Source organism: Streptomyces eurocidicus (assembly GCF_002891295.1).
GTDB lineage: Bacteria > Actinomycetota > Actinomycetes > Streptomycetales > Streptomycetaceae > Streptomyces > Streptomyces eurocidicus.
Genome location: NZ_LGUI01000007.1, coordinates 57,672 through 104,201, shown reverse-complemented (window position 1 = coordinate 104,201; position 46,530 = coordinate 57,672). Strand labels below are relative to the sequence as shown.

The following is a 46,530-nucleotide window of genomic DNA, read 5'->3' as shown; positions in this document are numbered from 1 at the left end:
CATCGACCCGCTCGGACTTCGCGGCGGCCGCGTACGTCAGCTGGCGGGCGGCCTCCAGCTTCATGGCCATGTCGGCGAGCATGAACTGGATGCCCTGGAAGTCGGAGATCGGCTTGCCGAACTGCTTGCGCTCCTGGACATAGCCCTTGGCGTAGTCGAGGGCGCCCTGGGCGATGCCCAGCGCCTGCGCGGCGATGGTGACGCGGGTGTGGTCGAGGGTCTTCATCGCCGTGGCGAAGCCGGTGCCCTCCTCGCCGATCATCCGGTCCGCGGGGATGCGGACGTTGTCGAGGTAGACCTCGCGGGTCGGGGAGCCCTTGATGCCGAGCTTCTTCTCCGGGGCGCCGAAGGAGACGCCCTCGTCGGACTTCTCCACGACGAAGGCGGAGATGCCCTTGGAGCGCTTCTCGGGGTCGGTGACGGCCATCACCGTGTAGTACTCGCTGACGCCGGCGTTGGTGATCCAGCGCTTCACGCCGTTGAGGATCCAGTGGTCGCCGTCGCGCACGGCCTTGGTCTTCATGCCGGCCGCGTCGGAGCCCGCGTCGGGCTCGCTCAGGCAGTACGAGAACATCGCGTCGCCCTTGGCGAGCGGGGCCAGGTAGCGCTTCTTCAGCTCGGCCGAGCCGGAGAGGATCACCGGCAGCGAGCCGAGCTTGTTGACCGCGGGGATCAGGGAAGACGAGGCGCAGACGCGCGCCACCTCCTCGATGACGATCACGGTGGCCAGGGCGTCGGCGCCCGCGCCGCCGAACTCCTCGGGGACGTGCACGGCGTGCAGGTCCGAGGCCACCAGGGCGTCCAGCGCCTCCTGCGGGAAGCGGGCCTGCTCGTCGACCTCGGTGGCGAACGGGGCGATCTTCGCCTCGGCGAGCTGGCGCACGACCTTGCGGAGCTCGTCGTGCTCCTCGGCCGGCCGGTACAGGTCGAAGTCCTTTGTTCCCGCCAAGGCGTACTCCCCTGAGAGTTAACTACCGTTTAGTAACCCGATTCTAGGGGGCGGCTTCCGGACGGGGATACGTGAGCTTGCCGACAGCGGCCGCACGACGGCCCGCACGGGTGCGCACCGCGCTCGGCGCCACGCCCGGTACGGCGCCCGATGTTCATGGCGTCTCCCCAGGTCCTTCCCCTGCCGGGCCCCTACTATGCTCGGGCACCGCACCAGCCCGTCAGCACATGGAGCACGCATGGCCCCCAGGATCACCGTGATCGGCACCGGCTACCTCGGCGCCACCCATGCCGCGGCCATGGCCGAGCTCGGCTTCGAGGTACTGGGCCTCGACGTGGTCCCCGAGAAGATCGAGATGCTCGCCCGGGGCAAGGTCCCCATGTACGAGCCCGGGCTGGAGGAGCTGCTGCGCCGTCACGCGGCCGGCATCGAGGGCTCGACCGGCAGGCTGCGCTTCACCACCTCCTGGGAGGAGGTCGGCGAGTTCGGCGACGTCCACTTCGTCTGTGTGAACACCCCGCAGAAGCACGGCGAGTACGCCTGCGACATGTCCTACGTCGACGCCGCCGTCTCCTCGCTGGCCCGGGTGCTGCACCGCCCGGCGCTGGTCGTCGGCAAGTCGACCGTGCCGGTCGGCAGCGCGGCCCGGCTCGCGGCGCTGCTGCGGGAGCTGGCCCCGGCGGGCGACGAGGTCGAGCTCGCCTGGAACCCCGAGTTCCTGCGCGAGGGCTTCGCCGTCCAGGACACCCTGCACCCCGACCGGATCGTCGTCGGCGTCTCCGGCGAGCGCGGCGAGAAGCTGCTGCGCGAGGTCTACGCGATCCCGATCGGCGAGGGCACCCCCTTCGTCGTCGCGGACTACCCGACCGCGGAGCTGGTGAAGACCGCGGCCAACTCCTTCCTCGCCACGAAGATCTCCTTCATCAACGCCATGGCCGAGGTGTGCGAGGCCGCCGACGGCGACGTGGTGAAGCTGGCCGAGGCCATCGGCCACGACGAGCGGATCGGGAAGAAGTTCCTGCGGGCCGGCATCGGCTTCGGCGGCGGCTGTCTGCCCAAGGACATCCGCGCCTTCATGGCCCGCGCGGGCGAGCTGGGCGTGGACCAGGCGCTGACCTTCCTCCGCGAGGTCGACTCCATCAACATGCGCCGCCGGGGCCATATGGTCGAGCTGGCCCGCGAGAGCCTGGGCGGCAGCTTCCTCGGGCAGCGGGTCGCCGTCCTGGGCGCGGCCTTCAAGCCCGACTCCGACGACGTCCGGGACTCCCCCGCGCTGAACGTCGCCGGGCAGATCCACCTCCAGGGCGGCCAGGTCACCGTCTACGACCCCAAGGGCATGGCCAACGCCCGCAGCCTCTTCCCCACGCTCGGCTACGCGCCGACCGCGCTGGAGGCGTGCCGCGGCGCCCAGGTGGTGCTGCACCTGACGGAGTGGGGCGAGTTCCGCGAGCTGGACCCGGCGGCGCTGGGCGAGGTCGTGGCCGCACGGCGGATCCTGGACGGCCGCAACGCCCTGGACGCCGCCGCCTGGCGCGCCGCCGGATGGACCTTCCGCGCGATGGGCCGGCCGCAGGCGTAACCCGCCTCCCCCGGACCCCGGGGATCCCTCTCTTCCCTCTGGAACCACCCGCACCGTCCGAGGAGTGAGCGTGTCCTACGCGAAGATCACAGCGACCGTCATCGACTGCCCCGACCCGCTCGCGCTGGCCGGGTTCTACGCCGGGGTGCTCGGCGGCCGGATCGAGGAGGACCCCGAGGACGCCGACTGGGTCGACCTCCGGCTGCCGGACGGCGGCCGGCTGGCCTTCCAGCGCGCCCCCGGCCTCGTACCGCCGGAGTGGCCCTCCGACACCCACCCCCAGCAGCTGCACCTGGACCTGGACGTGACCGACATGGAGTCGGCGCACGCCCGGGTGCTGGAGCTCGGGGCGAAGCCGCTGGACGTGGACGACGACGGGGGCCGGCGCGACTTCCGCGTCTACGCCGACCCCGCGGGGCATCCGTTCTGCCTGATCCGTTCCGTCTGACCGCTCGGGTCCGCCTGACCACTCGGGTCCGCCTGACCACTCGGGTCCGTCCGACCGCCCGGGTCCGTCCGACCGCTCGGGTCCGGCGGGCTCGTCAGCCGTCCAGCTGGTCGATCGTCGCGATCGACGGGCCCCGGCGGGCCTGGAGGTCGCGCGCCACGCCCTCCGCGTCGCGCAGCACGCGCACCGCGTTCCGCCAGGTGAGCTTGGCGAGGTCGGCGTCCGACCAGCCGCGGCGCAGCAGCTCCGCGATCAGGTTGGGGTAGCCGGCGACGTCCGCGAGGTCGGCGGGGGTGAAGGCCGTGCCGTCGTAGTCGCCGCCGATGCCGATGTGGTCGACGCCGGCGACCTCGCGCATGTGGTCGAGGTGGTCGGCGACCGTCGAGGCCGTGGCGAGCGGGCGCGGGTGGACGGCCTCGAAGGCGCGCTGCACGGCCATGCCCGCGGCGGTGGTGTCCAGGTGGTGCAGGCCGTTGGCGCGCATGTTCTCGTCCGCGGCCAGGGTCCACTCGATGGCGGCGGGCAGGATGAACTTGGGCACGAAGGTGGCCATGGCCACGCCGCCGTTGGCGGGCAGCGCGGCGAGCACGTCGTCGGGGATGTTGCGCGGGTGGTCGCAGACGGCGCGCGCGGAGGAGTGCGAGAAGATCACCGGCGCCTCGGTGACCCGCAGCGCGTCCCGCATGGTGTCGGCCGAGACATGGCTGAGGTCGACGAGGACACCGGTGCGGTTCATCTCCCGGACGACCTCCTCGCCGAAGCGGGTCAGGCCGCCGGCCCTCGGCTCGTCGGTCGCCGAGTCCGCCCAGGCGATGTTGTCGTTGTGGGTCAGCGTCATATAGCGGACGCCGAGGCGGTGCAGGGCGCGCAGCGTCGCGAGGGAGCTGTTGATGCTGTGGCCGCCCTCGGCGCCCATCAGCGAGGCGATCCGGCCCTCGGCGCGCGCCGCCTCCATGTCGTCGGCGGTGAAGGCGAGCCGGAGGTCGGCGGGGTGGCGGGCGACGAGCTGCCGGACCACGTCGATCTGTTCGAGCGTCGCGCTGACGGCCTGGTCGCCGGCCATGTCGGTGCGCACGTACACGGACCAGAACTGCGCGCCGACGCCGCCGGCCCGCAGCCGGGGCAGGTCGGTGTGGAGGTCGGCGCTCTGGTCGGTGGCGATGTCGCGCCGGTCGAGGTCGTAGCGGACCTGCTCGCGCAGCGCCCAGGGGAGGTCGTTGTGGCCGTCGACGACGGGGTGGGCGGCGAGCAGCTCGTGGGCGCGGGCGAGGTGGGCGTTCCCGTCGGTCACGGCGGTCACTTTCCGAATCCGAAGGAGTCGTTGCCGCCGGCCTTGGCGCGCAGCCGGCGGCCCTTCTCGGTGGCCTGTTCGTTGAGCTCGTCCTGGAAGTGGCGCATCCGCTCCTGGAGCTCGGCGTCGTGCGCGGCGAGCATCCGGACGGCGAGCAGGCCGGCGTTGCGGGCACCGGCCACGGAGACGGTGGCGACCGGCACCCCGGCCGGCATCTGCACGATGGACAGCAGGGAGTCCATGCCGTCGAGGTACTTCAGCGGCACGGGCACCCCGATGACGGGCAGCGGGGTGACGGAGGCGAGCATCCCGGGCAGGTGGGCGGCTCCCCCGGCGCCGGCGATGACCGCCTTGAGACCGCGGCCCGCGGCCCCCTCGCCGTACGCGATCATCTCGCGCGGCATCCGGTGCGCGGAGACGACGTCGACCTCGTAAGGGACCTCGAATTCGGCCAGGGCCTTGGCGGCGGCCTCCATGACGGGCCAGTCGGAATCCGAGCCCATCACGATACCGACGAGGGGGGAGCTGGTCATTCGGTGATCGTTCCTCGCAGATATCCGGCGGCGTGGCTCGCGCGCTCTCGCACATCCGCCAGGTCGTCGCCGTAGGTGTTGACGTGTCCGACCTTGCGGCCGGGCTTCACGTCCTTGCCATACATATGGATCTTCAGCCCCGGATCCCGTGCCATGCAATGGAGGTACGCGGAATACATGTCCGGGTAGTCGCCGCCGAGCACATTGGCCATGACGGTCCACCGGGCCCGGGGGCGGGGGTCGCCGAGCGGGAGATCCAGCACGGCCCGGACGTGGTTGGCGAACTGCGAGGTGATCGCGCCGTCCTGGGTCCAGTGACCGGAGTTGTGCGGGCGCATGGCCAGCTCGTTGACGAGAACGCGGCCGTCGCGGGTCTCGAAGAGCTCCACGGCGAGGTGTCCGACCACGCCGAGCTCCTTGGCCACCTTCAGGGCGAGCTCCTGGGCGTGCGCCGAGAGCTCCGCGGACAGTCCGGGCGCGGGGGCGATCACGGTGTCGCAGACGCCGTCGACCTGGACGGACTCGACGACGGGATAGGAGACCGCCTGGCCGTGCGGGGAGCGGACGACATTGGCCGCGAGCTCGCGGACGAAGTCGACCTTCTCCTCGGCGAGGACGGGCACCCCGGCGCGGAAGGGCTCGGCCGCCTCTTCGGCGCTGCGGACGACCCAGACCCCCTTGCCGTCGTATCCGCCGCGGACCGTCTTCAGGACGACGGGGAAGCCCTCGCCCTCGGCCGCGAAGCGCGCCACGTCCGCGGGGTCCGCGACGAGGCGGTGCCGTGGGCAGGGCACGCCGATCTCCAGGAGCCCGGCGCGCATCACGCCCTTGTCCTGGGCGTGCACCAACGCGTCGGGCCCGGGGCGGACGGGGATGCCGTCCGCCTCCAGGGCCCGTAGGTGCTCGGTCGGAACGTGCTCGTGATCGAAGGTGATCACGTCACACCCTTGTGCGAAAGCACGAAGGGTTTCCAGGTCGCGATAGTCGCCGATGACGACCTCGCTCACGACCTGGGCCGCCGAGTCCTGCGGGGTATCGCTGAGCAGCTTGAACTGGATGCCGAGGGGGATGCCCGCCTCGTGGGTCATACGGGCGAGCTGGCCGCCGCCGACCATGCCGACTACCGGGAACGTCACGCCCACAGGGTATCCGTACGCGCGAACCACCCGGCGCCCGCCTTTGGAGGATCGTCCGAAGAGACGGCCTGTGCGCTACTGGCCGATATCGTGCGCGTTCGTCTCGCGTTCACCGACTCGGCCCATCGTCGTCCGGGAGCGATGGATAGCATGAATGCCGCCCTGCCCCCGGGGACACTTCCCCGACCGCCCACCGACGGAGCCTGACGATCGTTATGAATCAACGGCGCACAGTGCGTTCCCGGCTGGAGCGGCTGGCCCGCGAGATCGCGAAATTCGGCGCGGTCGGGGCCATCGGGTTCGTGGTCAATTTCATCGTCTTCAACATCTGTGTGCACGGATTCCAGCTCGCGGTGGTGCGCTCCGGCGTGATCGCCACCGCCGTCGCGATCGCCACCAACTACGTGGGCAACCGCTACTGGACGTACCGCGAGTGCGACCGCTCCCGGCGCAGCCGCGAGCTCTCCCTGTTCCTGCTCTTCAGCGGGGCGGGCCTGGTGATCGAGAACGGCATCCTGGCGCTCTCGCACTACGGCTTCGGCATGACCTCGTCGCTCGCGGACAACATCGCGAAGAACGTCGTCGGGCTCGGCATAGGAACGGTCTTCCGCTTCTGGTCCTACCGGACCTGGGTGTTCCGGGCGCTGCCCGCGCGTGAGGCCGTGGAGACTGCTGAATCGTTCCTGGCGACGCCCCCGGAGCGGGCCGAGGCCGGGAAGTAGCCGTACGGGGGCGGCTCAGCCGTCCCCTTCGGCGTGGTCGTCCGCCTCGCGGCTGAGGAACAGCGCGAAGACCGGCGGGTTCGCCTGGAGGAGCTCCAGCCGGCCGCCGTCCGCCTCCGCCAGGTCGCGGGCGACCGCCAGGCCCAGCCCCGTGGAGTTCCGGCCGCTGACCGTCCGCTCGAAGACCCGGGCGCCCAGGTCCGCGGGCACCCCCGGGCCCTCGTCCGTGACCTCCACGACCGCCTGGTTGCCGGTGACCCGGGTGCGCAGCGCCACCGTGCCGTCCCCGTGCATCAGGGAGTTCTCGATGAGCGTCGCGAGGACCTGGGAGACGGCGCCCGGGGTGCCGACCGCCCGCAGCCCCGGCTTGCCCGAGCGCACCAGGGCCCGGCCCCCGCTGCGGGTGGCGGGCCGCCACTCCTCGATCTGCTGCTTGATGACCTCGTCCAGGTCGAAGGTGACGGCCGAGCTGGACTTGGGGTCGCGGGAGTTCGTCAGCAGCCGCTGGACGACGTCGGTGAGCCGCTCGACCTGGGCGAGGGCGATCGTCGCCTCCTCCTTGACCGTGTCCGGCTCGTCGGTGAGCGTGATCTCCTCCAGCCGCATGGAGAGCGCCGTCAGCGGGGTGCGGAGCTGGTGCGAGGCGTCGGCGGCCAGCCGCCGCTCGGCGGTGAGCATCCGGGCGATCCGCTCGGCGCTCGCGTCCAGGACGTCCGCGACCCGGTCCAGCTCCGGCACGCCGTAGCGGCGGTGGCGCGGCCGGGGGTCGCCCGAGCCCAGGCGCTCGGCCGTCTCGGCGAGGTCGGTGAGCGGCGCGGTGAGCCGGTTGGCCTGGCGTACGGCGAGGAAGACGGCGGCGACCACGGCCAGCAGCGCCACCGCGAGGATGACCAGCAGGGTGCGGCCGACCTCACGGCTGACCGTGGAGCGGGACTCCTCGACCCGGATGATCTCGCCCTGCTCGCCCTTCTCCGTCGCGGCGATGACCCCGCCGTCGGGCCGGGGGCCGACCTCGATGGAGGGGCGGCCGGGGATGTCGATGCGGGCGTAGCGGTTCTGGGTGATCTGCTCGCTCAGCACCCCCGACTCCACCCGCTCGTGCCCGAGCAGTCGGCTGTCGACGATGCTCACCAGGCGCACCGCCTCGGACTTCACGCTCTCCCGCGCGCTGCTCTCGATCGTCCGGGTCTCCACGATGACGAGCGAGATGCCGAAGACGGCGATCACGACGAGGACGACGGCGAGGGTGGAGTTGATCAGTCGGCGGCGCACGATGCCCTCCGGGCGGTGGTACGAGGAGCAGCCCGGGCGGGCCGCTGCGTCGGCTCAGCTCTTCTCGAAGCGGAATCCGACGCCGCGGACGGTGGCGATGTAGCGCGGGTTCCCGGCGTCGTCCCCGAGCTTCTTGCGGAGCCAGGAGATGTGCATGTCGAGGGTCTTGGTGGAGGACCACCAGGTGGTGTCCCAGACCTCGCGCATCAGCTGATCGCGGGTGACCACCCGGCCGGCGTCCCGGACCAGCACCCGGAGCAGGTCGAATTCCTTCGCGGTGAGCTGGAGTTCCTCCTCGCCCATCCAGGCGCGGTGGGACTCCACGTCGATCCGCACGCCGTGGGTGGCGGCCGGCTGCTGCTGGGACTCGACGGCGCCGCGCCGCAGCAGGGCCCGCACCCGGGCCAGCAGCTCGGCGAGCCGGAAGGGCTTGGTCACATAGTCGTCGGCGCCGGCGTCCAGGCCGACGACGGTGTCCACCTCGTCGGCGCGGGCGGTGAGGACGAGCACCGGGAAGCCGTGGCCCTCGGTGCGCAGTCGTCGGCAGACCTCGAGGCCGTCCATTCCGGGCAGCCCGAGGTCGAGGACGAGCAGGTCCACCCCGCCCTTGAGGCCGGCATCGAGGGCCGCGGGACCGTCTTCGCGCACCTCCACCTCATAGCCTTCGCGGCGCAGCGCGCGCGCGAGAGGCTCCGAGATGGACGCGTCATCCTCGGCGAGCAGTACACGGGTCATAGGGGTGATGGTAGTCCGCTCGGGCCCACGTCAGAGGTGCACTCAGGGCTACCGGGACCAACACTTCACCTCGGCTGAACTCACCTTCGAAAGGGTGTGAATGGTTCCACATCAGCCTGTGATCCATGTCTCAACTCCTTCCGTTTTCGGGCAGGGTGTGACGTATGGTTACCGGAAGTCTGTAGCACCACCGAGGGACCTTCGGCGGGATTTCGCACCGAAGGTCCCTGTTGTGCGCGGGGCTGGACCCCCAGCCTTGTTTCACAGTGAATGACCTGGCGGCCGGGTCCGCCGCGCGAAGATGCGCGGGGGCGTGGATCCCGGTGCACGGCCGACCTGCCGGCCCTCACAAGGGCCGAACCCCTGGGGCGTAGGGGGCGGACGGCGCGGTGTCCGGTGCCGGCCAACCCCCACCCGGGCGCGCAGCAGCTCCACCGCGCGTCCCGAGCACACAAGGATCGACCATGGCGTCCAGCCTGACGAAGGGCGCCGCCGAGCAGGAGAAGACCTCTCCGGGCGCCGGCGGCAAGACCTTCCTCGGCCACCCCCTCGGCCTGGCCCCCCTCTTCCTGACGGAGATGTGGGAGCGCTTCAGCTATTACGGCATGCGCGCCCTCCTCGTCCTCTATTTGATGGCGGGTGGCCCGGACGCGAAGCCCGGCAGCCAGGGCGGCGGCCTGGCCATGCCCGAGGCCAGCTCCTTCGCCATCTACGGCGTCTACGCGGGCATGGTCTACCTGCTCGCCATGCCCGGCGGCTGGTTCGGCGACCGGATCTGGGGCCCGCGCAAGACGGTCGCCATCGCGGCGAGCATCATCATGGCCGGTCACCTGTGCCTGGCCATCCCCGGCAAGCCGTCCTTCTTCATCGGCCTCGCGCTGGTGGCGATCGGCTCCGGCCTGCTGAAGTCCAACATCTCGACCATGGTCGGCCACCTCTACGACGGCCCGCAGGACCCGCGCCGCAACGGTGGCTTCACCATCTTCTACATCGGTGTCAACCTCGGCGCCGGCCTCGCGCCGCTCGTCATCGGCGCCATCGGCCAGAAGGTCAGCTGGCACCTGGGCTTCGCGATCGCCGCGATCGGCATGGGCCTCGGCCTGATCATCTTCCTGCTGGGCACCCGCCTGCTGAGCCCGGAGAGCAGCGTCGTCCCGAAGCCGCTGCCGGCGGACGAGCGCAAGTCCATCCTGATGAAGGCCCTGCTGTGGTTCGGCATCGCCGCCGTCTTCTACGGCATCGTCGGGGGCACCGGCCACTTCACGCAGAAGTGGGCCACCATCCCGCTCGCCCTGCTCGGTGTGGCCATCCCGGCCGCGGTCCTGGTCCGCATCAAGCGCGACAAGGAACTGACCTCGGACGAGCAGACCAAGGTCACCGGCTACATCTGGTTCTTCGTCGCCGCCGCCGTGTTCTGGATGATCTTCGAGCAGGCGGGCTCGACGCTGTCGGCCTTCGCCGAGAAGCGCACCTCGGACACCATCTTCGGCTGGCAGATCCCGTCCACGCTGTTCCAGTCGATCAACCCCATCTGGGTCATGGCCATCGCCCCGGTCATCGCCTGGCTGTGGCTGTGGCTGGCCCGCCGTGGCAGCGAGCCGAGCTCCACGGTGAAGTTCTCGGTGGCCATGGTCCTCATCGGCGCGTCGTTCTTCGTCTTCGCCATCCCGATGTCGACGGCCACGGAGGACTCGAAGGCCGGCCCCATGTGGCTGGTGATGATCTACATGATCCAGACCATCGGTGAGCTCTGCCTCTCCCCGGTCGGCCTGTCGCTCACCACCAAGATGGCGCCGGTGAAGTACGCCAGCCAGATGATGGGCGTCTGGTTCCTCGCGGTCACCGCGGGCAACTGCACCACGACCCTGCTGCGCGAGGTCGGCGGCCTCGACCTCAACGGCATCGGCGTGATCCTCGGCCAGGCCACCGCCGCGGTCCTCGCGGCCTTCGCGGTGTGGATGTACCGCAAGAAGATCGAAGCCCTCATGGGCGACGTCCGCTGACGCGGTCGGCTGAACAGTGAGGGTGCCCCCGGCGCGATGACGCGCCGGGGGCGCTTTCGTGTCCGGCCCCGCTCACGGGCGGCCGGGGCCCGTTCGCCGCGGGGGTTCCGGGGGCTCGCGCGGGGGCGCGGGGGCCGAGCCCGGGGTGAACCACGGGAGCGGGTGGGGGGCGGCCCCTGCCCCGGTCCCGACCCCTGTCCCGGCCCCCGAGGAGGGGCTGGAGGGCGGGGTGGGGGCTGCCGGAGCCGCGGCGGGCGGGGTGGTGGGCCCGGGTGGCTCCGGGGGGCCGGGAGGGGCCTTACGGGCTTTACGGGCCTGACGGCGGGTACGGAGCGCTCGGCGGGTGCGGGGGTTACCGCCCCCGGTGGTCCCGTCGGCTTCGCCGGGCCCGTCGGCTCCATCGGCCCGGTCGGCCTCACGGGCCGTGCGGGGCCTGCCGGACTTGTCGGCGCTGTCGATTCGGCCGGCCTCATCGGCTTTGACGGCCTTGCCGGTCCTGGCCCCATCGGGCCTGCCGACCTCGCCGGTCCTGCCAGTCTCATCGGCCCGGTCGGCCTCGCCGGACCTTCCGGCTGCTCCCGGCCCCGGCCCCGTTCCCAGCCCCGTTCCCGGCCCCGGCCCCGGCCTGAGTCGGTCCACGACCGCCATCCCCGCCCGGAACAGCCCCGCGGGCACCACCAGGCCCAGCAGGATCCAGAACAGCGTCACACCCCACGGCCTGCTCACGTCCCAGGGTTCCTCGACGAGCAGCTTGTCGCCGTACTTCAGCGACACCAGATAGTCGCCGTACGCGCCCGCCGCCAGCTCCACGTCCAGCGCGACCTTCGCCCGCTGCCCGGCCGGGACCGTGCCCCGCCAGCGCCGTTCCTCCCACCCGGGCGCGAGCACCCCGTGCGACGTGCCGACCTGGAAGACGGGGTTCTCGGCCGCGGTGGTGCCGAGGTTGCCCACCGTAAGGACGAGCCGACGCCGGGGCGGCGCCCCGAACCATGTGAGGATCCCGCTCGACCCCTCCAGCCGCGCCCCGAGGACGCCCAGCCGCTCCCCGCCGGTCCGCCGGGGCAGCGGGGCGACCGGATGGCCCGCGACGGCGAAGGGGGCGTCGACGGCCGCCGCCTCGCCGGTCACGGTCGCCACGTGGACCACGCACGGGCAGGGCTTGGGCGGCGCCGCCACCGGGACGGTCGTACGGAAGGCGCCGCCGGCGCCCGTGGTGGCGGTCCGCCCGTCCGCGTTGGCGCAGGCGTTGGTGCCGCCGATCATGTTCTGACCGCAGACGAGCAGGGTGAGCAGGGTTCCCGGCCGCCATCCGGTGCCGCTCACCGTAAGGCTGCCGCCCTTGCCGGCCTCCTTACGGTCCAGGGTGACGGCCGGGGTGCGGACCGCCCCGTCGGCGGCGACGGCCCGGCCCGCCGGCGGCGGGGCGAGCGGCGCGGCCGCGAGGAGCGCCGCGACGAGCCCGGCCCGGAGCCGGCCGGGGCGCCGCCGGCGGCGGGGGCGGCCGTCACGCCCGTATCCCCGCGACGGGCTGTACGGGCTCTCCGGCCGGGGTCTCCGCCGGGCCCCGGGCAGCCGGCGCACGGGCGCGCAGGCGGCGGCGTACGAGCAGCCCGGCCGCGGCGACCAGGGCGAGGGCGCCCCCGCCCAGAGCCGGTAACGCCCAGGGCAGGGGTGTCCAGGCCCCGGTGGCGGAGGCGCGCGCACCACCGGGGGCGGTCGCGGTGACCCGGACGGCGACCCGGTCCAGGCTCGGCGCGGCGGGCCACGGCTCGGTCAGCCGCACCCTGCCGCCGGGCGGCAGCTCGGCCGGGACACCGCTCCCGGCCCGGCGCAGGACCGTGCCGAAGAGCCCGTCCGCGCGGATGGCCAGGCTCGGCGCGAGCGCCGTGTTGCCCCGGTTCACCAGGGCGTAGCGGATGACCGCGCCCGTACCGGCCTTCTCGACCCGGACGTCCTCGACGGCCAGGGCCGCCAGCGCGGGCCCACCGGTGACCCGCACGGCGAGCCGTACCCGCGCCTCCCGGCCACCGCCGGTGACGACGAGCGCGGCGGAGTGGTCACCGGGCCGGGCACCGCTCGGGACGGTCACGGTGAAGGGGACGTCCGCCCGGGTGCGGGGCGGCACGCGCACCCGTTTCGCGGCCAGGGCGATCCAGCGGCCGGAGCCCCGCAGTTCCAGGTCACGTGCCTGACCGGCGGGGTTGGCCAGGGAGAGCCGGTCCTCCAGGACCGTGCCCGGGTCGCCTTCCAGGTAGAACGCCGTGCGGGCGGCCGTGCCCTCGCCGTTGGTGGCGGGCGCCGCGGTCCAGGCCGGGGAGTCGGCGGCGGCGGTGGGGGCGGTGAGCAGGGCCGTGGTGGCGGTGAGTGCGCACAGGGCTCGGCGGGGCTGGGGGAAAACCCGCCGCACCCCTACCCCACCGCCCGCTTCCGCCGCGTCAGCCAGAGCGTCCCCGCCACACCCGCCAGCAGCACCGTCCCGCCGAGCGTCCCGAGCGCGACCGCCGAGTCCGCGGGGCCCGTCTGCGGCAGCTGGCCGCCATTGCCGGAACCGGAACCTCCGGTGGTGCCGGTGCCCGAGCCACCCGTGGAGCCGCCCGACCCTCCGGTCGTCGACCCACCCGTGCCGGAACCGCCCGTCGTCGTCCCACCCGTCGTCGTCCCGCCCGTACCGGAGCCGCCCGTCGACGAGCCGGGCGCCTTGACGTCCAGGGTCAGCGAGGGCTTCGGGTTGTTCGAGGGCGTGCACGTGGTCGTCGTGCCGAGCGCCTTGATCGTGAGGACGCCCGCCGTGAAGGTGACGGAGCCCGTCTTCTTCGGGGTGTACGTGCCCGACAGGTCACCGATCTTGATGGGCTGGTTGGCGGGGATCGGCTCGGCGTTCGGGGCGCCCGTCACCGCGACCGTGCCGGAGTCCGCGCCACCGAGCTTGATCAGGGCGCTCGGCTGCATCGCGCCCTTGCCGAGTTCGACGGGGCTGGAGGAGACGCCCTTCTCGAAGGACATGGTGAGCTTGTACGCGTCGCCGCCGGGCGTCGCCTTGATGTCGATGGGCGAGACGGCGCTGCGGTCCCCGATCGGGGTCTTGCACTGGTAGTTCACGTCGACCGTGACGGCGTGCGCGGCCGGGGCGAGCAGCAGAATCGTCCCGCCGGCCAGGGCCGCGGCAACGGCCGACGCGGCCGTGCGGCGGGCGGTGCGGCGTGGGAAGTGGGACACCTCGGGTTCCCCTCTCGTCCGGTGCCGTAGCCGAAATTCACTGACGGCACATCAGATCGGGCGCCGACAGTACGCCGGGGACCTTGAGGAGGGAAGACACGGAACGCGCCGCTGTGGACATCCAGCGGCGCGCTCCGGGGTGCGGCGGACCCGCGCGGGGTCAGGCGGGCGCGGCGAGCTCCGCCCAGACGGTCTTGCCGGGGCGGTCGCCGTTGCGCACGACCCCCCAGTCCAGGCAGAGGCGCTGCACGATAAACATGCCGTGGCCGCCCGGCCGGCCCGCGCGGTGCGGGGTCCGGGGCGCGGGCTGGCCCGCGCCGAGGTCGACGACCTCCAGCCGCAGCACCTTGCCCGCGCAGCTCACCCGGAGCTCCTCGGGGCCGTCGGCGTGCAGGCAGGCGTTGGTGACCAGTTCGGAGACGACCAGCAGGACGTCCTCGGCGGCGGCCCGGTGATCGGCGGTGGCGGCGGGCAGCCAGCCCCAGTCCCGGAGCGCCTCGCGGGCGAAGTCACGGGAACGGGGCACGGCGCCGCTCACCCCGACCAGGCGCAGGCGGCGGACCTGCCCGGGCGGCGGGGTGACGGGCGAGGCGGCGCCTTCCGCCTCCGGACCGGGCTCGCCCGGCGGCGGGTACGGCCGGGTGGTGCTCATCAGCGCTTCACCTCACCGATTCACCGACTCAGAAATGATGGTCACCTGGCACATTGAACAGATTCAGCAGACTTCTGCCCGACCGAACGGGGGGAACACCCACTTCTTCGGGGCGACACTGTGACGCAGGCAACGCGTGCGTGACACAGGTGACGGGGCGGTGTGGCCGTGGTCACTCGGCGGCTACTGGGCGAGCGCGGCGTCGAGCGTGTCGTGCACGGCGAAGACGGCTTCGGCACCGGTGATCTCGAAGACCCGGGCGACCACGGGCTGCATGGCCGCGAGGTGGACGGCGCCGCCGGCGGCCTCCGCGGTGAGCCGGGCGCCGAGGAGCACATTGAGCCCGGTGGAGTCGCAGAACTCCAGCTTCGAGCAGTCGACGACCACTCGGGACAGGCCCTGCGCCACACACCCTTCCAGCGATTCACGGAGCAGATCGGCCGTGTGGTGATCGAGCTCACCCGCCGGCGTCACGACGGCGCTCTCGCCATGGCGCCGGACCTCAACATTCAGCCGGCCCTTGCTCGCACTGCCGACCATTTCGCGGTCCATGCGCGTCCTTTCTCGTGGGCCTGCGTGGGCGGGGAAAACACTACGCCTTCGATACGGCGCCCGGAAGCCGAACATCCGTTATTTACCCATATAAGAGGACAAGCCTCACTTGCTATCGGGAGGGCAAGACAGGTAGGGCTAGTAGAGGACATCCACCACGGACGGCTTTGGAGGCGCCGCGAACCGCAGCGAGAAGTCATGGCATCGGCGGCCTCATGCCGAGAATGATGGAGGAGACCATGTCACCCCGGCTCGACGAATCGCGTACCGAACACTCTCGGGAGACCGCCTCGTCGACAACCCCGCCCGAGCAGATCGAGCCCGAGAATCCGGGGCTCCCCACGATCCCGCCGTACGACGAGGTGGGACCGGTCGACGCCCGGGCGCTGTCCAAGACGCTCTTCGCACGGCTCACGGAGCTCGAAGAGGGCACCCACGAGTACGCGTACGTACGCAACACCCTGGTCGAACTGAACCTGGCGCTGGTGAAGTTCGCGGCCGCCCGGTTCCGCACCCGCAGCGAGCCGATGGACGACATCGTCCAGGTCGGCACGATCGGTCTGATCAAGGCCATCGACCGCTTCGAGCTCAGCCGGGGCGTCGAGTTCCCGACCTTCGCGATGCCGACCATCATCGGTGAGATCAAGCGCTTCTTCCGTGACACCAGCTGGTCCGTGCGCGTCCCGCGACGCCTCCAGGAGCTCCGCATCGAGCTGGCCAAGACCCGCGACGAGCTGGCCCAGCAGCTGGACCGCTCCCCCACGGTCACCGAACTGGCCGAGCGCCTCGGCCTCTCCGAGGACGAGGTCGTCGAGGGCATGGCCGCGAGCAACGCGTACACCGCGAGCTCGCTGGACGCCCAGCCCGACGAGGACGACACGGAAGGCGCCCTCACCGCCCGCATCGGCTACGAGGACCACGGCATCGAGGGCATCGAGTACGTGGAGTCCCTCAAGCCGATGATCGCCGAACTCCCGCAGCGCGACCGGAGGATCCTCTCCTTGCGCTTCGTGGCGAACATGACCCAGTCGGAGATCGGCGAGGAACTGGGCATCTCCCAGATGCACGTGTCCCGGCTGCTGTCCCGCACGCTGGTCCGGCTGCGCAGGGGCCTGACGCTGGAGGAGTGACCTCGCGCCCCTCCCCCGCACCGCACCTACCGAGCGCCGCACGGAATCCCGCGCGGCGCTCGGTGCGTTCGCCCCACCCGGGACGCCGCCGTCCTCAGAGTTCGCGGACGCCCCGGCGCCAGACCGCGGTGACCAGGGGGACGCCCGGCCGGTAGGCGAGGTGGACGTGGCTGGGCGCGTCGAGGAGGGCGAGGTCGGCGCGGGCGCCCGGCGAGAGGCGGCCGATGTCGGTGCGGCGCAGGGCCGCCGCGCCGCCCGCCGTGGCGGCCCACACGGCCTCGTCGGGGGTCATCCCCATGTCACGGACGGCCAGGGCGACGCAGAACGGCATCGAACTGGTGAAGGACGAGCCGGGGTTGCAGTCCGTGGAGAGGGCGACGGTGGCGCCCGCGTCCAGGAGGCGGCGGGCGTTCGGCCACTGGGCGCGGGTGGAGAACTCCGCGCCCGGCAGCAGGGTGGCCACGGTGTCGCCATTCGCGAGGGCGTCGACGTCGGCGTCGGTGAGGTGGGTGCAGTGGTCGGCCGAGGCGGCGCCGAGCTCGACGGCGAGCTGGACGCCGGGCCCGTAGGTGAGCTGGTTGGCGTGGACGCGGGGGACGAGGCCGCGGGCGGCGCCGGCGGTGAGGATCGTACGGGCCTGGTCGCCGTCGAAGGCGCCCTTCTCGCAGAAGACGTCGATCCAGCGGGCGTGCGGGGCGCAGGCGTCGAGCATCGGGCCGGTGACGAGGTCGACGTAGCCGGCCGGGTCGTCGGCGTAGTCGGGGGAGACGATGTGGGCGCCGAGGTAGGTGACCTCTTCGGTCTGCGCGGCGGCGATGCGCAGGGCGCGGGCCTCCTGCTCGACGGTGAGGCCGTAACCGGACTTGGTCTCCAGGGTGGTGGTGCCCTGGCGCAGCGCCTCGTGGAGATAGCGCCGGAGGTTGGCCGCCAGCTCCTCGTCGCTCGCGGCGCGGGTGGCGGCGACGGTCACCCGGATGCCGCCGGCGCTGTAGCTCCTGCCGGACATCCGGGCGTTGAACTCGGCGGTGCGGTCGCCCGCGAAGACGAGGTGGGAGTGGGAGTCGACGAAGCCGGGGAGCACGGCCCGGCCCCCGGCGTCGACGCGATTGTCAGTGGCGGGTGCTTTGCTCGACGTACCGACCCAGGCGACGCGGTCGCCGTCGACGACGACCGCCGCGTCCTGGATCAGACCGAGGGGGCCTTCACCGAAGGAGGGGTCGTTGGTGACGAGACTGCTGATGTTGGTGATGACCGTGGTCGCCATGGGCGGTCGGTACTCCTTCGGGTTTCTCGGTGACTTCCTGGGTCTCAGCCGCGCAGTGCCGCGACGGCCTCCGCCAGCGCCTGCCCCACGTCGGGCACGAGCTGGTGGGCGCCCTCGCGGACGATGTGCCGGCCGCCGACGACGGTGTCCCGGACGTCCGCGTTGGTCGCCGCGAATACGGCCGTCTCGGCGGCGAGTTCCGGCGGCGGGCCCGCCGTGCGCACGGTGTCCAGCGCGATCGAGGTGAGGTCGGCGAGCGCGCCCGCCCGGATGCTTCCCGCGTCGTGCCAGCCGAGGGCGGCGTGGCCGTCCGCGGTGGCGGCGCGCAGCAGCTGGGCCGCGGTCCAGTGGCCCCGGGTGCGGGTGTGCAGCCGCTCGTCGAGCTCCATCGCGCGCGCCTCTTCGAGGATGTCGATGACGGCGTGGCTGTCGCTGCCGAGGGACAGCGGCGAGCCGGCGCGCTGGAGCCCGGGCGCCGGGCCGATGCCGTCGGCGAGGTCCCGCTCGGTGGTGGGGCACATACACACGCCGGTGCCGGAGTGCCCGAGGAGCCGGATGTCGCCGGGCGTGAGGTGCGTGGCGTGGACGGCGGTGGTGCGGGGGCCGAGCACACCGTGCTCGGCGAGGAGCGCGGTGGGGGTGAAGCCATGGGCCTCGACGCAGGCGTCGTTCTCGGCGGTCTGCTCCGAGAGGTGGACGTGCAGCGGCGCCTCGCGCTCGTCGGCCCAGGCGGCGACGGTGGCCAGCTGGTCGACGGGCACGGCCCGTACGGAGTGGACGGCCGCGCCGATCCGGGTGGTGTCGTCGCCCTTGAGCCCGGCGGCCCGCTCGGCCCACCGCTCGGCGGTGGTGTCGCTGAAGCGGAGCTGGTGCCGGCTGGGCGGCGCGCCGAAGCCGGAGGAGAGGTAGCAGGTGTCGAGGAGGGTGATGCGGATACCGGCCTCGGCGGCGGCCGCGATCAGGGCCTCGCCCATGGCGTTGGGGTTGTCGTAGGCGGCGCCGCCGGGGGCGTGGTGGAGGTAGTGGAACTCCCCGACGGCGGTGATGCCGGCGAGGGCCATCTCGGCGTAGGTCGCGCGGGCGAGCGCGAAGTAGCTGTCGGGGGTGAGGCGGTCGGCCACGCCGTACATGAGGTCGCGCCAGGTCCAGAAGGTCCCCTCGCCCTGCTGCACCGTGCCGCGCAGGGCGCGGTGGAAAGCATGCGAGTGGGCGTTGGCCAGCCCGGGGAGCGTGAGCCCGCGCAGGGTCACCGAGCCCGTCGGCGGCTTCTTCGCCCCCTTGCGGACGGACGCGATCCGGCCGTCCGTGCCCGTCTTGATGACCACGCCCTGCTCGACCCCGGTGTCGAGCCAGGCGTGTTCCGCCCAGTAAGTCTGTGCCGTCAGCGACACGCCAGGCCCTCCAGTACGTCGGCGAGTGCGGTGACCCCGGCCAGGCAGTCGTCCTCGTCCGCCGTCTCGGCGGGTGAGTGCGAGACGCCCGTGGGGTTGCGTACGAACAGCATGGCGGTCGGAACGGTCCCGGAGAGGATTCCGGCGTCGTGTCCCGCGCCCGTGCCGAGGACGGGGACGTTCCCGCCCAGGATCCGGCCGAGCTCGTCGCGCAGGGCGTGTTCGAATTCGACGACGGGGGTGAAGGACTCCCGGGTGATCCGGACGTCGATGCCGTCGCGCTCGCCGCGCTCGACGGCCGCCTTCTCGATCTCGGCGATCACCAGGTCGAGGGTGTCCTGGTCGGCCGCGCGGGAGTCCAGCCAGCCGCGGACCAGGGACGGGATGGCGTTGACGCCGTTCGGCTCGACGCTGACCTTGCCGAAGGTGGCGAGGGCCCCGGCGAGGCGGGCCTTCTTCCGGGCGGCGAGGACGGTGTTGGCGTAGGTGAGCATCGGGTCGCGGCGGTCCTCGATGCGGGTGGTGCCGGCGTGGTTGGCCTCGCCGTGGAAGTCGAACCGCCAGCGGCCGTGCGGCCAGATGGCGGAGGCGATGCCCACCCGGTCGCCGGAGAGGTCCAGGGCGCGGCCCTGTTCGACGTGGAGCTCGACGAAGGCGCCGATCCGGGCCAGCCGCTCGGGATCGGCCCCGATGGCCTCCGGGTCGTGCCCGGCGCGCTCCATCGCCTGCGGCAGGGTGACGCCGTCGGCGTCGCGCAGCTCCCGGGCGGCTTCGCGGGTGAGCTGTCCGGCGGCGAGCCGGGAGCCCACACAGGCCAGCCCGAAGCGGGCGCCCTCCTCGTCGCCGAAGTTGACGACGGCGAGGGGCCGGGTGGGCCGGGTGCCGCGGGCGCGGAGCTCGTCCAGGGCGGCGAAGGACGACACCACGCCGAGGGGGCCGTCGAAGGCCCCGCCGTCGGGGACGGAGTCCAGGTGGGAGCCGGTGACGACGGCGTCGCCCGCGGTGGGGTCGCCCAGCCAGGCCCACTGGTTGCCGTTCCGGTCCAGCTCGTAGGCGAGGCCCCGGGACTCGGCCTGTGCCTGGAACCAGTCGCGGCAGTCGGTGTCGGCGGGGGTCCAGGCGTAGCGACGGTATCCGCCGGAGGCCGCGTTGCGGCCGATGGGCCGTAGATCGGCCCACATCTCGTGGAAGGAAGAGGCTGTGGGCAGTCGTTCCGCTGGGCTGGGGGCACCTCCCAGCGGTGGCCGGGGGAGGGTGGGCACGCCCAGGCCCGCCCCCGGCGAAGGCGCGCTCCCCGCACCGGGGGTTTCCGTTCCGGGTGCGGGCCGGTGGTCGGGCTGCGCCCACCCGTCCCGCCCAGCGGGACGATTGCCCGCAGCGGAGCTCACGCCTCTTCCCGCATCGGGACGCGGACACCCTTGGCCTCCGCCACCGAGTCCGCGATGTCGTAGCCCGCGTCGACGTGGCGGATGACGCCCATGCCCGGGTCGTTCGTCAGTACGCGGCGGATCTTCTCGCCCGCGAGCTTCGTGCCGTCGGCGACCGTGACCTGGCCCGCGTGGATGGAGCGGCCCATGCCGACGCCGCCGCCGTGGTGGAGGGAGACCCAGGAGGCGCCGGAGGCGACGTTCACCATGGCGTTCAGCAGCGGCCAGTCGGCGATCGCGTCGGAGCCGTCGAGCATGGCCTCGGTCTCGCGGTAGGGCGAGGCCACCGAGCCGCAGTCGAGGTGGTCGCGGCCGATGGCCAGCGGCGCGGCGAGGGTGCCGTCGGCGACCATCTCGTTGAAGCGCTCGCCCGCCTTGTCGCGCTCGCCGTAGCCGAGCCAGCAGATCCGGGCGGGCAGGCCCTGGAAGTGGACCCGCTCGCCGGCCATCTTGATCCAGCGGGCGAGGGACTCGTTCTCGGGGAAGAGTTCGAGCATCGCCTTGTCGGTCTTGTGGATGTCGGCCGCGTCGCCGGAGAGGGCCGCCCAGCGGAAGGGGCCCTTGCCCTCGCAGAACAGCGGCCGGATGTAGGCGGGGACGAAGCCGGGGAAGTCGAAGGCGCGGGTGTAGCCCGCGAGCCGGGCCTCGCCGCGGATGGAGTTGCCGTAGTCGAAGACCTCGGCGCCCGCGTCCTGGAAGCCGACCATGGCCTCGACGTGCCGGGCCATCGACTCGCGCGCCCGGGTCGTGAAGTCGGCGGGCTTCTCGGCGGCGTAGGCGGCCATGTCGTCGAAGTCGACGCCGACCGGCAGGTACGACAGCGGGTCGTGGGCGGAGGTCTGGTCCGTGACGATGTCGACGGGGGCGTTCATCGCCAGCAGCTGCGGGAGGAGCTCGGCCGCGTTGCCCAGCACGCCGATGGAGAGCGGGCGGCGCGCGTCCCGCGCCTCCACGGCCAGCTGGAGGGCGTGGTCGAGGGAGTCTGCCTTGACGTCCAGGTAGCGGTGCTCGATGCGGCGGTCGATGGCGCGCGGGTCGCAGTCGATACAGATCGCGACGCCGTCGTTCATGGTGACGGCGAGCGGCTGGGCGCCGCCCATGCCGCCGAGGCCGGCCGTGAGGGTGATCGTCCCGGCGAGCGTGCCGCCGAACTTCTTGGCCGCCACGGCCGCGAAGGTCTCGTACGTGCCCTGGAGGATGCCCTGGGTGCCGATGTAGATCCACGAACCGGCGGTCATCTGCCCGTACATGGTGAGGCCGAGGGCCTCCAGCCGCCGGAACTCCTCCCAGTTGGCCCAGTCGCCGACGAGGTTGGAGTTGGCGATGAGGACGCGCGGGGCCCATTCGTGCGTCTGCATCACGCCGACCGGCCGGCCGGACTGGACGAGCATCGTCTCGTCCTGCTTCAGCGTCCGCAGGGTGCGCACCATGGCGTCGAACGAGCGCCAGTCACGGGCGGCCTTGCCCGTGCCGCCGTAGACGACGAGCTTGTCCGGGTGCTCGGCGACCTCCGGGTCGAGGTTGTTCTGCAGCATCCGCAGAGCGGCTTCCTGCTGCCACCCCAAGGTGCTCAGCTCGGTACCTCGCGGTGCTCGAACGGGTCGCGGTCCTGACATGGGGCCCTGCCTCCCTGGCGCTCCGTAGAGACCATTGAATAGAACACTTCACATCTTGTGGCAGTGAATACCTCCAGTCAACAGGTGTGCCGGGACCGATGGGGAAGTCGCCGTACGTGGTGCCCTGCGGGGCTCTTCCCCACCCCGCCCCTTCCCGAATGTCCTCGATCGCCGGACGGGCTGATTTTCAGCCCGTCCGGCGGAGAGCCGCCCGCGGGGCACCGCCGGCCCCGTCCCCATGGCATCCCGCCCCGCCGGGTGGTGGAGTGGACGCATGGGCCCGGAGAGCGCGAGCGCGCGCGAGCGACGTGAGGCCGCCGTCCGGGCGGCCGTGCGGGACGGTCTGATCGGCGCGCGGCACCCCGTGATCGGGCTGCTGGACGTGCGGGGCGTCCGTACGGCCGCCGCCGCGCTGCGGGCCGCCTTCGAGGAGGTCACCGCGCCCGGCACGGAGGTGCTGCACGCCTTCGCCGTGAAGGCCGCGTCACTGGTGCCCGTGCTGCGGCTGCTCGCCGGGGAGGGGCTGGGCTGCGAGGTGGCGAGCCCCGGGGAGCTCGCGCTGGCGCGCGCCGCGGGCGTGGCGCCCGGACGGACGGTCCTGGACTCCCCCGCGAAGACGGACGCGGAGCTGCGCGAGGCGCTCGCCCTGGGCATCGCGGTCAACGCCGACAGCCGTCAGGAGCTGGCCCGCCTGGACGCGCTCGTACGGTCCGCGCCGACCGCCTCCGTACTGGGCGTACGGGTGAACCCGCAGCTCGGCGCGGGCAGCATCGGGGCGATGAGCACGGCCACGGAAACGTCCAAATTCGGGGTGGCGATGCGCGACGAGGGGGCGCGCGCATGGCTGGTCCGCGCCTTCGCGGAGCGGCCCTGGCTCACCCGGATGCACGCCCACGTCGGTTCGCAGGGCTGCCCGCCGGAGCTGATGGCCGAGGGGGTCCGGGCCGCGTACGAGCTGGCCGAGGAGGTCAACCGGGCCGTCGGCGGGCAGCAGGTGCGGACCCTGGACATCGGGGGCGGGCTGCCCGTCAACTTCGCCTCCGAGGAGGTGACGCCGACGTTCCGGGAATACGCGCGGCTGCTCGACGTGACCGTGCCCGCCCTGTTCGACGGGCGCTACGGCCTGGTCACCGAGTTCGGCCGGTCGCTGCTGGCCAAGAGCGGCACGGTGCTGGCCCGGGTGGAGTACACCAAGTCGGCCGGCGGCCGGCGGATCGCGGTGACGCACGCGGGCGCCCAGGTCGCGGCGCGGACGGTGTTCGCGCCCGCCGCCTGGCCGCTGCGCGTGGCCGCCTTCGACGCGCTGGGGCGGCCCAAGGAGGGCGCGCCGGTGCCGCAGGACGTCGCCGGGCCCTGCTGCTTCGCGGGCGACCTGGTCGCGGCGGACCGGCCGTTGCCGCTCCTGGAGCCGGGCGACCACGTGGCGCTGCTGGACACCGGCGCGTACTACTTCTCGAACCACTTCGCGTACAACTCTCTGCCCCGCCCGGGGGTTTACGGCTACGCGTCCGCAGAAGGTCGCACGGAGACGTTCACCGACGCGCCCGGGGAATCCGGGGAGCACCCCGGCGGGGGCCCTAACGTGCGCTTCGTGCCCGTACGCCGTCCGCAGTCGCTCGGCGAGCTCGTCGAGGAGAGCGGCGGCTCGCTCGCCGCCGACCTCAGCGCGCTGCGCTGACGCCCGGCCTCGTCCGCCGGGTCCTGCGCCGCGCGCCGCCCGGTGCCGCGTCCCCGGCGGAGAGGCCGGTGGTCTCGTAGCCGCGGACGTCCCGCCCGGCGGGGCCGCGCCGGGCGCTGTCCACCCGCACCCACAGCAGGCTCTCCGCCCGCCGCTCCAGCCCGCCCAGCCAGCGGGCCTTCGCCCACAGCCCGGCGCCCGCCCCGGCCATCGCCAGCCCGGCGGCGGCGGGCACGGCGAAGGAGGAGCCGACGGCCGCGAGGAAGGCGAGCGCCAGCCACCAGCGGGCGGCCCGCCGCCCGTTCCGCAGGGTCACGGCGCGGTCCTGGAGGAAGACGGACCGGCCCGCCCGCGACGCGCCGCGCGCCAGCTCCCCGTACCGCCCGCGGCGCACCGCGAAGACCACGGCGGCCACGATCAGGAACAGCGCCGCGCCCGCCGTCACCCCGATCCGGCGCCCGGTGAGCCCCGGCACCAGCGTGCCGGCCCCCGCGCTCAAGAGTCCCGCCCACCACAGCGGGCCCGCGGCCGCCCTGACGGCCACCGCCACCCGTGCCAGCGCATACGCACCGCGCCCCACGACGCACCTCCTCCTGCCCCGGGAACTCTCGGTCCCCGGATCGAACCTGCCCGGATCCGGCCCGCACCCACCGTGGATCCGGCCGGAATCCGCGCGGCAGGCTAGCCAACGAATCTGAGTGCGGGCTGAGAAGCGGGCGGGGCGGGGCCGGAGCGCGTGTCATACCCGGGTAGCACCCGCGTGTTGGCTCCGCCGTATGACGTGTCCGGACAGCCCCTTTCCCTAGAGTCGGCGCTCCGGCCGAACGGGAGGAGCGGGAATGGCGGCGCACGAGCGGGGACTGAGGCGGCGGGCCGCGCTGGCGGCGGGGGTGCTGGCCGGGACAGCCCTGCTGGGCACGGCGACCGGCCGGGCGGGGCGCTGGAGGCGCCGTCCGGCACGGCGGCCGCGACCCGGCCGCACGCGGCGCTGCCGGCCCCACCGGCCCGTACGCCGTCGGCACGACGACCCGGCACCTGGTGGACGCCGCCCGCCGGGACCCGTGGAAGCCGGAGAGCGGGGACCGCGAGGTGATGATCAGCCTGTTCTACCCGGCGGACGGGGGCGGGTCCGGCCGGATCGCCCCGCACATGGACGCCGCGTCCGCCGGCCACTTCGGCGCGGCGGGCGGCGCGGCGGAGGGCAACTACCGGGTGCGCGCGGGCGCGGCCGACTGGTCGGCCACGCGCACGCACGCGCGCGTGGACGCACCGGTGGCGCGCGGCGCCCGGTCCCTGCCGGTCGTCCTGTACTCGGCGGGCCTCGGCGATCCGCGCACCTGGAACACCGGCCTGGTGGAGGAGCTGGCCTCGCGCGGCTACCTCGTCGTCACGGTCGACCACACCTACGACTCGTCGGAGGTCTCCCTCCCCGGCGGGCGCCTCGCGGAGTCCGTGCTGCCCGCGCTCGCCAAGGACCCCCGTACCGGGCCTCCCGAGATCGACGCCGCGCTGCGCCGGTCGCTGGCGGCGCGCGTGGGCGACGTCCGCCTCGTCCTCGACACGCTGGGCGGCGACGGATGGCGGCGGGCCCTGCCGCCCGGTCTGGGCGACGCCGTGGACCTGCGGCGCGTCGGCATGGCCGGGCACTCCATGGGCGGGCTGACCGCCGCCCAGACCATGCTGGAGGACCGCCGGGTCGGGGCGGGCGTCAACATGGACGGGCAGATGGCCTTCCCCCTCCCGGACGCCACCGGGAACACGCTGAGCGGCGCCGCGCGCGAGGGCCTGGACCGGCCGTTCCTGCTGATGGGCTCCGAAGGGCCGGACGCGGCGGAGAACCGGCCGTCGTGGACGGCGTTCCGGCGGCACTCGCACGGCTGGACCGCCGAGCTGACGACGGCCGGTTCCCGGCACGGCGCGTACACCGACGCCGCTTCCCTGCTGCCGGCGCTGTCCCGGCAGGGCGCGCTGTCCGGGGCCGACCTGACGGGGGTCCTGGGGACGGTACGGCCGGAGCGGGTGGTGTCGGCGACGCGGGCGTATGTGGTGGCGTTCTTCGACCGCTTCCTGAAGGGCCGGGACGGGGGCCTTCTGGACGGCGCCTCGGGCCGCTTCCCGGAGATGCGGGGGGCCGGTGGGGCGTGAGGACGGGGCCGGGCGGGGGTACGCCTGCGGCGGGGCTTTTCCCCACCCCGCCCCTTCCCGAATTGTCCTCAAGCGCCGGACGGGCTGAAATCAGCCCGTCCGGCGCTTGAGGACCGGGGTCCGGGGCGGAGCCCCGTTCGGGAAGGGGCGGGGTGGGGAAAAGCCCCGCGCAGCGGCACCGCCCCCACCCTCACTCGACGAACAACCCCCGCGCCGCCGCCTTCGCGTCGAACTCCTCCAGCCGCGCCTGCGCGTCAGGCAGCGCGTCGCACATGGCCTCCAGCAGTACCCGCCCCAGCAGCATCGGCGCGCACGCCGTGTCGAAGGCGAGCCCGGTGCCGACGGCGGCGGGCAGCAGCAGGTCGCTGTGGCGGGCGACGGGGGCGAAGGTGGAGTCCGCGACGGTGACGACCGTCAGCCCCTCGCCCCGCGCGTACTCCAGCGCCTCGACCACCTCGCGCGGGTGGCGGGGCAGCGCGAAGCACAGCAGGGTGCTCGCGCCGGCCCGTACGGCCGCGTCGATGCGGTCGGCGAGGAGCGTGCCGCCCTCGTCGAACAGCCGGACGTCCGGGTGGACCTTGCGCGCGAAGTAGGCGAAGCCCGCCGCCTGCGCGGTGGCCGCGCGCAGGCCGAGCACGGGCAGCGGCCGGGAGCGCGCGAGCAGCCGCCCGGCCCGCGCGACGGGCTCGGGGTCGGCGAGCAGGGACGCGAGGTGGCGGAGGTTGTCGATCTCCGCCTGTACCGCCTCCTGGTACTCGTTGTACGAGCTCTCGCCGGGCTCGGCGGCGGTGGGGACGACCTCGCGCAGATGGCGGCGCAGGGCGGGGTAGCCGTCGAAGCCGAGGGCGACCGCGAAACGGGTCACGGACGGCTGGCTGACGCCCGCGAGCTCGGCGAGCTCGACGCTGGAGAGGAACGGCGCGTCGGCGGCCCGCCGCACCACGCAGTGGGCGATCCGGCGCTGGGTGGGCGTCAGCCGGTGCCCCTCGAAGAGCTTCTGCAGGCGCGCGGTGGCTTCCGGCTCGCCTCCGTTGTCACTCATCGGCCCTCCACGTTCTCGGTACGGACCGCCGGCGGGTCCGCCGACGGGGCCTCGCACGGTCATTCACGGCCCCTGGTCCTGCATGGAATTATGCAGGACCGGCGCTTTCCCCGGTCCTGCCCTCGTCACAGGGGCGGGAGGAGCTTCTTCTGCGGCTTGCCCATCGCGTTGCGCGGCAGCGCCTCCAGGAACCGGACGCGGCGGGGCCGCTTGTGTGCGGAGAGGTGCCCGGCCACGAAGTCGATCAGGGTCCGCTCGGACACCCCGTCGGCCACCACATAGGCGACGATCTCCTGCCCGAGGTCGTCGTGGTCCACGCCGACGACGGCCGCCTCGCGCACCGCCGGGTGGTCCAGGAGGGCGTTCTCGACCTCTCCCGCGCCGACCCGGTAGCCACCGGTCTTGATCAGGTCGACGGAGGCCCGGCCCACGATGCGGTGCATGCCGTCGGGGTCGAGGGTGGCGATGTCGCCGGTGCGGAACCAGCCGTCCTCGGTGTGCGCGGCCGCCGTCGCCTCCGGGCGGCCGAGGTAGCCCGCGAAGAGGGTCGGCCCGGACACCTCCAGCTCGCCGACGCCGTTCTCGGTGCGCGCCAGCCTGGTCCGTATGCCCGGCAGCGGCAGACCCACCGAACCGGGCCGCCGGTCGCCGTCGGCCCTGGTGGAGACGGTGATCAGGGTCTCCGTCATGCCGTAGCGCTCCACGGGCCGCTGCCCGGTGAGCGCCTCCAGGTCGCGGAAGACGGGCGCGGGCAGCGCGGCGCTGCCCGACACCAGCAGCCGCGCCTTGCCGAGCTCACGGGCGACGGCCGGCTCCCGGACCACGCGGGACCAGACGGTCGGCACGCCGAAGTAGAGGCTGCCGCCGGCCGCCGCGTACGCCGCCGGGGCGGGCCGGCCGGTGTGGACGAGCCGGCAGCCGGTGCGCAGGGCACCCAGCACCCCGAGGACCAGGCCGTGCACATGGAACAGCGGCAGGCCGTGGACGAGGGTGTCCTCGGCCGTCCACGCCCACGCCTCGGCGAGCCCGTCCAGACCGGCGGCGACGGCCGCGCGCGGGATGAGGACGCCCTTGGGCGAGCCGGTGGTGCCGGAGGTGTAGAGGATCAGGGCGGTGGCCGAGGGGTCCGGCTCGGCGCCGGACCAGTCGGCCCGCTCCGTCACGTCGACCGGCAGGTCGCCGCCGTTGCCCAGCACCAGGGCGGCCCCGGAGTCGCGCAGGATGTGGTCCCGCTCGGCGGGCCCGGCGTCCGGCGGCAGCGGCACGGCGGGCACCCCGGCCAGCAGCGCGCCCACGACGGCGACGACGGTCTCCAGCGTCGCCTCCGCCTGGACGGCCACGGACGGCGCCCCGGCGATCCGGTGCGCCACGGCGGCCGCGGCGCCCAGCAGTTCCTCCCGCGAGCAGGTCCGGCCGGCGACGGTCAGGGCGTCGGGCAGGTCGGAGCCACCGGGGCCGCCCGGGCCGGCGGCGAGGGACGTCAGCAGGGGTACGGTCGGTTCGGGCACGGACTTGCTCCTTCCACGGGGGTCCGCCGGCGGACCGGGGACAACCCCACTGCGGATACGGGTGCTAGCCCCAACGACCCGGGGCTCCCGTGACCGTATCGTCGTCAGCATGACGGTCCACGACCCCGAGACGAAGTCAGAGCTGAAGAAGGAACTCGACGCGACCCTGCAGACCCGTAAGGAGCTGGGGCCGGAGTACGAGTCGGAGCTGGTCGACGGCTTCCTGGACAAGGTCGACAGGAAGATCGACGACACGATCGACCGCCATGTGCGCCGTCACCTGGCGGAGCGGCAGATGGCCGCCGCCCGGGGCGCCCGCCCGCGGCCCGCCGACACGGGACCCGCGAGCTTCGGGGAGCGGTTCGGCTTCGCCGCGATCTCGCTGGTGCTGGCGATCCCGCTGTCCGCCATCGGCGTCGCCAACGCCCAGCTGCCCGGTCTGCTGGTGACCTGGGCGGGCATCGTGGGCGTCAACGCGCTCAACTCGGCCGGGGTGTTCCCCTGGTCGCGCCACCGCGGGCCGCACGACGAGGCGTGACGGGCGCCGAGGAGGCCGCGGAGCGGCAGCCGTGGACCCGGCGGGCCCCGAGGGGCTCTGACGAACCCTCACAGGAGCGCGCCGGGGAGAGGTGGCGGGGGGCCGCCGTACCCCGGCCGAGGCCGGAGTCGGGACGACGGCGGTCCCCCACGAGGACACGGTTCCGGGTCAGGGCCGGTTCACCCGCGTCCGGACGGCCGTGGAGTCCGGGAGCCGCTCCGGAGTTCCTGCCGCCGCACTGGGTGCCGGTCCGGGCGGACCCTCGCCGACACCCCTCAATATGCCGGACCGTTGTTAAGCCCGTGCTGCGGACGCGTGACGCATACGTACCTTTTACGCGTCGCCCGTGTGACCTGACGCCCGCTTGCCGTCAGGACGGTGCCCACCGGGCCTACTTGGCGGGAGCGGCGCCCTCGGCCAGGAAGGCCAGCAGGTCCTGGCGGCTGACGACGCCCTTGGGCTTGCCCTCGACGATCACGACGGCCGCGTCGGCCTCGCCGAGCACCGCCATCAGGTCCGCGACCGGCTCACCGGAGCCGACCTGCGGCAGCGGCGGGCACATGTGCTTCTCCAGCGGGTCGGTGAGCGAGGCGCGCTGCGTGAACAGGGCGTCCAGCAGCTCGCGCTCCACGACCGAGCCGATGACCTCGGCGGCCATCACATCGGGGTGCCCCGCGCCCGGCTTGACGATGGGCATCTGCGAGACACCGTACTCGCGGAGCACCTCGATGGCCTGACCGACCGTCTCCTCGGGGTGCATGTGCACCAGCGAGGGCAGGCCGCCGTCCTTACGGCGCAGCACGTCGGCGACGCGGGCGGCGTCGCCCGGCTCCTCCAGGAAGCCGTAGTCCGCCATCCACTCGTCGTTGAAGATCTTGCTGAGGTAGCCGCGGCCGCTGTCGGGCAGCAGCACGACGACGACGTCGTCCGGGCCGAGGCGCTTGGCGAGCTCCAGGGCGCTGACGACGGCCATGCCGCAGGAGCCGCCGACGAGCAGGCCCTCCTCGCGGGCGAGGCGGCGGGTCATCTGGAAGGCGTCCTTGTCGGAGACCGCGATGATCTCGTCGGTCACCGTGCCGTCGTAGGCGCTGGGCCAGAAGTCCTCGCCGACGCCCTCGATCAGGTACGGACGGCCGGAGCCGCCGCTGTAGACGGAGCCCTCCGGGTCGGAGCCGATGACCTTGACCCGGCCGTCGCTGACCTCCTTGAGGTAGCGGCCGGTGCCGCTGATGGTGCCGCCGGTGCCCACGCCGGTCACAAAGTGAGTGATCCTGCCCTCGGTCTGCTCCCAGATCTCCGGACCGGTGGAGTGGTAGTGCGACAGGGCGTTGTTGGGGTTGCTGTACTGGTCCGGCTTCCAGGCGTTCGGCGTCTCCTGCACGAGGCGGTCCGAGACGTTGTAGTAGGAGTCCGGGTGCTCCGGGTCGACGGCCGTCGGGCAGACGACGACCTCGGCACCGTAGGCGCGCAGCACGTTGATCTTGTCGTTGGACACCTTGTCCGGGCACACGAAGATGCACTTGTAGCCCTTTTGCTGGGCCACGATCGCCAGACCCACACCGGTGTTGCCGGAGGTCGGCTCCACGATGGTGCCGCCGGGCTTGAGCTCGCCGGACTTCTCGGCGGCCTCGATCATCCGCACGGCGATCCGGTCCTTCACGGAACCGCCGGGGTTGAAGTACTCGACCTTGGCAAGCACGGTGGCCTGAATGCCTTCGGTCACGCTGTTGAGCTTCACAAGCGGGGTGTTGCCGACAAGCTCAACCATCGAATCGTGATACTGCACGGTGATCTCCGCGGTCAGGGGCACTAGCGCATCGCGTACCCGTATCTCCAGCCTATTGCGCCGTCGAGGGGACACGGCCCGCGTTGCACGGGGGTGTGCTCGGGGCAACAACCAGTTAGCGGGGTCCGGCGGGGGTGCGTACCGTCGGAGCGGGAGGAGGTCCGGGCCCATGTCCATGTCGAGGGCGAGAGTCGCACGGCGGATCGCGGCCGCCGCGGCGTACGGCGGTGGCGGTATCGGTCTGCTGGGCGCGACGGCGGTGGGCGTGCTGCTCACCGAGGCGCGGCTGGCCAAGCGAGTGGTCGGCGGGGCCCATGAGGCACCGCCGCACGCGGACGGCCGCTACGGCTCCGCGTTCGTCCACCGGCTCGGCCGGGATCCGCTGCTGCTGGGGGTCCTCGGCGACTCCACGGCGGCCGGCCAGGGGGTGCACCGGCCCCGGCAGACGCCCGGGGCCCTGCTGGCCTCCGGGCTCGCGGCGGTCGCCGAGCGGCCGGTGACGCTGCGCAACGTGGCGCTGTCCGGCGCCCAGTCCCACGACCTGGACCGGCAGGTCACCCTGCTGACCGAGGACGGCCCGGCCCCCGATGTGTGCGTGATCATGATCGGGGCGAACGACGTCACCCACGGGATGCCGGCGGCCCGCTCCGTGCGGCTGCTGTCCGACGCGGTGCGCAGGCTGCGTGAGGCGGGCAGCGAGGTGGTGGTCGGCACCTGCCCCGACCTGGGCACGATCGAGCCGGTCTACCAGCCGCTGCGCTGGGTGGCCAAGCGGCTGAGCCGTCAGCTGGCGGCGGCTCAGACGATAGGCGTCCTGGAGGCCGGCGGCCGTACGGTCTCGCTCGGCGACCTGCTGGGCCCGGAGTTCGCGGAGAACCCCCGGGAGCTGTTCGGGCCCGACAACTACCACCCGTCCGCGGAGGGCTACGCCACGGCGGCGATGGCCGTGCTGCCGACGCTGTGCGCGGCGCTGGGGCTGTGGCCGGAGGACGAGGAGCGGCCGGACGTGGCGCGCCGCGAGGGCATCCTGCCGGTGGCCCGGGCGGCCGCGGAGGCGGCGGCCGAGGGCGGCACCGAGGTCACGGCGGCACGCGGCCGCTGGGCGCTGCTCAAGCACCGCAAGCGGCGGCACCTGCCGGCGCACACGGAGGCGACGCCGCACCACGCGTGGCTGCGGGTGGGACGGGGGTCCTGAGAGGCGTCGGCGGGGGTCCGCCCGGTCCGGCGGACCCCCGCCCCGCGCCTGCGGGAATTCCGCGCCCTGAGCGGGCGCTTAGAAAAGAGGCCCGCATCACAGCCACCAAGCCGTGACCAGAGCCCTACGGACGGGTAACTTCCAACAGGCCCTGTCGTCCCGCCCCACCAGGCCCTCGACAGGCCCGCCTCAGGCCCGCCTTCCCACGCCCACTGGAGCCGTGATGCCCGAAGCCGTGATCGTCTCAACCGCCCGCTCGCCGATCGGCCGCGCCTTCAAGGGCTCGCTGAAGGAGCTGCGCGCCGACGACCTGACCGCGACGATCATCGGCGCCGCGCTCGCCAAGGTCCCGGAGCTCGACCCGCGCGACATCGACGACCTGATGCTCGGCTGCGGCCTGCCCGGCGGCGAGCAGGGCCACAACCTCGGCCGGATCGTGGCCGTCCAGATGGGCATGGACCACCTGCCCGGCTGCACGATCACCCGCTACTGCTCCTCGTCGCTGCAGACCTCGCGGATGGCGCTGCACGCCATCAAGGCGGGCGAGGGCGACGTCTTCATCTCGGCGGGTGTCGAGACGGTCTCCCGGAGCGTGCACGGCTCCTCCGACGGCATGCCCGGCAGCCACAACCCGTTCTTCGCCGAGGCCGAGGCCCGTACGGCCGCCCGCGCCGAGCAGGGCGCAGACGAATGGCACGACCCGCGCGAGGACGGCCTGGTGCCGGACGCGTACATCGCGATGGGCCAGACCGCCGAGAACCTGGCGCGGCTGAAGGGCATCAGCCGCCAGGAGATGGACGAGTTCGGCGTCCGCTCGCAGAACCTCGCCGAGGAGGCCATCAAGAACGGCTTCTGGGCCCGCGAGATCACCCCGGTCACCACCCCGGACGGCACGGTCGTCAGCAAGGACGACGGTCCGCGCGCGGGGGTGACCCTGGAGGGCGTACAGGGCCTGAAGCCGTCCTTCCGCCCGGACGGCCTGATCACGCCGGGCAACTGCTGCCCGCTCAACGACGGCGCCGCCGCCCTGGTGATCATGTCCGACACCAAGGCGCGCGAGCTGGGCCTGACCCCGCTGGCGCGGATCGTCTCGACCGGCGTCTCGGCGCTCTCCCCCGAGATCATGGGCTTCGGCCCGGTCGAGGCCAGCAAGCAGGCGCTGCGCCGGGCCGGGCTGGGCATCGGCGACATCGACCTGATCGAGATCAACGAGGCGTTCGCGGCCCAGGTCATCCCGTCCTACCAGGCGCTGGGCGCGGACCTGGACCGGGTGAACGTCAACGGCGGCGCGATCGCGGTCGGCCACCCCTTCGGCATGACGGGCGCCCGGATCACCGGCACGCTGATCAACTCCCTCCAGTGGCACGACAAGCAGTTCGGGCTGGAGACGATGTGCGTGGGTGGCGGGCAGGGCATGGCGATGGTGATCGAGCGGCTGAGCTGAGCTGGAGCGCAGCGGAAGCGAGGCGAAGACGCGCATGGGTCGCGAGCGGCTGAGCTGAGCTGGAGCGCAGCGGAAGCGAAGTGAAGACGCGCATGGGTCGCGAGCGGCTGAGCTGAGCTGGAGCGCGGCGAAGACGCGCACGGCTGAGCCGGGCAGGAACGGTTGCTCCGGCTCCCGTGCGGGACCGTGACCGAATCGCCCCCAGGATGTGACCAACGTCCTGGGGGCGATTCGTTTCCGCAGGTCAGATATGTTGAAGAGACAACGTCCGGGCCCTAAGTCCCGTCCCCTTCATGACGTTTTGCACTGTAGCCATACAGCATCACGAGCGAAGCTGAGGTAGGAATCTGGGGGACCTATAGCACCGGGAGTACGTCAGTGAGCGCCTTGTCCCTTGCCCTGCTGCTTGCCGCTGCCACCGCCACGGCGGCGGGTGCCGCCGCCCTCCACAGCACGCGCGGCCTGCGCAAGCAGATCGCGGCCCTGCGCGCCGACCTCGCCGCGGCCGGCGCGGAGCGGCGTGAGCGCGCCCAGGTGCCGCACGCCCGGCCCGCCCCCGGGGCCGAGATCGCGGAGATACGGGCCGCCGTCGCCGACGCCCTCGCCGAGGAGCGCGAGCGCGAGCTCGCCGAGGCCCGCGCGTTCTGGGCGGCCCAGGAGGCCAGGGACCCCAGCGGCGCGGACGCCCCGTCGCTGCTCGGCGGCCTGCCCGGGCTCGGTGACGACCTGCTGGGCCCCGAGGGCCCGTACGGCAGCCTGTACCTGCCCCGCCAGGCCGACCTCGTGGGCCTGGAGCCGCTGAGCGAGGCGGCGTCGGCCGCCGAGGCGGAGGCCGAGGAGTCCCCGGAGCTGGCCGCCGCGCGCCGCCGGCACCCCTCCCACCCCGACTTCACCCCGGCGGGCCTCGCCGGAGACCACGAGAGCACCGTCGAGCGGCTCGCCGAACTTTCCGACGCCCGCATTCCGCTGACCGACGTACGGCCCGGGCCGCTGGGCACCCTCGACGTGTACGTCTTCGCCGACGGCACGACGCTCTGCATGACACCGGGGCACCGGGAGACGGCGGAGCGGCTGGGGGCGGCGCTGGACGCGGGGGACGCGCCTGTGCTTCTCGGGGGGTCGGGGGTTTCGGGGGCGTACGCGCTGACGTTCTCGTGTGCGGCGGAGAGGATTTATGTCCTGGCGGATCGGGTGATCGCTTCGCCGTAAGGGTGCGGGGGGTGCGCCTGCGGCGGGCTTTTTCCCCTACCCGCCCCTTCCCGAATGTCCTCAAACGCCGGACGGGCTGATTTCAGCCCGTCCGGCGTTTGAGGACACCGGGTCCGGGGCGCAGCCCCGGTTTCGGGAAGGGGCGGGGCTGGGGAAAGGCCCCGCGCAGCGGCCGGCACCCGCCCCCACCCCGTCACACAACCCCGCTCCGCCGCCCCGCCTCCTCCACCCGGGCCACCGCCTCCCCCACCCCCACCCCCTCCGGCAAGGCACCCGCACCCGCCAGGGACAGCGCCTCGGCCAGATCGTGGCCCGCCACCGCCACCTGATCGGCCACCGCGAACATCCCCGCGTCCGGCATCTCGCGCGGCTCCGCCGCCCCGTCCGGTTCCTCCAGCCGCTGGGTCCAGGCGGCCAACTCTCGGGCCAGGGCCAGCGCTTCCGCAGCCGCCCCCCTGCTCAGACGGGACTGCGGCAGGGACCGCAGCCGGTCGGCGTATGCGTCCACGGCGGCCAGAAGAGGCGTCACATCATCCACAGCGCGAGCCTATGCGCCGCCGACGGACTGTTGCCAACGGATGAACACTCAGGCACGGTGACAGGAAGGACCATCAGCCGACGCGTCCGGAGGCGCCGATGTCCCACGTCTTCTCCGACGAGACCCACCGGAACCTGCTCTCCCGAATCCCTCACTGCACCGGCCGTGAAGTCGCGGACTGGCTGCGCACGGTAGAAGAAGGCCCTTCCCTCTTCCGGTTCGAGGAGAAGGTGAGCTGGCTCCGTGGAGAGCACGACCTCGCCTACGGCCATGCCAAAGCGATCGTCCATGAGTACGACCTCCGACGGGCCGCGCGGAAGCTCCGGTAGCGGACGCCACCCCCGAACAGCACCGCACAACGGGGCACGCACATGCGAAGGGCCCGGGAAGACGATGTCTTCCCGGGCCCTTCGTCAGCCGCCGGCCGTCAGGCCGGGCCGCTAGTCGTTGCCGGTGATGGCGGTGACCAGCTGGAGCATCTGGATGTAGATCCACACCAGCGACAGCGTGAGGCCGAAGGCCGCCATCCAGGCGATCTCGCGGGGGGCGCCGTAGCGGACGCCGTCCTCGATCTGCTTGAAGTCGATCGCCAGGAAGGCCGCACCGATCAGCACGCCGATGACGCCGACGCCGATGCCCAGCGGGCCGGAGCGCAGGCCGAGGCCGTCACCGCCGCCGAACGCCGCGAACAGCACGTTCACCAGCATCAGCAGGACGAAGCCGATCGCGGCGGCCGTCACAAAGCGGATGAAGCGGCGGTCGACGCGGATCAGCTTCGTCTTGTAGGCGATCAGGACACCGACGGACACGGCGATCGTGCCGAGCACCGCCTGGACCGGGGCGCCGTCCGCGTAGTGGTTGTACGACCGGCTGACCACGCCGAGGAACAGGCCCTCCAGCGCGGCGTACGCCAGGATCAGCGCGGGGACCGGCTTCTGCTTGAAGGACTGGACGAAGCCGAGCACCATCGCGACGAGGCCCGCGGCGAAACCGACGCCCACCGGGATCTTCGCCGCCCAGCCGATGACCGCCGCGACGACGACCAGGCCCAGCGTGGTGCCCGTGCGCATGACGACGTCGTCCATCGTCATCCGGCCCGGCTGCGCCGGGGCCTGCGGGCCGCCCTGCTGGAGGCCGGGGCCGCCCTGCGCGTACGGGTTCGTCGCGTACGGGTTGGTGGGCTCCGCGTAGGGGTTGTTCGCGTACGGGTTGCCCTGGGCCGCGGTCCCGGCCTGCGGGGCACCGTTGAAGCCGGCGTAGCCGTTGTCGCGGAACCCTCGCGAGAAGACCGGGTTGCTGCTCCTCATCCTCACTCCTCCGTGGCCACCCTGCGCGGCCTTGCGACCAGGGTAATGGGTAGGCAAAAGAATGCGCTCGTGCTTGGGGACGATCTTTTGGTCGCGTACCCCCACCGGGAGAACGGGGATCCCGCCCCCACGGTTCCCCGCCCCCTTCTGCCCCATGCGGAATCGGCCCCGGCCACGGTGGTCACCCCGGCCCCGGACCGGGGCCCCGGCGGGCCGGGTCTCATGAGCCGGCCGGGCCCGCCCCGGCGGCGAGGTTCCGGAGCTCGCGGCGGAGGATCTTGCCCGCGTTCGAGCGGGGCAGCGCGTCGAGGAACGCGACCGAGCGCACCTTCTTGTACGGGGCCACCCGGGCCGCGACGTACTCCATGACGGCCTCGGCGGTGAGCGCGGCGCCCGCCCCGGAGCCCCCGGCGCCCGGCGCGGCGACGACATAGGCCCGCGGGGTCTCCATGCCGTCCTCGTCGACGACCCCGACGACGGCCGCGTCGGCGACACCGGGGTGGGTGAGCAGCACGGCCTCCAGCTCGCCGGGCAGCACCTGGTAGCCCTTGTACTTGATGAGCTCCTTGACCCGGTCGCTGATGAAGAACCAGCCGTCCTCGTCCACCCGGGCCAGGTCGCCGGTGTGCAGCCAGCCGTCCTCGTCGACCACCTCGGCGGTCTCGGTGGGCCGGCCGAGGTAGCCGCGCATGACCTGGGGGCCGCGGATCCACAGCTCGCCCTCCGCGCCCGGGGCGACGTCGAGGCCGCTCTCGGGTGAGACCAGCCGGCACTCGGTGGAGGGCAGCGGCTTGCCGACCGAGCCGGGCGGCGGGGTCTGGCCGCGGGGCGGGACGTGGGCGCCGGGTGACAGCTCGGTCATGCCGTACGCCTGGACGACCGGGACGCCGATGCGCCGGTGGACCATCTCGGCGAGTTCGGGCTTGAGCGGGGCGGCGGCGCTGAGCAGCTGCCGGATCGAGGAGAAGTCGCGGCCTTCCACCAGCGGGTGCTTGGCGAGGGCCAGCGCGATGGGCGGCGCCACCAGCGCGTGGGTGATGCGCTGCCCGGTCAGGACGTCGAGGAAGCCCGCCAGGTCGAAGCGCGGCAGGACCACCAGGGTGGCGCCGGAGCGCAGGGTGACACCGATCAGCGTGCTGAAGCCGTAGGCGTGGAAGAAGGGCAGCACGGCCAGCACCCTGTGGTCGGGGGTGACCTCCAGGGCGTGGCTCATCTGGGCGATGTTCGCGGTGACGTTGCCGTGGGTGAGGACCACGCCCTTCGGCGCCCCGGACGTGCCGCTGGAGTACGGCAGCAGGGCGGTGTCCGCGCTGCGCCGGGGGGCGTCGGCGGCCGGCCGCCCGGCGCCGGAGCGGGCCAGGTCGCCGATGCTCCGGTGGTCCGCGGCCTCGTCCAGGACGAACACCTCGCGCACGGTGCCGCCGGCCTCGCGGACCGTGGGAAGCAATGCGGACACGGTAAAGAGAATGCGAGCTTCCGCATCTTGCAGCTGGCGGGCCAGGTCCTTGGCGGTGGCCAGCGCATTCACCAGGGTGACGGCGGCCCCGGCCCGGGCGGCGGCGAGACAGGCCACCGGGTAGAAAAGGGAGTTCGGGGCGTAGACCGCCAGGACCTCGCCCGGCTTCAGCCCCGCGTCGGCGAGCCCCGCGGCCACGGACCCGACCAGCTCGGCCAGCTCCGCGTAGGTAATTGTCCGGCCGCTCGCCGCGTCCACCAGGGCGGGGTGGTCACCGCGCTCCGAAGCGCCCTCCAGAATATATTCGTCGAGCGGTCGGCTCGGAAGATCTATTTCCTGGAATGGGCTGCGATAAATCATTTTCGATTCTCCTGCACAGCGGGACGGCGAAAGAGCCGGAACCGGCGGCGCGGAGCGAAGGACGCAACGACGGATCCGCCTCCCCCACCCCCCGCCCGGCCACCGGCCTCACAAAGGTTTGACGTTCCTCGAACCAAGTTGGCCGACGGCGCACGGCGCGGCGGCCGGTTCCGGCCAGCGACCGGCCCACCGGCCGCGGCGCCTCAGCCGGCCTTGACCACGGCGAGATGGCGCCCTTGCGTCTGGTGGTAGATGTACGAGACGAGGCCGGCCTGAAGGCGTGATTCCACTTCCAACTTGGTGAGTATGCGGGCCACATGGGCCTTGACGGTGCGCTCCGTCACCTGGAGCCGCACCGAGATGGAGCGATTGGAACAACCTGCTCCGAGCAGCCAGAACACGTCCTTCTCACGGACGGACAGGAGATCCACTCTCCCGATCTGTGGCCACCAGTCACGCATCCGTCACCGACCCCCTCGCATCGACAACTCAAAACATGGACTCGCGTCTACAACTGGACAGTAGACGGTCTTTGCACCCTGGCGCACTTAATCGTGACCCACGTCTCAGTCAAGGAAACATAAATGCGCAAATGCCGAACAATGCAGGTATGTCGGTCACACGCACAGGTGGCCGGGGAAGGCCGACGACTTCTCGCCGAATAAAACATGTGCGCTGGTATACATTTGAAGTATGAATCACCTGGATGACGAGAACGGGAAAGATATTGCTGTTATCGGAATGGGCTGCCGATTTCCCGCCGCGCCGAATGTCGAGGCATTCTGGAAAATGCTGACGGAGAATACGGATGCCATCACCCGGGTGCCGTCCGACCGGTACCCCGTGGCCGACCACCACGACCCCACCGGCAGCGCTCCGGGGAAGACCGTGTCGCCGTACGGCGGATTTCTCGACAAGCCGTTCGATTTTGACGCAGGATTCTTCGGAATTTCCCCAGTGGAGGCCGTCACCTCCGACCCCCAGCAGCGCCTGCTCCTCCAGGTCGTCTGGGAGGCCCTGGAGAGCGCCGGCGTGGTCCCGTCCACCCTGGCCGGCAGCCGTACGGGCGTCTTCGTGGGCCAGGCCACCGCCGAGTACGGCGAGACCATCGCGCCGGCCGCCCGCACCGTGCGCACCGCCGCCGGCACCCGGCTCCGGGCCATCACCGCGGGCCGTGTCTCCTACGCCCTGGACCTGCGCGGCCCCAGCATGGTGCTGGACACCGCCTGCTCGTCCTCGCTGACCGCCGTCCACACCGCCCGGCAGAGCCTGCTCACCGGCGAGAGCGACCTGGCGATCGCGGGCGGCGTCAACATCATCCTCACGCCCGAGGACTCCATCGCCTACACCCAGGGCGCCATGATGGCCCCGGACGGCCGCTGCAAGTTCGGCGACGTCTCCGCCGACGGCTTCGTCCGCAGCGAGGGCGTGGGCGTCGTGGTGCTCAAGCGGCTCGCCGACGCCGAACGCGACGGCGACCCCGTACTCGCCGTGCTGCGCAACAGCGTCTGCAACAACGACGGCCGGGGCTCCGGCCTGCTGCTCCAGCCCGCCGTGTCCGGCCAGTCCGAGATGATCCACGAGGCGTGCCGGGGCGCCGGGGTCACGCCCGCCGGGCTGGACTACGTGGAGGCCCACGGCACCGGGACGCCCGTCGGCGACGACGTCGAGCTGCGCGCCCTGGCCGAGGCCGTCGCGGACGGCCGGCCGGCGGGCCGGCCGCTGCCGATCGGCTCGGTGAAGAGCAACATCGGCCACACCGAGGCCACCGCGGGCGTCGCCGGTCTCATCAAGGCCGTGCTGATCGCCCGGCACGGCCTCATCCCCGCGTCCCTGCACGTCCGCACGCCGCACCCGCTGCTCGCCCGGGAGGACTCGCCCCTCGACGTCGTCCGGGCCAACCGGCCGCTGGAGAAGGCCGGCGAGCGGGCCGTGATCGGGGTCAGCTCGTTCGGGCTGTCCGGCACCAACGTGCACGCCGTGATCGCCGAGTACGTCCCGGCGCCGGCCCCCGACCGGCCCGAGGAGGACGCCACGGGCCCGCACCTGCTGGTCCTGTCCGCCCGTTCGCACACCTCCCTGCGGCGGCTGGCCCGCGCGTACGCGGCGCACCTCGGGCCGGCCGGGCCCGGCCGGCGGCACTCCCTGCGGGACCTGTGCGCGACCGCGGCCACGCGCCGCGACGCGCACACCCACAGGCTGTGGGCGGTCGGCACGACGCACGACGGCCTCGCCGCCACCCTGCGGGCCCTCGCCGACGGGACCGGGACCCCCGACGGCGGCATCGCGGAGGCCGGGTTCGGCGGCCCCCGCAGGACCGTCTTCGTCTTCCCCGGCCAGGGGTCGCAGTGGCTCGGCATGGGCCGCCGGATGCTGGAGACCTCGGCCGCCTTCCGCACCGCCATGGCGGCCTGCGACAAGGCGGTACGCGACGAGCTCGGCTGGTCGGTGCTCGACCTGCTCACCACGGCCACGGAGGAGTTCCCCGACGACGTCGCCGTCGTCCAGCCCGTGCTGTGGGCCGTGGAGGTCGCCCTGGCCGCGGCCTGGCGCGAGCGGGGCGTCGAGCCCGACGTCTGCGTCGGCCACAGCATGGGCGAGGTGGCCGCCGCGCAGGTCGCGGGGGCCCTCTCGGTCGAGGACGCCGCCGCGGTGATCTGCCGCCGCAGCCGGCTGATGGAGCGGGTGGCCGGGCGCGGCGGCATGATGGTCGTCGAGCTGTCGGCCGACGAGGCACGGCGGGCCGCGGCCGGGTTCGGCTCCCTCTGCGTGGCGGTGGAGAACTCGCCGAGGTCGACGGTGCTCGCGGGCGACCCGGCCGAACTCCGGGAGCTCGGCCGGGCCCTGGAGGGCCGGGGCGTCTTCCACCGCGTGCTCAAGGTGAACGTCGCCTCCCACTCCCCCGACATGGACCTGATCCGCGAGGACCTGCTGACCGCGCTCGCCGGCCTGCGACCGGCCCGGGCGACGACCGGGATGGTGTCCACCGTGCGGTGCGACCGGGTCCGGGGGCCCGAGCTCGACGCCGCCTACTGGGCCGACAACCTGCGCCGCCCGGTGGAGTTCGCCGAGACCGTGCGCTCCGTGGCGAAGGAGGGCGAGCACGTCTTCCTGGAGGTCAGCCCGCACCCCGTGCTGCTGACGGCGGTCGACGACGTGCTGCGCGACGCGGGCGCCCCGGTGCCGCCGGTCGCCTCGCTGCGGCGGCACGAGGACGAGCGGCTGACGATGGCCCGCTCGCTGGGACAGCTGTTTGCCCAGGGGGCCGCCGTGGCGTGGGAGCGCTGGTTCTCCGGGCGCGGCCCGGTCGTGCCGCTGCCCGCCTACCCGTGGGACACCGAGACGTACCGGCTGCCCGCGGGCCCGGAGCGGGCCGCGCCGCCGCGTGCGCGGGTGCGCGAGTTCCCCGTGGCCGCGTCGGTCGCGGTCACCTCCCTGCGCGGGCTCGCGCCGATCCCGCCCGCGTACTACGTGGCGGCGGTGCTCGACACGGCACGCACCGGCGACGAGGGCGACGACGGCCGCCACGTCCTCGCGGACGTCCGGCTCGGCGAGGAGTTCGTCGACGTGACCGAGGGCGCCGGGGTGACGCTCCGGGTCACCGTCACGGACGACGGCCCGGCGGGCGGGGCACGGGCCCGGGTCGAGGCGCTGCGCCCGCACGGCGACGGGCGGCCGCCCGTGCTGTGCATGACGGCCCGGGTCCGGCGCGGCGACGACGCGTGGGCGGAGGCCGGGGAGGGCGCCGGGGAGCTGCACGACGCCCTGGCCCGCTGCCGCACCTATCTGCCCGGCGCCGAGTTCGAGCGGCTGGCCGTGGCGCGCGGCTACGAGTTCGGCGACGCCTCCCGGGCGGTGGCCCAGGCGTGGCGGACGGAAGGGGAGGCGGTCGCCCGGATGCGGCTGGCGGGAGCCGCGCAGCCGGCCCTGTGGGAGGCGGGCCTGCAGTCCGTCGCCGCGGCCTACCCGCTGGCCGGCGCGCCGTCCGCCGCGACCCACGCCTACGTCCCGGTGTCCGTCGACCGCGTGGAGATCTCGGGCGAACTCCCTTCGGAGTTCTGGAGCCTGGCGCGTTTCGCACCGGACCCGGCGCGGGCCGAGGGGCGGGCCGAGGTGCTGCTCCTCGACGGCGAGGGCACCGTGCTCGCCGCGTTCCGGGGGATCCGGATGCACCGGATCGACGGAGCCGGGGCGTCCCTGCCGCAGCGGGTGGCCTCGCTGCTGCCGAGGCTGCCGGAGTTCGTCGTGGGGGTGCCGTCGGTCGCCACCGTGCGCGGCGGCGCCACGGCGCTGCTCTCGCACATGGGAAGTCTGTTCGAGCAGGCGGCGGCCCGTACGGCGGCGCCCGCCGCCGGGACCGGGCCGGCCCCGCAGGCACCGGTCGCGGCGCGCCGGCCTTCCGCCGCGCCCGCCATGACGACGACCGCGCCCGTCGCCGCCCCTGTCGCCGCGCCTCCGGTGGCGGACGCGGATCCCCCTGGGCCGCGGACCGGGGCGGGGACGGCCGAGGAGCGCTTCCTGGCCGAGGTCGCCGCGGTGCTCGGGCTGCCGCCCGAACGGATCGACGCCCGGCGGCCGCTGCGTGACCTCGGCCTGGACTCCCTGATGGCGGGTCAGCTGCGCCGTCGGCTGCTCACCGAGCGCGGCGTCGACCTGAGCATCGGCCGGCTGCTGGGCGAGGACAGCATCGGGGGGCTGGCCCGCTCCCTGCGCTGAGCGCTCCGCGCAAAGTCCGGTGCGCCGTCCGCGGGTGCGGCGTGGCCGGTCGCGCAGTTCCCCGCGCCTCTTCGGGCGCTGCCGAACCGCACCGGACTTCGCCGAGCCCGCTCAGCCACCGCGAGCGGGGTCCCGCCCGCCGGCCGCCGTATCCGTCAGGCGGTGCCGGTGACCCCGCTCGGCCCGGGGGCGGCCGCGAGCGGCCGCTCCACGCCGAGCGCGTAGCCGGGCATGATGCCGCGGAGGACGATGTGGAACAGCTCCCGCAGTTCCACATGGAGGTCCGCCTCCGCGCTCTTCCCCTGCGTCCAGCGGTAGAGGGCGCCCAGATAGGCGTCGCGCAGCAGCTGGCCGACCCTCGTCGCGTCCACGCCGGGGGATATCTGGCCCTGCCGCAGCCCCTCCTCGACGATCTCCGCGAAGATCCCGCTGGAATAGGGGTCCTCCAGCATCGGCCGGCCGGCCTTCACCCAGGCGAGGAGCATGGCGCGGGTGATGTCCCGCTCCTCCTCGTTGATGTCCACCAGGGCGGACACGCACTGATCGAGGCGTGCCACGACATCGCCGCGCGGCGCGGCCAGGAATCCAAGGCCGGCCTGGAGCTTCTCCCGCCGCAGGTCGCCCCAGGCGATGATGATGTCTTCCTTGCGCTGGAAGTAATTGAAGAACGTGGCCCGTGCGACGTCCGCCTCTTCGGTGATCTCGTCGATCGAGGTCTGGTCGTAGCCCTGCTTCGCGAAAAGCGTGACGGCCGCCGTGTACAACCGCTGGCGTACGCGCTGCTTATTTCGCTCCCGGCGCCCTGCGACCGGCTTGGTCTCTATCATCTCAGCTCCTGGATGCGGAGAATCGCGACTTCGCTCCGCACCGTCGACGCCGCCCGGTATACCCATGTCCCGAAGGCACTGTGCGCCGCCTTTGACGGGAGGATGGTGCATTTTGAACTATTTATACACGGCGCGGCAACCCCACGTTCATCTCACGTAGCGCGGACGAAACACGTTTCAGACATCGGCCGCGTCGGGCGCGTCCGTCACATCCAATTCCCGGGCGCCGCCGAGCACGGCGTCCAGCAGACCGGGGAATCGGGCATCCAGGTCTTCTCTACGCAATTGAACGAAATAGTTGCGGCCCTCCAGGCGGGTCCGGGTGATCCCCGCCTCGCGCAGCACCCGGAAGTGGTGCGACAGCGTGGACTTATGGACGCCCACCAGGAACTCCTCCGGCCAGCACGGGTGGTACTCGCCGTCCGCCAGCACCAGGAGCATGCGCAGCCGGACGGGGTCCGCGAGCGCGCGCATGACCTCTACGAACTTGATGCCCACCGCGTCCGGTTCCGCGAGGTAGCGAGCCACCGGGCCTCCCTCCGTCAAGTTGACGCAGCGATTGTATCCGTTGCATGGCGATCAAACTGTATCTTGACACGATCACGGGGCTGAGCTCTAGTATGACGACTGTCAAACGATCTGTTCCATATTAAGCGAGGGGAAATGTACAGTCGCCTGCTCTTCCTTACCCTGGGAACCTTTGCGGTGGGTACGGACAGCTTTGTCATCGCAGGGATCCTCCCCGAGATCTCCGACTCGCTCGACGTGAGCATTTCGACCGCGGGCCTGCTCATCACGGTGTTCGCCTTCACCTACGCGATCCTGTCGCCCATCGTGGCCGCGACCACCGCGCACTGGCCCCGCAAGCGCCTGCTGCTGGCCGGTCTGCTCATCCTGGCGATCGGCAACGCGCTGACCGCGGTCCTGCCCACCTTCGGGCTGGTCCTGGCCAGCCGCGCGGTCGCCGGTCTCGGCGCGGCGATGTTCACCCCGACCGCGAGCACCACGGCGGCGGCGCTCGCCCCGCCGGAGCAGCGCGGCCGGGCCCTCGCGATCGTGATGGCGGGTCTCAGCGGCGCCACCGCGCTCGGCGCCCCCATCGGCACGGTCATCGGCAGCCAGGTCAACTGGCAGGCGACGCTCTGGTTCGTCGCCGTGCTCAGCGTGCTCGGCGCCGTCGGCATCGCCGTGCAGATGCCCGACGTCCCGTCGATGCCCCCGGTCAACCTGCGCAAGCGCATGGCCCCGCTCAAGGACGCCCGGGTCGGCTTCACCCTGCTGACCACCGTGCTGGTCTTCACGGGCCTGTACACCAACTACAGCTTCGTGGCCGAGTCCTACGACCGGGCCACGGACGGCAACGGCACGATCCTGGCCGTGCTGCTCTTCGTCTGGGGCGCGGGAGCGACCGTCGGCAACCTCGGTGCCGGCCGGCTCACCGACAAGATCCCGGGCAAGCGCATCATCGCCGTCGCGATCATCGTCGCGGGCATCGACTTCGCGCTGATGCCGCTGTCCAACCGCTACCTGGGCACCGCGATCGTCGCCATCTTCGTCTGGGGCATCTGCGGCTGGGCCTCGCTCGTCCCGCTCCAGCACCGGCTGCTGACGATCTCCCCGGCGCACGGCACCCTCACCATCGGCCTGAACGCCGCCGCGACCTACCTCGCGGTGTCCGCCTCCGGCCTCACCGGCGCCGCCGGCATCCGCCTGGTCGGCGTGCACAACCTCAGCCTCTTCGGGCTCGGCTTCATCGTCCTCGGCCTGATCTCCTCGGGCATCGCGAGCCGGCTGATCAAGAAGGGCGAGCAGACCCCGGAAGAGGCGCCCGCCACCACCCCGGCCATGACCAAGAGCTGAGGGAAACCCGCCATGAATCTCGACTCGATGTACCGGGAAGTGATCCTCGATCACTACAAGAACCCGCACGGTCGAGGGCTGCGCGACGGCGACGCCGAGGCGCACCACGTGAGCCCCACCTGCGGCGACGAGATCACCCTGCGGGTGAAGCTCGACGGCCGCCTCGTACGGGACGTCTCGTACGAGGGGCAGGGCTGCTCCATCAGCCAGGCCAGCGCCTCCGTGCTCAACACCCTCCTGGTCGGCCGCGACCTGGCCGAGGCGGAGCGCATCCGGGACGCGTTCCTGGAGCTGATGCGGTCCAAGGGCCGGACCGCGCCCGGTGAGGCGGACGAGGAGCTGCTGGACGACGCGGTCGCCTTCGCCGGCGTCTCCAAATACCCCGCGCGGGTCAAGTGCGCGCTGCTGAGCTGGACGGCCTGGCAGGACGCGACCGACCGGGCGCTGGCCGCCACGGGCGGACAGGGGTGACGAAGGGGCCCGCGTGACACACGCGGGCCCCTTCGCCGCAGGACCGGTCACGGCGTCATGCCGCGGCCGCCGCCGGGACCTCCCGGCCCCCGTACAGCGGGGTCCCGGCGGGCCCTCCCAGGTCGACGGGGAGGGTGAGCAGACCGCGCATCGGCATCCCCGGGCGCCAGCGGAGCTCGTCCACCGGGGTGCCGAGCGTCATCCGGGGGAAGCCCTCGAAGAGGGCGCGGAGCGCGATCCGGGCCTCCATCCGGGCCAGCGCCGCCCCCAGGCAGTAGTGGATGCCGTGCCCGAAGGCCAGGTGGCCGCCCGTCCGCCGGCGGATGTCGAAGGACTCCGGGTCCTCGTAGACCCCCTCGTCGCGGTTCCCGGACACCAGGGAGATCAGGACGATGTCGCCGTCACCCGGGATCAGGGTGTCCCCGATCGTCAGGTCCTCCGAGGCGAACCGCCAGGTCGTCGCCTCCACCGGCCCCTCCCAGCGCAGCGTCTCCTCGATCGCCCCGTCCAGCAGCGACCAGTCCTCGCGCACCG

At 73.0% G+C, this 46,530-nt stretch carries 41 protein-coding genes (1 of these 41 cut by a window edge); 15 read left to right on the top strand and 26 right to left on the bottom strand.

Annotated features, from left to right (window positions below):
• On the bottom strand, positions 1-949 hold a 949-nt coding region (locus AF335_RS22040; RefSeq protein ID WP_102920195.1), incomplete at its 3' end, for an acyl-CoA dehydrogenase family protein.
• Positions 950-1,187: 238 nt separating this feature from the next.
• On the opposite strand from AF335_RS22040, the gene AF335_RS22035 reads away from it, so the two are divergent.
• Both AF335_RS22035 and AF335_RS22030 read left to right on the top strand, forming a co-directional pair.
• Positions 1,188-2,528: a UDP-glucose dehydrogenase family protein gene (locus tag AF335_RS22035; protein WP_102920194.1), complete on the top strand. Its 1,341-nt coding sequence runs from the start codon at positions 1,188-1,190 to the stop codon at positions 2,526-2,528.
• 70 nt (positions 2,529-2,598) lie between these two features.
• On the top strand, positions 2,599-2,976 hold the full coding sequence (locus AF335_RS22030) for a VOC family protein (protein WP_102920193.1): 378 nt from the start codon (positions 2,599-2,601) through the stop codon (positions 2,974-2,976).
• A gap of 94 nt (positions 2,977-3,070) precedes the next feature.
• On the opposite strand, the gene AF335_RS22025 is transcribed toward AF335_RS22030, so the two are convergent.
• The 3 genes from AF335_RS22025 to AF335_RS22015 are packed head-to-tail and all read right to left on the bottom strand — an operon-like array spanning position 3,071 to position 5,936.
• The gene (locus AF335_RS22025) at positions 3,071-4,267 is read right to left on the bottom strand and encodes a dipeptidase (RefSeq protein ID WP_102920203.1); all 1,197 of its coding nucleotides are present in this window, start codon (positions 4,265-4,267) and stop codon (positions 3,071-3,073) included.
• A 5-nt stretch (positions 4,268-4,272) separates the two neighbouring features.
• Positions 4,273-4,800, bottom strand: a complete 528-nt coding sequence (gene purE, locus AF335_RS22020; protein ID WP_102920192.1) for a 5-(carboxyamino)imidazole ribonucleotide mutase — start codon at positions 4,798-4,800, stop codon at positions 4,273-4,275.
• Complete coding sequence (locus AF335_RS22015; RefSeq protein WP_102920202.1) at positions 4,797-5,936, bottom strand: 5-(carboxyamino)imidazole ribonucleotide synthase; 1,140 nt, start codon at positions 5,934-5,936, stop codon at positions 4,797-4,799. Before AF335_RS22015 ends, purE begins: the two co-directional genes overlap by 4 nt.
• A gap of 215 nt (positions 5,937-6,151) precedes the next feature.
• Here AF335_RS22015 and AF335_RS22010 point away from each other — a divergent pair, with 215 nt between their 5' ends.
• Complete coding sequence (locus AF335_RS22010) at positions 6,152-6,658, top strand: GtrA family protein (protein WP_102920191.1); 507 nt, start codon at positions 6,152-6,154, stop codon at positions 6,656-6,658.
• Between the two features lie 15 nt (positions 6,659-6,673).
• Here the strand turns inward: AF335_RS22010 and AF335_RS22005 are convergent, their stop codons facing one another.
• Positions 6,674-7,930, bottom strand: coding sequence for an ATP-binding protein (locus AF335_RS22005; protein WP_102920190.1), 1,257 nt, complete (start codon positions 7,928-7,930; stop codon positions 6,674-6,676).
• Positions 7,931-7,984: 54 nt separating this feature from the next.
• Positions 7,985-8,665 (bottom strand): response regulator transcription factor, encoded by a 681-nt coding sequence (locus AF335_RS22000; RefSeq protein WP_102920189.1) that lies wholly within the window; start codon positions 8,663-8,665, stop codon positions 7,985-7,987.
• Positions 8,666-9,129: 464 nt separating this feature from the next.
• Here AF335_RS22000 and AF335_RS21995 point away from each other — a divergent pair, with 464 nt between their 5' ends.
• Positions 9,130-10,668 (top strand): peptide MFS transporter, encoded by a 1,539-nt coding sequence (locus AF335_RS21995; RefSeq protein ID WP_102920188.1) that lies wholly within the window; start codon positions 9,130-9,132, stop codon positions 10,666-10,668.
• Between the two features lie 72 nt (positions 10,669-10,740).
• On the opposite strand, the gene AF335_RS36695 is transcribed toward AF335_RS21995, so the two are convergent.
• The 5 genes from AF335_RS36695 to AF335_RS21970 all read right to left on the bottom strand — a co-directional run bounded on the left by AF335_RS36695 (position 10,741) and on the right by AF335_RS21970 (position 15,088).
• Positions 10,741-12,249, bottom strand: a complete 1,509-nt coding sequence (locus tag AF335_RS36695; RefSeq protein ID WP_425329126.1) for a hypothetical protein — start codon at positions 12,247-12,249, stop codon at positions 10,741-10,743.
• Entirely contained in the window at positions 12,173-13,075 is a 903-nt protein-coding gene (locus AF335_RS21985) for a COG1470 family protein (protein ID WP_102920187.1), read from the bottom strand. The genes AF335_RS36695 and AF335_RS21985 overlap by 77 nt, the downstream gene beginning before the upstream one ends.
• A gap of 2 nt (positions 13,076-13,077) precedes the next feature.
• Positions 13,078-13,884 carry a peptidase gene (locus AF335_RS21980; protein ID WP_102920186.1) on the bottom strand — a complete coding sequence of 269 codons (807 nt, stop codon included), beginning with the start codon at positions 13,882-13,884 and terminating at the stop codon, positions 13,078-13,080.
• Between the two features lie 160 nt (positions 13,885-14,044).
• Positions 14,045-14,536, bottom strand: a complete 492-nt coding sequence (locus tag AF335_RS21975; protein ID WP_102920185.1) for an ATP-binding protein — start codon at positions 14,534-14,536, stop codon at positions 14,045-14,047.
• Between the two features lie 183 nt (positions 14,537-14,719).
• Positions 14,720-15,088 (bottom strand): STAS domain-containing protein, encoded by a 369-nt coding sequence (locus AF335_RS21970; protein WP_102920184.1) that lies wholly within the window; start codon positions 15,086-15,088, stop codon positions 14,720-14,722.
• A 239-nt stretch (positions 15,089-15,327) separates the two neighbouring features.
• Here AF335_RS21970 and AF335_RS21965 point away from each other — a divergent pair, with 239 nt between their 5' ends.
• Positions 15,328-16,218, top strand: a complete 891-nt coding sequence (locus AF335_RS21965) for an RNA polymerase sigma factor SigF (protein ID WP_102920201.1) — start codon at positions 15,328-15,330, stop codon at positions 16,216-16,218.
• 94 nt (positions 16,219-16,312) lie between these two features.
• On the opposite strand, the gene hutI is transcribed toward AF335_RS21965, so the two are convergent.
• From hutI to hutU, 4 genes are all read right to left on the bottom strand, one after another.
• The gene (gene hutI / locus AF335_RS21960; protein ID WP_102920183.1) at positions 16,313-17,482 is read right to left on the bottom strand and encodes an imidazolonepropionase; all 1,170 of its coding nucleotides are present in this window, start codon (positions 17,480-17,482) and stop codon (positions 16,313-16,315) included.
• A gap of 44 nt (positions 17,483-17,526) precedes the next feature.
• The gene (locus tag AF335_RS21955) at positions 17,527-18,867 is read right to left on the bottom strand and encodes a formimidoylglutamate deiminase (RefSeq protein WP_102920200.1); all 1,341 of its coding nucleotides are present in this window, start codon (positions 18,865-18,867) and stop codon (positions 17,527-17,529) included.
• The gene (locus AF335_RS21950; protein WP_102920182.1) at positions 18,864-20,054 is read right to left on the bottom strand and encodes an allantoate amidohydrolase; all 1,191 of its coding nucleotides are present in this window, start codon (positions 20,052-20,054) and stop codon (positions 18,864-18,866) included. Before AF335_RS21950 ends, AF335_RS21955 begins: the two co-directional genes overlap by 4 nt.
• A 203-nt stretch (positions 20,055-20,257) precedes the next feature.
• Complete coding sequence (gene hutU, locus AF335_RS21945; protein ID WP_102920181.1) at positions 20,258-21,916, bottom strand: urocanate hydratase; 1,659 nt, start codon at positions 21,914-21,916, stop codon at positions 20,258-20,260.
• A 274-nt stretch (positions 21,917-22,190) separates the two neighbouring features.
• Between hutU and AF335_RS21940 the strand changes: the two genes are divergently transcribed.
• Positions 22,191-23,594, top strand: a complete 1,404-nt coding sequence (locus AF335_RS21940) for a type III PLP-dependent enzyme domain-containing protein (RefSeq protein WP_102920180.1) — start codon at positions 22,191-22,193, stop codon at positions 23,592-23,594.
• Here AF335_RS21940 and AF335_RS21935 read toward each other — a convergent pair.
• Positions 23,578-24,174: a hypothetical protein gene (locus tag AF335_RS21935; RefSeq protein WP_102920179.1), complete on the bottom strand. Its 597-nt coding sequence runs from the start codon at positions 24,172-24,174 to the stop codon at positions 23,578-23,580. The two genes, AF335_RS21940 and AF335_RS21935, sit on opposite strands and share 17 nt — an antisense overlap.
• Positions 24,175-24,632: 458 nt before the next feature.
• Between AF335_RS21935 and AF335_RS21930 the strand changes: the two genes are divergently transcribed.
• The gene (locus AF335_RS21930) at positions 24,633-25,739 is read left to right on the top strand and encodes an alpha/beta hydrolase family protein (protein ID WP_102920178.1); all 1,107 of its coding nucleotides are present in this window, start codon (positions 24,633-24,635) and stop codon (positions 25,737-25,739) included.
• Positions 25,740-25,929: 190 nt separating this feature from the next.
• Here AF335_RS21930 and AF335_RS21925 read toward each other — a convergent pair whose 3' ends face one another.
• On the bottom strand, positions 25,930-26,781 hold the full coding sequence (locus tag AF335_RS21925; RefSeq protein WP_102920177.1) for a MurR/RpiR family transcriptional regulator: 852 nt from the start codon (positions 26,779-26,781) through the stop codon (positions 25,930-25,932).
• 125 nt (positions 26,782-26,906) lie between these two features.
• Positions 26,907-28,268 (bottom strand): acyl-CoA synthetase, encoded by a 1,362-nt coding sequence (locus AF335_RS21920; protein WP_376697821.1) that lies wholly within the window; start codon positions 28,266-28,268, stop codon positions 26,907-26,909.
• A gap of 130 nt (positions 28,269-28,398) precedes the next feature.
• On the opposite strand from AF335_RS21920, the gene AF335_RS21915 reads away from it, so the two are divergent.
• Entirely contained in the window at positions 28,399-28,827 is a 429-nt protein-coding gene (locus AF335_RS21915) for a hypothetical protein (RefSeq protein ID WP_102920176.1), read from the top strand.
• A gap of 391 nt (positions 28,828-29,218) precedes the next feature.
• On the opposite strand, the gene AF335_RS21910 is transcribed toward AF335_RS21915, so the two are convergent.
• On the bottom strand, positions 29,219-30,613 hold the full coding sequence (locus tag AF335_RS21910; protein WP_102920198.1) for a cystathionine beta-synthase: 1,395 nt from the start codon (positions 30,611-30,613) through the stop codon (positions 29,219-29,221).
• 169 nt (positions 30,614-30,782) lie between these two features.
• Between AF335_RS21910 and AF335_RS21905 the strand changes: the two genes are divergently transcribed.
• The 3 genes from AF335_RS21905 (at position 30,783) to AF335_RS21895 (ending at position 34,461) form a co-directional block, all read left to right on the top strand.
• The gene (locus AF335_RS21905) at positions 30,783-31,808 is read left to right on the top strand and encodes an SGNH/GDSL hydrolase family protein (RefSeq protein WP_102920175.1); all 1,026 of its coding nucleotides are present in this window, start codon (positions 30,783-30,785) and stop codon (positions 31,806-31,808) included.
• 223 nt (positions 31,809-32,031) lie between these two features.
• The gene (locus AF335_RS21900; protein WP_102920174.1) at positions 32,032-33,252 is read left to right on the top strand and encodes an acetyl-CoA C-acetyltransferase; all 1,221 of its coding nucleotides are present in this window, start codon (positions 32,032-32,034) and stop codon (positions 33,250-33,252) included.
• A 378-nt stretch (positions 33,253-33,630) separates the two neighbouring features.
• Positions 33,631-34,461, top strand: a complete 831-nt coding sequence (locus AF335_RS21895) for a hypothetical protein (protein WP_102920173.1) — start codon at positions 33,631-33,633, stop codon at positions 34,459-34,461.
• Positions 34,462-34,654: 193 nt separating this feature from the next.
• Here AF335_RS21895 and AF335_RS34195 read toward each other — a convergent pair whose 3' ends face one another.
• Positions 34,655-34,999, bottom strand: coding sequence for a hypothetical protein (locus AF335_RS34195; RefSeq protein WP_146045603.1), 345 nt, complete (start codon positions 34,997-34,999; stop codon positions 34,655-34,657).
• A gap of 98 nt (positions 35,000-35,097) precedes the next feature.
• Between AF335_RS34195 and AF335_RS21885 the strand changes: the two genes are divergently transcribed.
• Positions 35,098-35,328, top strand: coding sequence for a DUF4287 domain-containing protein (locus tag AF335_RS21885; RefSeq protein WP_095581739.1), 231 nt, complete (start codon positions 35,098-35,100; stop codon positions 35,326-35,328).
• A gap of 111 nt (positions 35,329-35,439) precedes the next feature.
• On the opposite strand, the gene AF335_RS21880 is transcribed toward AF335_RS21885, so the two are convergent.
• From AF335_RS21880 to AF335_RS21870, 3 genes are all read right to left on the bottom strand, one after another.
• Positions 35,440-36,306: a Bax inhibitor-1/YccA family protein gene (locus AF335_RS21880; protein WP_102920172.1), complete on the bottom strand. Its 867-nt coding sequence runs from the start codon at positions 36,304-36,306 to the stop codon at positions 35,440-35,442.
• A 220-nt stretch (positions 36,307-36,526) separates the two neighbouring features.
• On the bottom strand, positions 36,527-38,122 hold the full coding sequence (locus tag AF335_RS21875; RefSeq protein ID WP_184743505.1) for an AMP-binding protein: 1,596 nt from the start codon (positions 38,120-38,122) through the stop codon (positions 36,527-36,529).
• A 203-nt stretch (positions 38,123-38,325) separates the two neighbouring features.
• Complete coding sequence (locus AF335_RS21870; RefSeq protein WP_244927122.1) at positions 38,326-38,553, bottom strand: helix-turn-helix domain-containing protein; 228 nt, start codon at positions 38,551-38,553, stop codon at positions 38,326-38,328.
• A gap of 262 nt (positions 38,554-38,815) precedes the next feature.
• On the opposite strand from AF335_RS21870, the gene AF335_RS21865 reads away from it, so the two are divergent.
• Positions 38,816-42,838: a type I polyketide synthase gene (locus AF335_RS21865; RefSeq protein WP_102920170.1), complete on the top strand. Its 4,023-nt coding sequence runs from the start codon at positions 38,816-38,818 to the stop codon at positions 42,836-42,838.
• Between the two features lie 155 nt (positions 42,839-42,993).
• Here the strand turns inward: AF335_RS21865 and AF335_RS21860 are convergent, their stop codons facing one another.
• Together AF335_RS21860 and AF335_RS21855 are read right to left on the bottom strand one after the other, a co-directional pair.
• The gene (locus tag AF335_RS21860; RefSeq protein WP_170127781.1) at positions 42,994-43,665 is read right to left on the bottom strand and encodes a TetR/AcrR family transcriptional regulator; all 672 of its coding nucleotides are present in this window, start codon (positions 43,663-43,665) and stop codon (positions 42,994-42,996) included.
• Between the two features lie 177 nt (positions 43,666-43,842).
• Positions 43,843-44,193, bottom strand: a complete 351-nt coding sequence (locus AF335_RS21855; RefSeq protein WP_244927121.1) for an ArsR/SmtB family transcription factor — start codon at positions 44,191-44,193, stop codon at positions 43,843-43,845.
• Between the two features lie 135 nt (positions 44,194-44,328).
• On the opposite strand from AF335_RS21855, the gene AF335_RS21850 reads away from it, so the two are divergent.
• Positions 44,329-45,525 carry an MFS transporter gene (locus AF335_RS21850; RefSeq protein ID WP_102920168.1) on the top strand — a complete coding sequence of 399 codons (1,197 nt, stop codon included), beginning with the start codon at positions 44,329-44,331 and terminating at the stop codon, positions 45,523-45,525.
• Positions 45,526-45,537: 12 nt separating this feature from the next.
• A complete protein-coding gene (gene sufU, locus AF335_RS21845; RefSeq protein ID WP_102920167.1) occupies positions 45,538-45,996 on the top strand; it encodes a Fe-S cluster assembly sulfur transfer protein SufU in 459 nt (152 codons plus the stop codon).
• A 55-nt stretch (positions 45,997-46,051) separates the two neighbouring features.
• On the opposite strand, the gene AF335_RS21840 is transcribed toward sufU, so the two are convergent.
• Positions 46,052-46,530: the final stretch of a cytochrome P450 family protein gene (locus AF335_RS21840; protein ID WP_244927120.1), read on the bottom strand. The gene runs 757 nt beyond the window's last position; only the last 479 of its 1,236 coding nucleotides appear in the window; the start codon falls outside the window, past its right edge; it ends in the stop codon at positions 46,052-46,054.

Coding starts and splice junctions, on each gene's coding strand:
- AF335_RS21975 (WP_102920185.1), bottom strand. CDS start 14,536: ATGAGCACCACCCGGCCGTACCCGCCGCCGGGCGAGCCCGGTCCGGAG.
- AF335_RS21965 (WP_102920201.1), top strand. CDS start 15,328: ATGTCACCCCGGCTCGACGAATCGCGTACCGAACACTCTCGGGAGACC.
- AF335_RS21850 (WP_102920168.1), top strand. CDS start 44,329: ATGTACAGTCGCCTGCTCTTCCTTACCCTGGGAACCTTTGCGGTGGGT.
- sufU (WP_102920167.1), top strand. CDS start 45,538: ATGAATCTCGACTCGATGTACCGGGAAGTGATCCTCGATCACTACAAG.
- purE (WP_102920192.1), bottom strand. CDS start 4,800: ATGACCAGCTCCCCCCTCGTCGGTATCGTGATGGGCTCGGATTCCGAC.
- AF335_RS21885 (WP_095581739.1), top strand. CDS start 35,098: ATGTCCCACGTCTTCTCCGACGAGACCCACCGGAACCTGCTCTCCCGA.
- AF335_RS21995 (WP_102920188.1), top strand. CDS start 9,130: ATGGCGTCCAGCCTGACGAAGGGCGCCGCCGAGCAGGAGAAGACCTCT.
- AF335_RS22000 (WP_102920189.1), bottom strand. CDS start 8,665: ATGACCCGTGTACTGCTCGCCGAGGATGACGCGTCCATCTCGGAGCCT.
- AF335_RS21865 (WP_102920170.1), top strand. CDS start 38,816: ATGAATCACCTGGATGACGAGAACGGGAAAGATATTGCTGTTATCGGA.
- AF335_RS21970 (WP_102920184.1), bottom strand. CDS start 15,088: ATGGACCGCGAAATGGTCGGCAGTGCGAGCAAGGGCCGGCTGAATGTT.
- AF335_RS21900 (WP_102920174.1), top strand. CDS start 32,032: ATGCCCGAAGCCGTGATCGTCTCAACCGCCCGCTCGCCGATCGGCCGC.
- hutU (WP_102920181.1), bottom strand. CDS start 21,916: ATGTCAGGACCGCGACCCGTTCGAGCACCGCGAGGTACCGAGCTGAGC.
- AF335_RS21915 (WP_102920176.1), top strand. CDS start 28,399: ATGACGGTCCACGACCCCGAGACGAAGTCAGAGCTGAAGAAGGAACTC.
- hutI (WP_102920183.1), bottom strand. CDS start 17,482: ATGGCGACCACGGTCATCACCAACATCAGCAGTCTCGTCACCAACGAC.
- AF335_RS22035 (WP_102920194.1), top strand. CDS start 1,188: ATGGCCCCCAGGATCACCGTGATCGGCACCGGCTACCTCGGCGCCACC.
- AF335_RS21925 (WP_102920177.1), bottom strand. CDS start 26,781: ATGAGTGACAACGGAGGCGAGCCGGAAGCCACCGCGCGCCTGCAGAAG.
- AF335_RS21940 (WP_102920180.1), top strand. CDS start 22,191: ATGGGCCCGGAGAGCGCGAGCGCGCGCGAGCGACGTGAGGCCGCCGTC.
- AF335_RS21860 (WP_170127781.1), bottom strand. CDS start 43,665: ATGATAGAGACCAAGCCGGTCGCAGGGCGCCGGGAGCGAAATAAGCAG.
- AF335_RS21905 (WP_102920175.1), top strand. CDS start 30,783: ATGTCCATGTCGAGGGCGAGAGTCGCACGGCGGATCGCGGCCGCCGCG.
- AF335_RS22010 (WP_102920191.1), top strand. CDS start 6,152: ATGAATCAACGGCGCACAGTGCGTTCCCGGCTGGAGCGGCTGGCCCGC.
- AF335_RS21875 (WP_184743505.1), bottom strand. CDS start 38,122: ATGATTTATCGCAGCCCATTCCAGGAAATAGATCTTCCGAGCCGACCG.
- AF335_RS21880 (WP_102920172.1), bottom strand. CDS start 36,306: ATGAGGAGCAGCAACCCGGTCTTCTCGCGAGGGTTCCGCGACAACGGC.
- AF335_RS21950 (WP_102920182.1), bottom strand. CDS start 20,054: ATGTGGGCCGATCTACGGCCCATCGGCCGCAACGCGGCCTCCGGCGGA.